This is a genomic window from Streptomyces sp. NPDC050211 (assembly GCF_040656035.1).
In the GTDB taxonomy this organism is placed as follows: Bacteria; Actinomycetota; Actinomycetes; order Streptomycetales; family Streptomycetaceae; genus Streptomyces.
In genome coordinates this window covers 1-45,009 of sequence record NZ_JBFALC010000073.1, presented here as the reverse complement: position 1 = coordinate 45,009, position 45,009 = coordinate 1, and the positions used below count along the sequence as shown (strand labels likewise).

Here is a 45,009-nt window from a genome sequence, read left to right as displayed (position 1 = left end):
GTCCTGTCCCGCGCCCCCGCCTGGGGGCGCTCTCAACTGCGCGACCAGCCCCCACCGGCCCGCGGATTTGTCACCGTTCTTCCAGCGGAGCGCCCAGCAGCGCCGGAAGGTCCGCGAACGAGTCGATCACATGGTCCGGCTCGCCACTCGCCGCCCGGTGCGTCTGAGGCAGATACTTGCCGGTCTTCACCAGCACCCCCGTGAGCCCGGCCCGCTGCGCCGCCAGTACGTCGGACTCGATGTCGTCGCCGATCATCAGCGCCTCGTCCACACCCGCCCCCAGCCCTGCCAGCGCCGACGTGAAGAACGCGGCCGACGGCTTCCCGGTCACCTCGGCCTCGACCCGCGCCGCCTTCTCCAGGCCGACCAGAAAGGCCCCCGTGTCCAGCTGCAGCCCGCCCTCGGTGCGCCAGTACAGATTGCGGTGCATGGCGACCAGCCGCGCCCCGCGCTGGACGTACCCGAAGGCCCGGTTCAGCGCCGCATAGCCGAACTCGGGACCGGCGCCGCCGACGATGACGACATCCGGGACGGTGTCCGTGTCCGCCTCGTCCAGCACCTCCACACCGCCGAGGTCCTCCCGGATGTCCCCGCTGTTCAGCAGCGCGCACCGGGCCCCCGGACAGTGCTCGGCGAGATACGCGGCGGTGACCGCGGGCGCGGTCAGGATGTCGTCGGCGGACACCGGAAATCCGGCCTCCGCCAGCGTCCCCGCGATCGACGCCCGGGTCCTGGACGTCGTATTGGTGACCAGCGCGACCGGGAGACCCGCCGCGCGGATCTCCCGCAGCGCCTCGACCGTGCCCGGCAGCGGCTGCCAGGAGACGGTGAGGACTCCGTCGATGTCGATGAGCACGGCGCGTACGGATGCCATGTCCGTGACGATAGCGATCGAGCCACCGGGCGCACCTCAGGGAGCGATCCCGACACCCTCGACCCTGCTCCAGGACTTCTCCCGCGCGGCCGTCATGGCGGGCCAGCGCAGCCCGCCGGGCCGGGGCTCGACCCGTGAGGCGTACGACGAAGGGCGGAAGTCCGGATCGTAGAAACAGCCGGTGCCATACGTCCGGTCGAACGCGGCGCACGCCGCCGACACCGACTCCGGGCTCGGCTTCCGCCCTGTACGCACCCAACTGTCCAGCGCCGCAAGGGAGTTGACGTATTCGGCATCACTCAGCGCGCTGTGCTCCTGCTCCCGTGTGAACGTCTGCACCAGATAGCGGTCCCGGTGGGCGCCCTGAAGCGTCGCCCGGTACGCCGCCTCGTGCTCGACGAACGCCGTCGGGTCGTCGATCGCGTGCAGCGTCAGCACGGGGATCGTGACCTTGCCGGTGAGATCGCTGTCGTACGACAGATCGCGTACGGCGGACGGGTCGGCGCCGAACCGCTCGACTCCGGCGTTCAGCGCCGCGTCGTCGTGCGACCCGGAGTACCGCACCCCCTGGTTGCCGAACGGGTTCCGGCCGCCGAGACGTTCGTGCACGATGTCTCGGAAGGTGAAGGTCGCGAACCGCAGATGCGACTCCAGGGTGCGCTCCGGGATCTTCGTGACGGCCAGGATGTCGTCGAGATTGCGCTGCTGCGCCGGGGTCCGGTCCGGCGGGGCGGAGGCGTAGCCGGTGCACTCCTGCAACCGCGCCCGCAGCCCCGCGGCCGTCATGGTCGAGTCGGCGCGCAGCCCCTGCCACAGCGGATACGGGGGTTCGCTCGGGCGCGGATGGTTGCGGCAGTAGTACTGGTAGACCACGCGCAGGTCGACGCGGTAGTCGTAGCCGCGGGAGCCGCCCGCGAGGACGCCGTTGGTCAGCAGCGCACCGTCGTACGGCCCGCGCCGGGTGCCGTATGTCTCCACCACCTTGGCGGCGACGTTCCCGCCCCACGACTGGCCATGCACATACGTCCGCCGCGGCTCGCCGAACTCCTCGACGAACAGCCGCCGTACGTTCTCGGTGTCGGCGGCGGCCATCCGGGTGCCGTAACCGCCGCGGCGGTACGACGACCCCGCCCACGCGTACCCCTCGTCGACCAGCACCGACCAGCGGCCCAGGTCGTCGAGGCTGCGGGCGGGGTCGGAGCCGGTGTCGAGGTCCGGGCCGCCGTGGGAGTGGACGACGAGCGAGCCGTTCCAGTCGTCGGGGACGGCGATGGCGTAGTAGGCGCCTTGGGCGTCCTGGCCGGTGTAGCAACGCGCCCGGTCGGCGAGGTCGGCCGGGCAGGCGACGGAGGTCGGCCGGGGCGGGCCCGCCTGGGCGGACGGGGCCGCGGTGAGCGTGCCGGCGGCGACCAGCGCCAGACAGGCGGTGAGTCCCGCCCATACACAGGACCAGCGGTTGCACGTTCTCGACCTGTACAAGGCACGGCTCCTTGTCCTAGCCGGCGCATCGTCGCGCCGTGCGCCGAGATGCTAGGAAGGGGAAGGGAGCAGGAGAACGGTCCGGTCGGTTCTGTTCATAGTGTTCGCACAAGCTCGCACAGGAAGGGGAGTTGCGAGGGGAGTTACGGGGAACCGCGGCCTCGGCCGTACGCTCGCCCCGTGTCCCCGCACATCCTCGTCCTCGGTGGTACGACCGAGGCCCGCCGCCTGGCCGCCGACCTGGCGGCACGGCCCGGCGTCCGCGTCACCACGTCGCTCGCGGGGCGGGTGTCGAAGCCGGGGGCGGTCGAAGGGGACGTACGCATCGGGGGTTTCGGCGGCGCGGCCGGCCTTGCCGACTGGCTGCGCGCACACCACGTGGACGCCCTCGTCGACGCCACGCACCCGTTCGCCGAGTCGATCACGGCGAACGCGGCGGAGGCGGCAACGGCGACCGGGCTGCCGCTGCTCGTCCTGCGCCGCCCCGGCTGGCAGCAGGGACCCGAGGACCGCTGGCACCCGGTCACCTCGCTGGACGCGGCGGCCGACCTGCTGCCCCGACTCGGCCACCGCGTCTTCCTCACCACCGGCCGACTCGGCCTGGCCGCCTTCGCCCACCTCACCGACCTGCACTTCGTCGTACGGTCGGTGGACCCGCCCGAGCCGCCCATGCCCCCGGACACCGAAGTCCTGCTGTCCCGCGGCCCGTTCACGGTCCCCGACGAGAAAGCCCTGCTGCACGCCCACCGCATCGACGTCCTCGTCACCAAGGACAGCGGCGGCCAGGCCACCGCGGCGAAACTCACGGCCGCCCGCGAACTCGCCCTGCCGGTCGTGGTCGTACGACGCCCGGCGTTGCCGCGGGGGGTGGCCGCGGTGCCCGATGTGGTGGGGGTTTTGGAGCGGTTGGGTCTCGGCGGGGGGTGACGGAGGTCCGGAGACGGTCGATGGCGTGGGGGGCCACGCCTTCTCAGCGCGCTGTGCTCCAGTTCTGATTCTGCTTCTCGTTCTGGTTCCGCGGGCCGATCGGTCAGGCCGCCGCTCGGCGTTTGCCGATCACCGTTCGCCCTACGACTCGTTCGGCTTCCGGCGCCGCAGCAGATACGTGTCCATGATCCAGCCCTTGCGCTCCCTGGCCTCGGCACGGAGCCGCTCGATGCGGGGGGCAGCCTCGGCGATCGGGCCGGAGGCGAGGATCTCGTCGGGTGTGCCGATGTAGGCGCCCCAGTAGATGTCCATGTCCTGGTCGGCGTACTGCCGGAAGGCCTGGTGGGCGTCGAGCATCACGACCACGTCGTCCACGCCGTCCGGGAAACCCTCGGCGAGCCGCCTCCCGGTGGTGATCTGCACAGGCCGCGCCACCCGGTTCAGCCCCGTCCGGTGCCGCGCGACGAGCGCCGAGACGCTGCTGATGCCCGGCACGACGTCGTACTCGAAGGCCACCGCGCCCCGCTCCAGCACCTCCTCGAGAATCCCGAGCGTGCTGTCGTACAGGGCGGGGTCGCCCCACACCAGGAACGCGCCGCTCTCGTCCTCGCCCAGGTCCTCGACGATCATCCGCTCGTAGATGTCGGCGCGGGCGCTGCGCCAGTCACCGACGGCGGGGGAGTACGCCGACCCGCCCGCCGACCGGTCCCGCTCCGGGTCGCGCGCCGCCACCACGCGATACGTCCCCTCGGGCACATGTGCGTCGAGTATGTCCCGGCGGAGCTGGACCAGATCGGACTTCACCTCGCCCTTGTCCAGGACGAAGAACACGTCCGTGCTCCGCAGGGCTTTGACCGCCTGCAGGGTCAGCTGGTCGGGGTCGCCAGCGCCGATACCGATGACATGAATCTTTCGCACGCCCCTGAGTCTGCCGCACGCCACTGACAACGCATGCGGCACCTCCTACGAGCCCCCGCGCAGCCGAGGCGCCCGCGCCCCCGCGTCGACGGCCACCCCGTCCCGCTCCACGTCGCCCGCCAACCGCCGCGCCCAGGCCGCGACTCCGGTGAGATCCATCCCGTACGGCCGCGGCTCCCCGGAGGCCGACGCCCACTCCTCGACGGCCCCGGCCCCACGCCGCAGCAGCCGGACCCCGCCCGTGAGGTTCCCGCGGGCCGCGTGGGTGAGCCCGACGGCGAGCTGGGCCAGCCCCCGCCACAGCGCGCGCTCCGACGCGGGACCCGATTTCCAGGCGTCCTCGAAGACCTCGTGCGCGTGGAACGGCTTCCCCCCATCCAGCAGCTCCTGCGCCTCGGCCACGGTCTGCTCCGGCCTGCGCACGACCCCCTCCGGCTGCCGCGCCACCCCTTCTGCGCCGTACGGCAACGGCCGCCCGAGCCCGTCCCGCGGCCGGGCATTGCGTGCCCGCCCCTCACGATCCCGATCCCGCGCCCCGACCGGTCCTCCCGAAGATGTAGTGCCCATACCTCGATTCTGCCCCGCCCCATCCCCTTTCGGCGCCGTCCCCGACGTGCGGTAAAGTTCTGTCTCGCGCGCTCACGCGGATCACCGCGAGACAGCGCACCGGGACGTGGCGCAGCTTGGTAGCGCACTTGACTGGGGGTCAAGGGGTCGCAGGTTCAAATCCTGTCGTCCCGACCAGCTTTGATGCAGGTCGGAGGCCGTTCTCTCGTTTACGGGAGGGCGGCCTTTCGCGTTCCCGGTGGGCTGGTGGTCGCAATGTGGTCGCAGGCCGGATCTGGGGAAAGCTCGCGGTGGCGGAGAAGCCCGGTGGGCCAGGGGAGCGGAGCCGGTGGAGGGCCTCGCGCAGCCGTTGGATGTGGTCGCGTGGTGGTCGCGGTCGCCTCAACCGGGCCTGCCGGTCGGCTCTCTGTTCGGCCCGGGCGAGGGTGCGCTCGATGGTGTCGACGGCTTCGCGGGCGGCCTGCCGGGTGAGGTGGCTGTAGATGTTGGCCGTGGTCGACAGGGTGGAGTGGCGCAGGGTCTTGGAGACCACCGTCAGGGGGACGCCGGCGGTGATGGTGAGGGTGGCGGCCAGGTGCCGCAGGTCGTGCACCGTCACCCGGGGAACACCCGCTTCGTCGGACAGTTGCCGGAGCCGGTCCAGAATGACGCTGGGCCGCAGCGGCCGGCCGTCGGGTCGGCAGAAGACGAGTCCGGCGAACGGATCGCCTGGGCAGCTGTGGGTGCGGGAGCTGCTGTGGGCTCGGTGCTGGAGGGCGGCGGCGACGCGGGGTGAGATGGCCACAGTTCTTGCTGGAGCGGGTCTTGGGCGCGGTGATCACAAGATGGTTGTTGTCGATGGCGGAGAGCGTGCACCGCACATACAACACACCTTCGGTGAGGTGGACGTCGTCCCAGTGCAGGCCGAGGGCCTCGCCCTTGCGCAGGCCGGTGCCGATGAGGAACTCGAACAAGTCGGCCATGTCCGGGTCGGTCTTGTGGCAGTACTGGAGGAAGCGGACCGCTTCCTCGTCGGTCCAGATTCGGCGCTCTGGCGAAGGCGGTCGACGCAGGGCCGGTGGGCTGGCGGGGTTGTGGGCGAGGCGCTGCTGGCGGACGGCGTCTCCCAGCGCGCTGGAGAGCGTGGCCAGGCACCGGTAGAGGGTGGTGCGGCCGCGGCCGGCGGTGAGCTGGCTGGTGACGAAGGCGCTGATGTGCCGGTGCCTAAGCTCGTCCAGCTTCAGGCTGCCGAAGGCGGGGACGAGATCGTTGTGCACGTAGTCGCGGTAGCGGGCCATGGTTGTCGGCTTGAGCACCAGCGCCTTGGCCACCAGCCAGGTGTTCAGGTAGTCGGCGACGGTCTGGTTTGGGTCAGCGTTGAACCCGCCGGCCTCGCCCTCCAGGAACTTTGGCAATGCGACCTCCGCAACGTCGTGGCTGGTGAAGCCGCCTCTCCGGACGGTGGCCCGGTGGCGGTCCGGGGCGGGAACGTCGACCGCGAAGGTCCACGTCCCGTGGTGACCGTCGGCGAGCAGGCGGGGGCAGTGTGCTCCGAGCTGGCGGCGGTGGCTGTCGCGGCATCCGCACCGTCGGTAGATGCGGCCGCGGTCGGCGGTGGTGCGCATGAAGATCGCCTCCCGGAGGCGGAGGAAGAGCCGACACCTCCAGTCTCGTGCGACCACATGCGATCACCACGCGCGCCCTGCCTGCCGTGGCCAGCGCGTTTCCCTTGGCCGGGCGCCAAGGGAGACAGCTTGGGACTGTCTGATTCCGCGGCGGAGCTCTCTTCACTCTCTGCCGCTCGGATCGATCGCGAGTGGATGCCTCGCCGCCGTACGTGGTCGGATGACTGCTCAGTTCCTGCGTGCCGCGACGTGGACGAGGCCTTGATCTGTTCCCGATGACTCATCATGTGGAGTGTGTCGCGATCCTTGAACCGGTCGCTAAGGGCTCCTGACCTGCGGTTTTATTCGTGCGCATTATGTGTGCTGTGGGCGTTACGGGCGAAATCGCTGGTCCGTGCTCTGTCGTTCGCCTTCATGATCGTGCTGGGGCTGGCTGTCGCGCTGTCCGTGCAGATCGTCGGCTGCTGGTCCTCACCCTCGTCGTCACCCCGGCGGCCGCCGCGGCCCGGATCGCGGCCTCACCGGTGCTGCTGCCCGTGCTTAGCGTGTTCTTCGCGGTGGCCTCCATCGAGGGCGGGATCCTGCTGGCACTGGGCGGCAGCATTCCCATCAGCCCCTACGTCACCACCACCTCGTTCATGATCTATGTGGCCTGCCGACTGGTGGGCAGCTACCGGACCCGGCAGTGGGGAACCGCACGGACCGCTGCTGAGTCCGGCTGACCATTAGGACGACTGGTCCGCCTGGTGGGCGGCCATCTCGAGGGCTCCGGACTGTCCAGCCTCCCAGCCGAACGCGGACGCCGCCTGCAGGCGGCGGAACTGACAGGGGTGCCCGCCTGGCCTGGGCCGCACGCACACCTGCTGAGGGGGGCTCCGGGCAGGTCGGCCCGATCTGGCAGTGCGGTGACAGGCTGATCTCGTCGCGCTCCGCTGACTCCGAGCCGCCATGCCTGTAGTGTAAAAATGGGAACCATTTTCGATAACTCTCGGGAGGATGCGGACATGAGTGACGTCGGGCGCGGCCGTCGTGAGCGTCCCTTTACCCTCGTGGTCTGCGCTTCCTGTGATACCCCCGTCGATCGGGTGCTGGACGGGTTGCGTCAGGCGGTCCGGGGCTGCCGCCACGGGGTCATGGTCTCCGCCGGGTGTCTGGAGAAGGTCCTGCACTGCCGTCGGCGGCGCGGGCTGTACGCCGTCGTGCAGCCGTGCACGGCAGACCGCAGGCCCAGCGCGGCCGTCGTGCGCCTCGGTCCGCTTGTCACCGAGGCCGATGCCGAGGCGGTCGGGGTGTGGCTGCGGTTGGGCATGCCGGATGACGGCACGCTGCCCGACCGGCTGCGAGCGGACCCCGCGCCGCAGCACGTAGCCCACCTCAACTGACGGCCCTCGACGTCGATACGGCGGCTGGCTCAGGGGCTTGTCAGGGCAGCCGGACCAGGTTGAGCCGATACTCCTCGACTTGTGCGAGCTGCTGTGTGGCGAGGTCCGCGAGCATCTCCTGGTAGTGAGTGGGGAGTTCGGCGTGCGTCTTCGGGGGCAGGCTGGTGAGGGTGTGGGAGGCGAGCAGTTGTGTCCCGGCGTGCCATGAGGTGATCTCGGCCGGGTCGGCGCAGGTCCACCGCATGCGGGCGTCGACCTTGCTGAGCGCGTTGTGCTGGTCCTGGGTGTCGATGATTCCTGGGCCGGCGGTTTCCAGGGCGAGCAGGGAGCCGGGGAAGCGGTCCGCGAGAAGGTCCACGGCGTGCCGTACGTCTGTGTCGCTCCTTCAGGAAGGGCAGAACGGCATCGGCGGCGAAGAAGTACGGGCCCTCGGCCTGCGCGGCCACAGTCTCCGTCCAGGTCCCGTCGGTCACCGATGAGGTGATCATCGTCCGGCGCGTCCGGGTGGTCGAGAACCGCAAGCAGGACGCCGCCCTGCGCGACCCTCGGGTCGAGGAGATCGCGACGTTGATCGCCTACGACTTCACTCGCTTTCACTCGCTTCGACAACCTGCCCAGCCCGGTCGGCACCGTCCGGGCTTCCTCGCCACCCATCCCACCGGCACCGTGGTGGAGCTCGGCACCCGCCTGCGCACGAGCCTGTTCGACCGGTGGGTCGCGTGTCGACAACGGCCGGGCATGTTGGTTCGACTTCGACCTGCCCGACGCGATCGAGCTGCGGGTCGAGGCCGTCTGCTCCGTGCCGGCCGCGAGGTGTGGCGCCCGGCTGTCAACGGCCCACGGGATCGCCTTCGGCGCCGTCGGTCTGGGTGCGCAGCATCGCGTGGCCGCCGTGGTCCAAGGGTGTGTCCAGCATCAATCGGGCTGCTTCGCTGCCTGTTCTGGCGTCGACGACGTGGACTTCGCCGTGGCCGCCGCGGGTGACGGCTATCCAGTCCGCCCCCGGTGAGGCGGCCACCGCACGGCGTTGGACGCCCTCCCAGGGGGTGCCGCCGCGGCGGGGTGCGCCGTCCATGGCGGGCAGGGGGACGTGGCGGGCGGTGTCGTCGGCGTCCAGGAGGATCAGTTCGTCGCCGTCCGGGTGGATGCGGGTGAAGGCGGTGTGGTGTCGGGCGAGGGCCAGCCGGAAGACCAGGCCGGGGCCGAGTTCGGTCAAAGTCGTGCGGTTCGTCTCCAGGTCGTGACGCCATGCCTGGTTGGTCCACTCCGGCCACCGCAGCGGGTCCGCGGGTCCGCCTCGCAGCGTCGACCACAGCGCCCGTCGCCGGGGATCGAGCCGCAGGTACCACCCGCGGGCAGGCGAACCCCAGGGGATCGCTTTCTCCGGCACGAGTGCGTCGCCCTCCCGGCCCGCCCGGTGCACTCCCTCACCCGTGGCTGCGAACACGTGGCCGGAGTACGGGTCTTGGGCGTCGCCATGTCCGTCGTCCGGCAGTGAAAGGTGGGCGTGGGGCCTGACCGGAGGGCAGCCGGGCGGTGCCCCGAGGAGTTCGGCGAACCGGTGGACGGCCAGTGCGCCGGGCTTCCGGTGTCGCAGTACGACCAGCGGATCGCCGTGGCCCAGGACCGTCACACCCGGTTCGCCGACGCGCGTGCGGACCCGGGCCGCGCCGCCCGTGGTGAGGTCGACGACCGTCAGCAGGTCCGACCACGGCTCGGCGTTCTCGCCCAGGCCGGTTGTGACGGTGACCCACCGGCCGGACGGATCGCACGCGAGGTGCTCGGCCGGCGCGGCGACCGGGATCGCGGTTTCCACCAGTTCGTCGCCGAAGGGGTCGAGTACCAGCAGCTCGCCCCTGCGGTCGTCGACGCAGGCCGCTCGCCCGCCCGGCAACGCCAGGAACCCGGCGTGCTCGGAGAGGTGACGGTCGGTGAGGCGGCCCGTCTCGGTGCCGTCCGGCACGGTCAGTGCGTGAACGGATCCGGCGACGTGGTCGGAGACAAGCAGCAGGGCAGGGGCGGCGGTCATCGATGCCTCCAGGCAAAACAGGGTGATATTGAAAACGATTATCATGTATCTTCGGGGCGTTCCGGGGTCCCTGAGAAGAAGCGAGGGCATCGATGCTGCGCTCACCGTCGAGATTCGTCCGAAGCTGGATCACCGCAGCCCTGGTGGGTTCGGTGCTGGTCGGGTGCGGCTCGTCCACCGAACCGGCGAGCGAGAAGGCCGCCGCGGCCGGCACGAAGACGGACGTCACCGTCGAACCCATCAAGGCGACACGGGAGTTGACCGACACGAACGGTGCCAAGGTCTCCCTGGGGAAGGAGCCCGAGCGCATCGTCTGCCTGTTCGCGCTCTGCGACGACATCCTGACCGAGCTGGGCATCGTCCCCACGGCCACCAACAGCGCGCTCCTCGCCCACCCCGACTTCCTGGGGGAGGGGAAGGCGAAGGAGGTCGACGTCATCCCCGGCGGGTTCATCGCGCCCGAGGTGGAGGCGATCCTCTCCCACAAGCCTGACCTCGTGATCGGCCTGGAGGACACCCACGGCAAGCTCGCCCCGGCGCTGAAGGACGCCACCACCTTCTGGCCCATGCAGCCTGAGACGTGGGAGGACAGCGTGGGTTACCTGCGCGATGTCGCCGCGCTCACCGGGCGCACCGGCGAGGGCGAGAAGGCCGAGAAGACCTTCCGCACCAAGCTCGCCGAGGCCGAGAAGGCCAGGAGCGACAAGACCGCGCTCATCATCTACGGCAGTGACGAGAACTTCGGCGTCGCCACCCCGGAGACGGACGTGGGCGCCAGCCTGTTCCCGAAGCTCGCCGACTACCCCTGGAAGTCCCGTGGCGTGCAGGGGAGCTACAGCCTCGAAGAGATCCTCGCGGCGGACGTCGACGTGCTATTCGTCGAGACTTTGAGCTTCGGCGAGGCGGACGGCAAGCTGTCGGAGAAGCTGGCGAAGAACCCCCTGTGGAGCAAGATCCCGGCCGTGAAGAACGGGGACGTCCACGAGGTGAACTCCGAGGTGTGGGCCAAGGGGCGCGGTACCCGTTCGCTGGGCATCATCCTCGATGAGGCCACGGCCGCCCTGCGGTGAGCGCGCCCACCGCGACGCACATCACGCCAGATGACACCGCATCGGGCGAACGGCGGTCGGTGCGCCTCTCAGGAGCGTGGCAACTGCCCGTCGTGGCCGTCTTGTTGGTCGCCGCGTCGGCCTGCGCCCTGAGCCTGGGCACCCCCTACGTCCCGCTGCACCGACTGCCCGGAGCGCTGCTGGACGCGGACAGCACACTCGCCGGGATCGTCGTCACCGAGCTCCGCGTGCCCCGGCTGCTGCTGGCGCTGATCGCCGGGGCCTGTCTGGGTGCGGCGGGGCTCGTGCTCCAGGAGGCGCTGCGCAACCCCCTGGCCGTCCCCGAGATGCTGGGTGTGTCGTCCGGGGCGGCGCTCGGGGTGGCCGCGCCGCTGGTACTGGCGGTGTCTCTGCCCGCCGCTGTCCAGCCCCTGCTGGCCGTCGGCGGGGCCGCGCTCGGCGGGGGACTCACGCTGCTCGCCGCCGGGTTGGGGCGCAGCCCGTCCGCCGTGCTGCTCACCGGGGCCGCGGTCGCTGCTGCCCTGCAGGCCGCGCTGCTCGTGCTGATGGTGATGGCCGACCAGCTCGACCTCCAGCTGATCTACCGGTACCTGCTCGGTTCCCTCTCCGCCCGTACCTGGGACGACGTCACCGGGCTGTGGCCGTGGCTGCTCGTCGCGGTGCCGGCGCTCGTGCTGTGCGCGCCGGTGCTGTCGGTGCTGCGGCTGGGGGACGAGGACGCCGAGGCGCTGGGCGTGCGAGCCCAGCGGGCCCGGCTGGCCGCGCTGGCCATCGCCGTCGTGCTGATCGCGCCCGTGACGGCCGTGTGCGGGCCGGTGGCGTGGGTCGGGTTCCTCGCGCCGCACGTGGCGCGGTGGTTCGACCCCGCGGCGGGTGCGGTGCGTTGGCTGCCCTGGTCGGCGGCCTGGGGGGCCGTCGTCGTGGCCGTCGCCGACGTGCCGGCCCGGCTCGCGCTGGCGCCCGTGGAGACACCGGTCGGTGCCTGGACGGCCCTGCTCGGCGTGCCCGCTGGGGTCGCCCTGCTCCGGTCGGGCGGACGCGGCCCGGAAGCCCGGCGCCGAGCGGCGGGGTCCGTTGTCGCCGGCTCGCCGCAGGCTGCCGAAGCCGTGCCCTCCGGCCCTTCGGAGGAGGAGCCCTCCACAGGGACTCGAGAGCGAGTCAGTCGAGAGGATCCGGGGAGCGACGGTTCTTCCGGAGCTTCCGCCTCACACGGTGAGGCGACAGGAACGGAGGGGGTCCGGTGAGCCGGCGCTTCGCGGTGCTCGCCGCTCTCGTCGCTGTATGTGCCTGCGTGGAGCTGGTGGCCGGGCGGGGCATGTCCCCGTCCGTGGTCTGGGACGTCCTGGGCGGGGGCGGCGATATGACGGAACGGCACATCCTGCTCCAGCTCCGGCTGCCCCGGCTGCTGGTGGCCCTCGGTGCGGGGGCGTGCCTCGGCGTGGCGGGTCTGGTCCTGCAGTCGGCGCTGCGCAACCCGCTGGCCGGGCCCGAGGTGACGGGTGTGACGCCGGGGGCGGTGCTCGGGGCCGTCGTCGCGACCAGCCTTGGACTCGCGGGGTGGGAATCGCCCCTCGCCGTGGTCGTCGCCGCGTGTGTGGGCGGCTGTGCCGGGGCCGCGCTGCTGTGGCTGCTCGCCGGGCGGGGCCGGAGCGACCCTGCGCAGACGGCCGTGCACGGGGTGCTGGTGTCGGCGGTGCTCGGCGGCCTCACGGCCATGGTGCTGCTCGTCGATCCGGGCGAGCTCGGCAGCGTCGTGCAGTGGCTCGTCGGCACGACGGAGGGCCGGGTGTGGCAGCACTGGCACTTGCTGTGGCCGTGGGCGCTGGCCTGGGGAGTGGCAGCGTGGCTGCTGACCGGGCCGCTGACCCTGCTGCGCTGCGGGGACGAACTCGCCCTCGCCGCAGGGCTCTCCGTACGGCGGGCCCGGACCCTCGCCCTGCTGTGCGCGGTGGCGCTGACGGCGGGCGCGGTGGCCGCCGTAGGGGCGCTGGGGTTCGTCGGGCTGCTCGTACCGCACCTCGCCGTGGCCGTCTTCGGCGCCGACCTGCGGGTGACCCTGCCCGGCGCCGCCCTGGTGGGCGCGGCCGTGGTGTGCGGGGCGGACGCGGCGGCACAGCTGTCCTCGCGGCTGCTGGCGGACGTGCTGGACTCCGGTCGGCTCACGCTGCCGGTCGGGGCGCTCACCGCCTGCCTTGGGGCCGCGCTGCTGCTGGTCGTCGTGCGCCGCGCGCCGAGCCGTACGTTCTGATGTCGACTTAAGGACAGAGCATGACCGAGTCCGTGGGGATCCGCGTCGAGGGGATCCACTTCGGCTACCCCGGACAACCCGTGTTGCGGGGCGTCGACATGACCGTCGAGCCGGGTGAGCTGACCGCCCTCATCGGCCTCAACGGCTGTGGGAAGTCGACCCTGTTGCGGCTGGCAGCCGGGCTGCTACGGCCGGACGAGGGGCGCGTGCTGCTCGGCGGGGACGACCTCGCCCGGCTGTCCCGGCGCGCCACCGCACGACGGGTCGCACTGCTGCACCAGGCGGCCCCGGCCGTGCCCGGTATGACGGTGCGTCACCTCGTCCGCCAGGGACGATACGCGGCGCGCGGCCCGCTCGGCATGCTGCGCGAGGGCGACGACCCCGTCGTACGCCGCGCACTGCGGGACGTCGGCGTGGAGCAGTGGGCCGAGCGTGACGTCGACGCGCTGTCCGGGGGCGAGCGGCAACGGGTACGGCTCGCGATGGCGCTCGCCCAGGACACCCGCGTCCTGCTGCTGGACGAGCCGACCACCTACCTGGACCTGCACCACCAGCTCGACGTGCTGCAGACCGTGGTCCGCCTGCGCGAGGAACGCGGCCTCACCGTCGTGATGGTGCTGCACGACCTGGCCCACGCCGCCCGGTTCGCCGAGCGGATCGTCGCCCTGCGCGACGGCCGCGTGGTGGCCGACGGGACGCCCAAGGAGGTCGTCACACCCGGGCTGCTGGCGGACGTTCTCCGGGTGGCCGGCCGGGTCGGCCAGGACCCCGAAGGAGGCTGGCCCGTGTGTTACCCAGATCACCCTCTCCCAGCCCTGGAATATGAAAATCATATTCATTAGAGTCGGCGACGACGGCGCTCACCCGACCGCCGTGTCTCCCCTGACGAACAAGGAGAGTTCATGGACAACGAGCAGATCTTCACCCCGATCGCCGACCAGGGCCAGCTGGCCCACGCCTCGGCCTCCCACTCCAACGCGCTCGTCGAGAACCCCTTCGAGGACACCGAGGAGTAAGCGAGGGTCCAGCTCCCTCCACCGTGGGCCCGCCCGTCACCTTGCGGGCGGGCCCACGCCGTTCCAGGCCCTTCCCCCAGGAGGATCGACGTGTCCCGCAGCCAGCTTGCCCCCGGTGTCGAGGTCGTCGCCGTACCCGGCCGGGGTCTCGCCGTCCGTACGGCCGAAGGGGAGTTCCTCAGCGTCAGGACAGGGGACGCGGAGGAGGACGCCCTGCTCTCCCGCCTCTCCGGTACGGCCGCAGGCGAGCCGGACGACGAACTCGACCGCATCGTCCGGGCCTTCGAGAGCGCCGGGTACCTGGCGGACGGACCGCGGCGTCCGCGATGGCCCGCCGATCGACGGGACATCCGGCTGCTGGGCGACCCGGTACTGACCGGACCACTGGCCGCGCTCCTGCGCGCGCTGGGCGCCGAGCCCACAACGCCGGCCCCCGACGGCACGGCTGACGATCTGTCCGCCGACGAACCCGCCGCCATCGTGTGGTGCCTCGACGGGCCCGTGCCCGACGGGCTGTGGGACGCCGCCGACCGGCTGCCCGACCGCGGCATCGCCTGGCTGCGCTGCCACCGCGAGGGCTGGCAGGCGTACGTCGAGCCCCTCGCCGCCACTCCCGGCGACGTCACCTCGGCACACGTCCGGGCCCGCCGGCTCGCCGCCACCCCCGCACATCGGGAGCTGGCCGCCTACTGGAGCGGGCCCCGTACGTCCGGCGCGCCCGTTCACCTCACCGCCCCCGCTGCGGGGCTGCTGGCCGCCCTGCTCGCCGACGACCTGAGTCGGTGGGCCACCGGTGAGCCCGACACCGGCGACCTGCCCGCGCGACGCCGGCTCCGGTGCGTCGACCTGCGCACGCTGACCGTCACCGAGCACCCCGTGCTGCCCGTGCCCGACGTCGCCCAGATACCGAAGAAGGCCGGATGACGCCGTTCACCGTGGCTGTCGAGGGACTCGCCACCGACGTCCATCTCCCGGACGGCGACGGCCCCGTCCCGGCCGTCCTCATCCGCACGCCCTACGACCGCAGACGGCACCGCGCCGAGCTGCGCGGCTGGGCCCACCGCGGGTTCGCCGCGCTGGTCCAGGACGTACGGGGCCGGCACGCGTCGCCGGGGGAGTGGCACCCGTACGAGAACGAGGCCGCCGACGGAGCGGCGACTGCCCGCTGGATCCGCCGACAGCCCTGGAGTAACGGGCAATTGGTCGCCGTCGGCGCCTCCTACGCCGCCCACTGCGCCCTCGCCCTCGCGCTCGACGCACCCACGGACGCCCGGCCCGACGCCGTCATCGCCGCCGTGCCCGCCCTGGGCCCCGCCGAGACGGCCCGCGAACCCTCCGGCGTGGAACGGCTGCTGGCCCGCGCCGGATGGTGGGCCGCCCACGGCGACCGGCCGGACTCCGACGAGAGCGCCCTGGGCAAGGCCCTCGCCGCGGACCCCGGTCTGCTCACCCATCTGCCGCTGACCGGCCTCCCCGAGCGGCTCGGCCGGAGCCTGCCCTCCTGGCCAGGCCTGTGGCGGCACCGCGAAAGCGGCCGGCTCCTCTCGGCGGCGGAGCACGCCGGGATGCCCCTGCTTGCGGTGGGCGGCCACCACGACCACTTCACCGAGGACACCGTCGCGCTGTGGCGTCGCTGGGGCGGTCCGTCGGCGCGGCTGCTGCTGGGCCCCTGGGGGCACGGCCTCGTCGCCGAACCCGGCCCCGATGCGGAGCCCGCGCATCGGGTGAGCCTCGGCGAGCTCTACGTGCGCTGGGCCCGCCGCGCCCTCGCCGGGGACCTCGGCCCCGGGCACCGTGGAGCGGTGGGCCTGGGCGGCAGCCTCCTGTGGATACCCGCCGACACCGAAGGAGAGCCGCGCACGCAGAACGTACGGCTGCTGCACGGCTCCTCCTTCACGGCCGATCCCGAACGCCCTGTGTCCTCCGAGGACTTGGCCGTCCCCACGGACGGTCATCCCGACCGCTGTCTGCTGGTCACCCCGCCACTGCCGCGTCCGCTGGACGTGGTCGGCCCCGTCGAGGTGCGGCTGCGGGCCACCGCCGACTCTCCGTCCGCCGACTGGGCCGTCCGGCTCGTCGCCATCACGACGGCAGGGGTGGCCCAGCGGCTCTGTGTTGGCGTCGTCCGACGCGAGGAACCACCAGGAAGGGAAGCCGAGTTCACCGTAGGACTTGGCCGGCTCGCGCGGCGACTGCCCGCGGGCACCCGGTTCCGCCTGGAGATCGCCGGGCACCACTTCCCGGCCCACGCCCGCAACCCTCACACAGGCGACGACCCGGTCACCGCCAGCCGGCTGCTCCGCTCCCGGCGCGAGGTCGACGCCGGGAGCGTGGCTCTCCGGCTGCCCGTGCTCCTGTCCCGTCCCACCCCCACCGACCCCGCAGAGGAGATCCTGCGATGACGGCGCTGCCACTGGAAACTCTCGTCGACCCCGTCTGCGGTATCGTCCGCGCGGTCAAGCCCGTCGAACATCCTGCGGGCGCACCGCCCCGCTACACCGCGCTCACCGCGGAGATCGCCGACGCCCGCCGGCTCGGTCTGTGGCCCGCCGACCGGGTGTCGCTCGGCACCACCTTCGGTGACCTCGAGGGTGCCCGAACAGCCGCCATAGCGGAGGGGATCGAGCGGTATTGTGGCAACCGCGTGCCGCCGCCCGGCCACCCCGACGCCCCCCTGCGCGCCACGGCCACCGACCTGGCCGAGAAGGGCCTGCGGCTGTACGGCCCGGACGAACTGCCGGCCTACGCCGACTGGCAGTACGCCCGGGAGAAGTTCCCCTACCGCCCCCTCACCGCCGACACGCCGTCACTGTGGACGCGCGGCACGGAACGGCTGCACGGCGGCGGCACCGCCGAGGTCTGGGCGCCCGTCGCGCTCACCCACCTCAACTGGCGCCAGGGCGAGCTGCGTTCGCTGCCGCGCACCCACCACCTCAACTACGCCGGGATCGCCACCGGGCAGGGCCTCGACGACGCCGTCGAGCGCGGCCTGCTGGAGATCGTCGAACGCGACGCGCTCGAACTGTGGTGGCACCTCGACGGCCCGACCCGCGGCATCGACCCGGCCGGCGTGCCCGGCCTCGCCGACGACCTCGCCGGATCCGCGCTCGACGTCCATCTCGTCGAGATGCCCTCGGAGTTCGCCCCCTGCATGGCCGCGCTCGTCCACGACCCCCGGCTCGGCCTGTACGCCGCCGGGTTCGCCTGCAAGTACGACCCGGCCGAGGCCGCCCGCAAGGCCGTCCTCGAAGCCGTCCACACCTGGGTCTTCACCCAAGGTCTCACCGACCCCGACGGCTGGGTGTTCCAGGCCGTCGAGGCCGGGCTGCTCGCCCGCGGACTGTACCTGGACCACCGCGCCGACGGCCGCTATCTCGACGTGTGCGGCGAACAGTTCGAGCACGTACGGGACCTGGGCGCGCACGTCCAGGTGTGGCTGGACGAGCGGATGGCGCCCGAAGCCCGGCGGTTCACCGACCCCGCGCACGGGACCGTCTCCATCGACGCGGTCGAGCCCGGCAGCCGGGACCGGCTGGAACGGGCCCTCCACAAGGGCGGCCACCGCATCATGACGTTCGACCTCACCACCGAGGACGTGGCCGAGACGTCCCTGCGCGTCGCCCGGGTCCTCGTCTCCGGGCTCCTCCCCAACGCCCCCGCCGCCTTCGGCTACTTCGGCTGCCCCCGACTCGCCGACGCCGCCGTCGCCCGCGGCTGGCGCACGACCGCACCGAGCGGACCGGAGGACTTCACGCTGGCTCCTCCGCCGCACATGTGAGGGCCGATCCCGTGAAACCCGCCTCGGAGGCCCGCCCCGTGGAACACCTGGATGAAGCACGCGCCGTGGGGCACGCAGATGAGTACTGTCCGGTGGACCTCGTCACCGCGCTCGCCCGCGCCCGCACTCTGGAGGAGCCCGGCCCCGACACACCCGCCGGTCCCGCCGTCCGTGTCTGGCCGGGGTCGCCGTGCCTCATCCCGGATGCCGGTCCCGGTGAGCTGGACCTGCGGACCCTGCTCGGTCCCTCCCTTGCGGCCTCTGACGGCTCCGGGCGGTTGCGGCCCGCCCCTTCCGCGGGCGCGCTGCACCCGGTGGACGCCGAACTCGTCGTGGGCACCGGCTGCCCGCTGCCGCCCGGACGCTACGGCTACGACCCGCTGCGCCACCGCGTGCACCGCCTGGGCCGGGAACCCGACGGCACGCTGCCCGGGGCAACCGTCGAACTGTCCGTCACCCCGCAGCGCACGGTCTCCCACTACGGCCACCGCGCCTGGCCGCTGATGCTGCTGGACACCGGGCACGTCGCCGCGGCGCTGTGGCTCGCGGCTCGCGCATTGGGCATCGAAGAGCCTGTACTCCGCTTGGACGGGCTGACCGAACACCCTCTGGCCACCCTGCACTTCGCCCTGCCTGAGCAGGGAGGCCGGGTTTCTCAGTCCCAGGGGGCACACCCGCCCATGGACGTGCCCGCTCCCCGCGAGCTGCTGGCCCGCCGCAGCGCCCCGCCACCGCTCACAGGCACCCCGCCCCGGGACGTTCTGCGTGCGGTGTTCGCCACTGTCGTCCAGGCGAGCGCCGGTGAGCTCGCCTGGTGCGCGGCCGTCGGCGAACCGCAGCCCGAACTTGTCGAGTTGGCCCCCGGCGGCACACTGCGGCGGCTCGCAGCGGGGGAGGCCCGGCCGACGCTCGCCGTATGGGCCGCCGGCCAGGCATGGATCGCGGACGCGGGCGCCGTACTGCTCGCGTACGGGTGCCCGGCGGACGCCGACGCCCCGCGGATCCGCCGAGCGCACCTACGGGCCGGCTTCGCCGTCCACCTCGCCCACCTGGCCGCCGTACGACACGGGTTGGCCGCCCGCCCCGTCGGCTCCTGGCAGCAGGCGGACCTGGGTGCCGCGCTCGGCGCCGCACCGGGACGGGACTGGATCGTCCACGGCCTGGCCCTCGGCACCACCCACTCCGACCAGGAGAAGACCTCGTGATCGTCCACCCCGAGCTGCTCCGCGCCGCACGGCACGCACGGCGCCCCCTGCTCGCGGCCACCCTCCTACAGGCGGCCGTCACCCTCACCCACCTCGCGCAGGCCGTACTACTGGCCGTCGCCCTCGCCGACCTGGCCCGCGGGGACACGGACCGGCTCCCGCTGCTCCTCGGCGCGGTGCTCGGCGTCGTCGCCGCCCGCGCCGGACTCGGCAACTGGCAACGGCGCACCGCCACCCGCGCCGGGGCAAGGGTCAGGGTGGCTCTGCGGGACGAACTCCTCGCCCACCTCGGACGATTGGGGCCCGCCCACCTGACCACCGCACGCGCCGGGGCCGTCCGCACCACCCTCGTCGACGGCGTGGAGGGCGTCGACGCCTACGTCTCCCGCTACCTGCCCCAGCTCCTGATCACCCTCACCGTGCCACCCCTGCTGCTCGCAGCCTTGGCAGTCATCGAACCGGCCGCCCTCCTCGCCCTCGTCCCCGCCCTGCTGCTCGCCCTCATCGGGCCGCGCGCCTGGGACCGGCTGCTGGCCCAGCGCGGCAAGGAACACTGGGACACCTACGAGGAACTGGGCGCCGACTACCTCGAAGCCCTGCAGGGCATGCCCGCCCTGCGGGCCGCCGGCGCCGTCGGGCGCACCCGGGAGCGACTGGAGAAGCGGTCGGCGGCGCTGCACCGGGCGACCGTCGCGAAACTGCGCGTGTCCCTCGTCGACACCGGCATCACCGACCTGGCCATCCAGGGCGGCACCGCAGCCGCCGCGCTCCTCGCCTGCTGGTCGGCCGTCACCGGATCAACCACGGCGACCGGCACCTACCTGGTGCTGCTCCTCGCCTCCGAGTGCTTCGGGCCGGTCCGTGACCTGGCCCGCGAATGGCACGCCGGGTACCTGGGCGTGTCGGCCGCCGACGGGCTCGCGGCGCTGCGCACCGCCGAACCCGCCGTCCCCGACACGGAAACGGCACCGGCACACTGGTCAGGCCCGCCCGAACTGCGTTTCATGGACGTCGGGTTCACCTACGACGGCGCCGAGACGCCCGCGCTCCGCGACGTCACCTTCACCGCCGAGGCGGGACGTACGACCGCGATCGTCGGCCCGTCCGGCGCCGGCAAGTCCACGCTCCTCGCCCTGCTCCTGCGCCACCACGACCCGCAAGGCGGCCGGATCACCCTCGACGGGCGCGACGTGACCACGTACGCGCTCGACTCGCTGCGACGGGGCGTCGCCGTCGTCTCCCAGGAGACGTACCTCTTCCACGCCACCATCGCCGACAACCTGCGCCTGGCCCGGCCGGACGCGACGGACGACGACCTGATACGCGCGACGCGGACGGCCGGCATCCACGACGAGATCGCCGCCCTCCCTGACGGCTACGCCACCGTCCTCGGCGAGCGGGGCGCCACCCTGTCCGGTGGTCAGCGGCAGCGGCTCGCCCTTGCCCGAGCCCTGCTGGCCGACGCCCCGGTGCTCGTCCTCGACGAGGCCACCAGCGCGGTCGACGAACGCCGTGAGGCGGACATCGTCCGTGAACTGATGGACGCCGCAGGCGGCCGGACCGTCCTGGTGGTCGCCCACCGGCTCGCCGCCGTCCGGCACGCCGACCGCATCGTCGTCCTCGACGGCGGACGCGTGGACGCCGTCGGCGAGCACACCACCCTCGTCGAAGCCGGGGGCGTCTACGCGGAACTCGTCAAGGCGGGCCACGCTCACCAGGGAGGGCTCGCCGCATGAGCAGCATCACCACGACCGACCGCGGTACCGCCGACGTGCCCGCGCGCGGCTCACTGCGCGCCCTGCTCCCGGCCCTCGCCGGGCACCGGATCATGGTGGCCCGCACCTGTGCCGCCGCACTCGTCGAACAGGGCTCGCTCGTCACGTTGCTGACGCTGGCCGCGCACACCGTCGGAACCGCCGTCATCGAGGACCGCGCTCCCTCGGCGCGTACGGTCGGCGCGCTCCTCGTCCTCGTCCTCGTCCGCGCCCTGATGACCTGGCGCGAGATGGACCTCAGTCACGACCTGGCCTACCGGGTGCTGGCCGAACTGCGCGTGCGCGTCTTCGACGGGCTCGCCCGCAGCGCGCCCGCCCGTGTCGCCGGCCGGCGCAGCGGGGACCTCGCCGCCACCGCCATGGCCGACGTCGAGGCACTGGAGTTCTTCTACGCCCACACCACCGCCCAACTCCTCGCATCAGGGGTGGTATTCACCGGCGGATCCGCTGTTCTGGCCACGGTGGAGCCATGGCTGCTGGCGGCCGTGCTGCCGGTCGCCGCGCTGCTCGCCGTGGCGCCCTTCGCCGACGCGCGCGGACGTGCGGCGCGTGGGGCCCGCACCCGGGCGGCCGCCGCGAAACTGTCGGCCGACACCGTGGAGACCGTCGACGGGCTGCGTGAGCTGCTTGCCTTCGGTCGGCTGGCCGAGCGGCGCCGCCGTCTCGCCGACCAGGGCCGGCAGGTGGGCGAGGCCCAACGCGCCGAGGCCACCTGGGAGGCCATGGCCGCCGCGGTCCGCGACCTCCTCATCGTGCTCGCGGTCCTGGGTGTGGTGGCTGCCGTGGCGCAGTCCGTGACTGCGGGGCGGCTGCACGGCGCGTGGGCCCCGGCGGCGATGGCGCTGGCCCTGTCGGTGCTGGGCCCCGTCGCCGAGTCGGCCAGGGCACTGAGCCAGGCAGTGGGACTGCGCGCCGCAGCCGCCCGGGTCGACGCGGCCCTGAAGGCCCCCGCTCTCGCCCCGCCGCCGTCCTCACCCCGCCCGCTCCCCTCCGGCCCGCTGGGCGTCCGGCTGCACCAGGTGAGCTTCGACTACGGCGGTCAACCCGTACTGGACGGAGTCGAGCTGACGGTCCGCGCAGGGCAGACCCTCGCACTGGTCGGCGCCTCGGGGGCCGGCAAGTCGACCTGCGCCCACCTGCTGGCCCGCTTCTGGGACCCGACAGAGGGCGCGGTCCACCTGGTGACCGGCGACGGCGATCCGGTCGACGTGCGTGACGTGAGCGACGCCGAACTCCGACGAGCCGTCGCCGTGGTGGGCCAGGACACCCCCCTCTTCCACGGCACCCTCGCCGACAACCTGCGCCTCGCCGCACCCGACGCGGACGACGACCTCCTCGCCGAAACGGCCCGGCTGTGCGGCGTCGACCAAATCGCCCTCATGTACGCACGCGTCGGCGAACGCGGCTCCACCCTTTCCGGCGGCCAGCGCGCCCGCATAGCTCTCGCCCGCGCGCTACTGGCCGAGCCGAGAGTCCTCGTGCTCGACGAGACCACCGCCCACCTGGACAACGCCAGCGACGCCCAACTCGGCATCGCTCTCGGCAAGGAAGCCCGCACCACGATCGTCATCGCCCACCGCCCCGCCACCATCCGCCGCGCCGACCGCATCGCCGTCCTCGAAGCCGGCCGCATCACGGAGGAAGGCACGTGGGACGAACTCACCAGCCGCGCCGACAGCGCGCTCAACCGTGTCCTCGCCGTCACCCCATCCTGAACTCCGGACCACCCGACGGCGGAGCTTCCACTGATGTGATGGCGCACGCTGTTGCTCTCCGATGGCGTGCGACGGTGTTGCGGTTCGGGCGGAAGGCACGGCAGGGCGGGGTCGAGCTCCGATTCCGTCCGCTCCGGTGTGCGCTCCGACTCCGGAAAGCGCCGATGTGCTTGGGCTGCTCGCGCGACCGCGAACCGATGCCGGGGACATCGGTTCGGAGTGGTACCTGCTCATCACCCAGAAAGGCCACAGATGACCAAGACCGCCACGAGCGTTCATCCCGGCGCGTGCTGAAGGCGGTGGGATCGATGGCGCTGCCCGTGGTCGTGGGCGTCGACGGTTCGGAGGCCGGCCCTCTGGGCGACCGACTGGGCCACGGACGAGGCGGCCCTGCACGGCTTGCCGCTGCGTATCGTGCACGCCTGCCTGTGGGAACGCTACGAGGGCCCCGTCTTCGCGCAGTCCGCGGAGTTTCCCGTCGAGCACGCCCTCGCGCAGGACATCGTCGACCGCGCCGCCGAACGGGCTCGGCAGCGCAACCCGGACGTGGAGATCACGGTCGACATCGTTCCCGACGACGCCGAGGCGGCGCTGCTGCGCGAGGCGCACCTCGCCGCCGCCGTCGTCACCGGGTGCCGGCGCAGGGGACCGATCAGGGGCGCGCTGCTGGGATCGGTCAGCCGTTCCCTGGCGACGCATGCCTCCAGCCCCGTTGTCATCGTCCGGGGCACCCCGCACAACCGGCATGGAGCCAATGGCCGCATCGTGGTCGGCGTGGGTGACGCCGCGACCAGCACCGCGGCGATAACGTTCGCGTTCCGCGAGGCCGAAGCACGGCACTGCACGCTGGACGCCATACACGCCTGGCGCCGCCCCACCCACAAACCCCTGGCACATCCGCTCCTCGCCGGGGATCCCGCCCACCACTCCGAGGAACAGGCAACAGCCCTGCTCGACGACGCCCTGCGCACCCCGGAGCACGAACACCCTGACGTACCCGTGCACCGCATCCCCGCCGAGGGCCCGGCCCGGCACGTCCTGCTCACGCACTCGGCCACGGCCGACCTGCTCGTCCTCGGCGCCCCTCGACACCACGGGCCCCTCGCATTGCCCCTGGGCCGCGTGGCGCACGCCGCGCTCCATCACGCCGATTGCCCGGTCGCGGTGGTGCCGCAACGTGCAGCCGCATCCGGAGCAGCCCAGGCCACGACGGACAGCGCCCACGCCGTCGACACAGCAGACCGGGGAGGTGGTCGACCTCAAGGTGAGTTCAGGTAGTCGGCGACGGTCTGGTTCGGGTCGACGTTGAACCCGCCGGCCTCACCTTCCAGGAATGTCCGCAGGGCGGCCTCGGCGGTGTCGTGGCTGGTGAAGCCGCCGCGTCGGACGGTGGTGCGGTGGTGTGGGGCGGGGATGTCGACGGTGAAGGTCCACGTCCCGTGGTGACCGTCGGTGAGCAGGCGTGGGCAGTGCGCTCCGAGCTGGCGGCGGTGGGCGTCGCAGCAGCCGCGCCTGCGGTAGACGCGGCCGCGGCCGGCGGTGGTACGCATGGGGATCGCCTCCAAGAGGCGGAGGAAGGCCGACACCTCCATTCTCGTGCGACCACGCGCGACCACCACGCCCGCCATGCCTGCCGCGACCAGCGCGTTTCCCTTGGCCGTGCGCCAAGGGCGGCGGCTCGGGAACGCTGGGCCGCCATCGGGTACCCAGCAGGTTCTTGGTCTGCTTGCAGTACACGATCTCAGCTGCTTCTGACCTGCATAACGGGGGGATTCGCCTGACGCGATGCCGAGTTGGTCCGCTCTTGGTCCAGATCTTGGTATGTGGTGCTTCCCGCGGTACTACATGGCACAGATTTAAGTGCCGTCCATGGGCGTCCGGGCAGTCCAAAACGGGCGCGTAATGCCAGGTCAGAGGCGCCCGGTCCGGGGGAGTCGATGCAGTTGGTGATAGGCTTGTGAGAGCGGCACTCGATGAGAAGCCCCGCGGGGGCGGCCTGGCAGGGCTTCCGAACAGGTGGGTTACAACGCCGGCGCGGGCGCCGTTGCACTCGGTTGTCCTCATGGGAGCCACCCGGAGCAAGGACACAGCGACGGCACGCGTTATACGGCCGATGCGCAACACGCGATCCAGGGACTTGGTGCGATCAACCAGGACACATCCGCTTGCTGGCGCAAAATCCAGCGTCTCCTGATGCGGCTCACGAGGCCAGCCTGAAGTCGTCCTGCACAGGCTGGCCCTCGCTGCGGCAGGCCCAGGGGAAGCAGCGGTTGACCACCCCGTTCTCCGGCTCCTCCGCAGCGGTGTTCGGGCGTCCCAGTTGCTGTCGGCGGGCGGTCGATGCGGCGGAAGTGACTTGGTCGATCGGGGCCTGTGCAGGCGGTTCCCGGGAGCGGTGCAGGAATCCTGCCCGCGCAGCCGACCCGCCGCACGGCGGCACGCCCCGGTGCGAAATACTCTCCCGATGAGTTCACGCACTTCCCCGATCAGCCAGCCGATCATACGGAGGGCCGTTGCGCGGGATGCCAAACGGCTCACGCGGCTCGTGCGTGGCTCAGGCGCCTACGCGGGTAAGTACGCAGCCGCAGTCGCGGGCTACCGGGTCGGGCCTGATTACATCGAGGCCCACCGGGCCTTTGTGGCCGTCGGCGCCGATGAGCATGGAGGCCGGGTCCTCGGGTTCTACTCGCTCGTCCTCGCTCCGCCGGAGCTCGACCTGCTGTTCGTCGCCGACGAAGCGCAAGGACGGGGTATCGGACGGCTGCTCGTCGCGCACATGCGGTCCGAGGCCCGTGCCGCTGGGCTCGACCGTGTCAAGGTCGTGTCGCATCTTCCCGCCGAGGACTTCTACCACCGTGCAGGCGCAGTGCGGATCGGGACCGCGCTCGCGAACCCGCCCGCCGTGCCGTGGGACCGTCCCGAATTCGAGTTTCGCGTGTCTTCGGAATGACTCAGTTTGCCGGTTTGCAGGGCACCCGGCTTCGCATGCAGGTGGTCGGCATGCAGAGCCGCTGGACGCCGGGCGTTCCGTGTGTGCCGTCGCCTCTGCCCTGGCCGGGGGGTGCCCCTATGTCCTTGGTCAAGGGAAACGGGGGTGCGTTGGGTCGGCGACCCGGGCAGCATGGCGGGGTGAGCGACCTGCTGTGGGATGACGTGAAGTGCTTCTTCGACCTGGACTTGATGGGGTCGTTGCCGGACGTGCGTGTCCCGAATGCCTCGGTGGAGGACTGGCAGGCGGTCCTCGACCTTGTCGCGGAGAGGGGCTGGAAGTGCCAGTACTCCGAGGGAGAGACGGTGCTTCCGGTGCCCCGGGCGGAGGCCGTGCTGTCCCGTCCGGCGGATGCCGAGTGCCCGGACCTGCGGGTCTGGCCGACCGCCGATGTGTTGGCGATCTTCCGTTTCCACGCCGACGACGAAGTCGACTTCGACGTCGACCTGCGGGAGTTGCAGGGCCAGGACCGACTTGATGTGCTCTGCGGCTTCCTTCGGGAGATCGGGCGGCGGTTGGGCAAGCCGGTACTCATGGACCCGGAGGGCGAGTACGGCCACGCGGTGCTCGGCTTCGACGTCGAGGCTGATCGAGTCGTTCTCCTTGCAGACCCGCAGGTCAGGTGACTGGCGCTGACGGCCGCAGTTCGTAGAAGGTGCCGTCGCGGAGCATGGCGAAGAGGACGTCGGCTCGGCGTCTGGCGAGGCAGAGCAGGGCCTGGGTGTGGTGCTTGCCCTGGGCGATCTTCTTGTCGTAGTAGGCCCGGGAGGCCGGGTCGCCGAGCGCCGCGAACGCCGAGAGGAAGAAGGCCCGCTTGAGCTGCTTGTTCCCTCTCCGGGAAGGCTGTTCGCCGCGGATCGATGAGCTCGAGCTCCGGGTCGCCGGGGCGAGACCCGCGTGGGCGGCCAGGTGGCCGGCGGTCGGGAAGGTGCTGCCGTCGCCGACCTCGATCAGGACGCGTGCTCCGGTCCTGACGCCGGCTCCCGGCATCGACGTCAGGACCTTGGAAAGAGGGTGTGCCGCCAGCAGTTCCTCGATCCGCCCGGCCAGCAGTATCCGCTGGTCGAGCACCGCCGTCAGCGAAGCGGCGAGGCTCGGGACGATCAGCGAGGCCGCCTCGGTGCCGGGAACGGTCACGGTCTGCTCGTCGAGGGCAGCGAAGATCTCGTCGACCAGTCGCTCGGCCATTCTGGGGGCCTTCGGCCGTAACAGCGTGACCAGCCGGCGCCTGCCCGCCTTGCGGATCTGGGCGGGTGAACCGAAGCGTTCCAGCAGGGCAAGGACAGCCTGATGCTGCAGCCGCGGCCCGAGCACACGTTCCAGCGAGGGGTGGATCTGGGTCAGCAGGCCGTGCAGCCGGTTCGCGACCCTGGTGGCTTCGCCGGCCAGGTCGTCATCGAACCCGACGATCATCTCCAGCTCGGCGATCGTCTCGTCCTCCCCGTCGAGCGCCCGCAGCGTGTGGGGCATCGCGCGGGCCGCATCCGCGATGATGAAAGCGTCCCCCGCGTCCGTCTTCGCCTCACCCGGGTAGAGGTAGGCGACCGCCGCATCGTCAGCCCCGGCAGGTAGGCGACCGGACAGCCCATGTCCCGCGCGACCGCCAGCGGCAAGGCTCCGATCGAAGCTGGCTGATCGACCACGACCAGCACCGTCCCGTGCTTGGCCTGGAGTTTCGCGAACAGTTCGCGGAGCTTGGGTTCGGTGTTGGGCAGGCGCTTGTCGAACGCTTTCTTCCCGGCCGGGGTGACGGCGGTGGCATGGTGTTCGCCCTTGCCGACGTCCAGGCCGAGGAAGATGTCGATGTCGCCGGTGTCGATCACGTGCAGGCCCCTCCATCACGCTTTCGTCCGGCCTTGCCAGGGCATCGAGCTGCCACATCCACGTTACGGAGAGCTCCTCCGGCCCGGGTTGGAGCCGGTGCTCAAGCCCCTTATCACCGGGTCCGTCGATGCCTTCGGACCCGGTGACACCACCCTCCCGGATCATCAACAACAGGAGGGGGAAGTCATGCCGGACCCGAAGGTCGGAGGCCCCATTGCGGAGCCACGAAAAAGGTAACGGGGGGAACGCCTGCGCCAGCGTGCAAGTCGTGACGGCAGCGTGCGAGGGTGAGTACCCGGCGTGCAGACCGACTCCGTCTGTCTCTGCTGTGTGTTCTGACCAGGTCGTCACGGCTTCGGTGAATCTGCACCTCGCATGCGCAACCGCGGCGCAGCACACGATGGATCTGCACAAGCGCCTGCCGCGTGATGCTCTGTTGGTGCGGAGTGTCCCGTTCGAGGACGTGGTGGCAATACCGGGCGGGGTGCCGGTGTCGCGTGCTATGTGGAGAGGCTGCCCCCAAGCCGTGTGCGCGCCTGCACGGATGCGTCACCTGTTCGTTCAACTTCCCGGGTGCGTGTGTCGGTTGGTTGGATGCCCGACGCGCTCCGTGCTTTGATCCATTGCGCTGCGGGGCCTGCACGAAAGTCTCCGGAAACGGGGGCCGCACGCACCTCCGCGGCAGAGGCCCGCGTATCTGTCCCCAGCGGGGCCGCCCCCCTTGTGGATCATCCATACGAAGGGAAGTTTCCTCATGAACTCCGCTCCCCAGGTTGAGACCGTCGAGATCTCCGACGCCGACCTCGACAACGTCTCCGGCGGCCTGAACCCGCACGCCGGCCTCGTCGTCGGCCCCACGGCGGTCAGCGACGCCGATGTCCTGGCCCAGCTCGGCGCCGTCAAGAACGAGGTCCTGGGCTCCGCCGGCCAGTACAACCACGTCAGCTTCCACGCCTCCCTCTGATCCACAGCCGTAACTCCCGCCGGTGAGCCCTCTCCAACCTGATGGTGTGGTTGGTTGTTGGCGGATTCAGGCTGTATGAAAAGGCAAAGCTCCTGGCAGTAACGGGTTCTTGACCAAGGTCGCCTGTCTCTGCCAGGAGCTTCGCGTGCTTGTCGACCCGTGGTCGATCTGTCGAGGCAGCCCGTGCTGCGTGAGGCGTACTCCGCATCGGACTGCACGAGAACGCGACGCGGACGACAGGGGTATCAGCTCAGGTGCTGGCGAGTTCCAGCTGGAGCTGGTCGCTATGGCGGTCGGGATCCTGCCGCTCCTCCTGCTGCTGTTCCACCGCCGCTGGCCGGAGGCCGTCTACGTCGGGATCGGTCTCTGGGCCCTGGGGGCCTCGTACTGGCACCTGTCCATCCCACGCACGAGCTTGCTCTGGTGGCCGCTGTGGACCGGCCTGGAGCCTGCGGCGCGGGTGGGTGAAGGAGGCGTATGTCAGCGCGGCGGCTCCGCTGACGGTGGTGCTCGCGGTGGCGTTCACATCGGGCCATTGGACCGGCTGACCCCCCATCGGGTGGCCGATGGCAGCACATCTGTCCGGTGAACTCACGCACCCATCTGGCTCATTCGTTCGAGTCAAATCCCTCGAACGAGGTGCGAGCAGTCAATTGTCCGATATGTGATCAATAACATCAGGCGAGCCGCGATCGCGGCCGCACTCGTCCTCGCGTCCTTCGCGACACCCACTCCGGCCCAAGCGCAGGATCGTTCCGTCGAGATCTACACGCTCCCTATGGCGACCTCGGTCCACCTCCTCCCGCCCGCCGCGGAGGTGCGGGACGGCTATCAGCGCACGAGCTTCAAGCACTGGAACGCTGGCCAGAACCCCACCGACGGCTGCAACACCCGAGCGGAGGTGCTGCTCGCCGAGGCGGTCGACCGGCCTCAGATCCTCCCCGGCTGCAAACTCTCGGGCGGGCGCTGGTGGTCGTACTACGACTCCAAGTGGCTCACCTCGGCGTCCGCCCTGGACGTCGACCACATGGTGCCGCTCGCCGAGGCCTGGGACTCCGGAGCGTCCCAGTGGACCGCCGAGCGGCGTGAGGCGTACGCCAACGACCTGGCCGTCCACCCCTCCCTGGTCGCCGTCTCGGCGGCCTCGAACCGCAGCAAGTCCGACCAGGACCCGGCCGAGTGGCTGCCGTCGACCGTCGAGGTCACGTGCCGGTACGCCTCGGAGTGGATCGCGACCAAACTCCGCTGGGGCCTGACCGCCGACGCCGCCGAACTCGAAGCACTCACCCAACTCGCTGAAGCGTGCCCCGGCACGACCGTGACCTACGAACCCGCGCCGTAGGGCCGCGGCCCCCGCCCCGCCCTGCCCAGTCAACGTGCAGGGCGGGCGCGCTGCGTTGACGCGGCGGCGTCACCATCGGCCTGACGGGCACTCCTCCTGGTCAGGGGGTTCATTCCGGGTGGGGGCGTGAAGGGGTGCGTCCGGCGGGATCCGGGCCCCACGCGCCGTTCCGTTTCGTCACTGAAAGTAATTGATTGCTGCTAATTGTTTACGGAACGTGACGTCGAGTGTGTGTCGTCACGTCGACCACTCATGCGCACAGGAAAGAGGTACGTGATGCCGCTCGAGACCGCGACAGCGCAGGCGTCAGGGGCCGAGGCGACGCAGCAACAGGAGCAGCAGAGCCTCAGCACCGCGGCAGCGCGCAATCTGGCCACGACCACCAAGTCCGAACCTCAGATGCAGGGGATCAGCTCGCGTTGGCTGACCCGTATGTTGCCGTGGTTGAACGTGCCGGGCGCGACCTACCGGGTCAACCGCCGGCTGTCGTACACCCTGGGCGACGGACGGGTGTCCTTCGTCAAGACCGGCGCGAAGGTCCAGGTCGTACCGGCCGAGCTTGGTGAACTGCCGTCGCTGCGCGGCTTCACCGACGACGACGCGCTCGGCGCGCTGGCCGACAAGTTCGTGCAGAAGGAGTTCGAGCCGGGCCAGGTCGTCGTGCAGGCCGGCCGGAAGGCCGATCACGTGTACCTGGTCGCGCACGGCAAGGTGGAGAAGATCGTCGAGGGCCCCTACGGCGACGAGCAGGTCGTCGGGCTGCTGGCCGACGGGGACACCTTCGGCGGGCAGGTGCTGGCCGAGGCCGGCAGCAAGAAGTGGGAGTTCACGGCGCGTACGGTGACCCCCACGACGGTCCTCGCGCTGCCGCTGACGGCGTATAAGGCGATCGCCGAGCGGCACGACGGGCTGCGCGCGCATGTGCGGATGATCAGCTCCAACGGCCACCAGAAGATGAACAGGTCCGGCGAGGCGGAGATCGCGCTGAGCTCGGGCCACACCGGCGAGGCCGCTCTGACGCAGACGTTTGCCGACTACGAACTCGCCCCGCGCGAGTACGAGTTGAGCGTGGCGCAGACGGTGCTGCGGGTGCACAGCCGGGTCGCCGATCTCTACAACGAGCCGATGAACCAGACGCAGCAGCAGTTGCGGCTGACCATCGAGGCGCTGCGCGAGCGGCAGGAGTACGAGCTGGTCAACAACAAGGAGTTCGGCATGCTGCACAACGCCGACTTCGACCAGCGCATCTCCACCTTCTCCGGCCCGCCGACCCCGGACGACCTGGACGAGCTGCTGAGCATGCGGCGCAAGACCCGCTGTTTCCTCGCCCACCCCAAGGCGATCGCCGCGTTCGGACGCGAGTGCAACAAGCGGGGCATCTACTTCGGCGGCGTGGAGCTGCACGGCAACCATCTGCCCGCCTGGCGCGGGGTGCCGCTGCTGCCGTGCGGCAAGATCCCGATCAGCAAGCAGGGCACGTCGTCGATCATCGCGATGCGCACCGGCGAGGACGACCAGGGTGTGATCGGCCTGTACCAGACGGGAATCCCGGACGAGGTCGAGCCGGGCCTGAACGTGCGTTTCATGGGCATCGACGAGAAGGCGATCATCTCGTACCTGGTCAGCAACTACTACTCGGCGGCGGTGCTGGTGCCGGACGCGCTCGGTGTCCTGGAGAACGTCCAGGTGACCCGCACGAACGGGAACTGACAGCCGTGTCGTTGATCTCCCGGGCCTTCGCGCCCGCGGCGGACCACGACGTGGCGGGGCTGGTACGGGCCCTGCTCTCGGCGCAGCCATCGGCGCCGCCCCGGTTGCCGGCCGCACCGGTGGCGGCGCGCGTCCCCCGGCTGCCGTCCGCTCCCACGGGACTGGGTACGTCAGCGGCCCGGATTCCCCTGCGCCCGCTCCCGCCCGCCGCGCCGGACGTCGTACGGCCGCCCGCTCCCGTACTGCCCACCGGCCCGACCGGCCTCGGCACGGCGGCCGCCCGGCCACAGCCGCCTGCTCCCCGTCAGGAACCGGCGCGGCCCTCGGCATCGTCCGACCTGGACCGCAGGCTGCACTGCCCGCCCGCCGTACGGGACGACCCCGCGCTCGGCGAGACCGTCAACGAGCGGCTGGTCGAGTGGGCCGAGGAGGTCGGGATCTATCCCGGCAAGCTCGACATGGTCCGCAAGGCCGGCTTCGGCCGCCTCATGATGCTCGCCCACCCCGAGACGGACGACCCCGACCGGCTGCTGGCGGCGGCCAAGTGCGGGCTGTCCGAGTGGTCGGTCGACGACCACTACATGGACGGCGAGGTGGAGGAGGCACGCCCCGAGCTGCTCGGGCAGCGTCTCGCGATCGCCCACTCGGTGATCGACCAGGCCCACCTCCCGCGGGCGTACGCGCCCCAGCTGGAGGAGGTCGTAGGCGCCGACCCCGTCATGCGGGCCCTGCGCTCCGGCCTGGACAACCTCGCCCGGTTCGCCACCACCACGCAGGTGCGCCGGCTCCGCCACGAGCTCGGCATCATGTTCGTCGCCTACAACCAGGAAGGCGTCTGGCAGAACACCGGACAGACACCGCCCGTCTGGGAGTTCCTGATGCACCGGCACGAGAACAGCTTCATCCCGTGCATGGTGCTCGTCGACGCGATCGCCGGATACGAGGTGCCGCAGGGCGAGTTCGCCGACCCGCGGGTCCGCCGTGCGTTCACTTTGGCGGGCTCGGCGACGGTGATCGTCAACGACCTGTACTCCATGGGCAAGGAGGACCCGACGGACTTCAGCCTGCCCCGGCTGATCGCCGCCGAGGACGGCTGCTCCTTGGAGGAGGCCGTCGACCGCACCGTCGACATCCACAACGAGCTCATGCAGACCTTCGAGGCTGAGGCCGCCGCCCTCAGTCTGACCGGCTCCCCCGAGCTGCGCCGGTTCTTCGCGAGTACCTGGGCCTGGGTCGGCGGCAGCCGCGAATGGCACGCGACCAGCGGCCGCTACCACGGCGAGGACGCGAACGCCGCCTGAGCCCACGCCCGTTCCCCCACAAGCAAGCAGCACAAGCAAGAAGGTTCCTCACCCATGCCTCGTATCTCGACACAGATGGAGGACATCGCCATGGGCGACGTCCTGCGCACCGACTACCAGAAGTCCGTGGCCGCCTACTGGAACGCAGAGAAGGACCCGGTCAACATCCGGCTGGGCGAGGTCGACGGCCTCTACCACCACCACTACGGCCTCGGCGACTACGACCCGTCCGTGCTGGAGGGAGATCCCGAGACCCGCGAGCAGCGCGTCATCGAGGAGATGCACCGCCTGGAGACCGCCCAGGCCGAGGTGCTCCTCGACCACCTCGGCGACATCGCCCCCGATGACCGCCTGTTGGACGCCGGCTCCGGCCGCGGCGGCACCAGCTTCATGGCGAACGCCCGCTTCGGCTGCCACGTGGACGGCGTGAGCATCTCCGAACAGCAGGTCGCCTTCGCGAGCGAGCAGGCCGCGAAGCGGGGCGTGGCCGACAAGGTCCGCTTCCACTTCCGGAACATGCTCGACACCCGCCTGGAGACAGGCTCGAGGCGCGCGATCTGGACCAACGAGACGACGATGTACGTCGATCTCCTCGAGCTGTTCGCCGAGTTCTCCCGCCTGCTGGAACCCGGCGGCCGCTACGTCTGCATCACCGGCTGCTCCAACGACGTCACCGGCATGCGCTCCAAGGCCGTCAGCAGGATCGACGAGCACTACACCTGCAACATCCACCCCCGCAGCGAGTACTTCAAGGCGCTCGCGGCCAACAACCTCGTCCCCATCCAGGTCGTCGACCTGACCCCCGACACGATCCCGTACTGGGAACTGCGCGCGAAGTCCTCGGTGGCCACCGGCGTCGAGGACCCCTTCCTCACCGCCTACAAGGAGGGCAGCTTCCACTACCTCCTGATCGCCGCCGACCGCATCTGATCCGTCGGCGTTCGGCCCGGGCACGCTGGGCGGAGCCCGGGCCGAAGGCCGTTCAGATGGAGGCCCAGGTGTCCGAGTTCGGAACCGACAGTCGGTGGCCACAGGCACCTCTGCACGTGTGCCACATGGCGGTGAACGGCTCGTCCGCATAGTGCACGCGGCGCCCGCCGTCCTTGGCCCATTGGCGCCTGGAGTGGGGTTGGAGGTTGAGTGGGCCGAACTGCCAGGACACGGGATAAGTACTGGCCCTACTGCTGTCCAGAGGGTGGCAACAGGGCGCTCAGTCCCGGAGGTAGGGCCGGTGCCAGTGGCGTTCACTGAGGACCTTGGTCCACTCGGCGGCGAGCCGCTCCCGCCTGTCGTCAGGAAGCTCGTCCAGGGTGGGGCGGAGTCCCTCGATGATCTCTGCTATCTCCTGCGGGTCGCGCCGGACGGGCAGACCGAGGTGGTGGGCGATCGTGCGAAGGGTCATGGTCAGTCATCTCAATCCAAATATTTCGCGGACTGTGCTCCCCTCCCACCTGCGTTCATGCAGGGCGAGCACAGTGCTCACACATCCATACTGCGCGACTACGCCGACCAGGGGTTGCTCCGCCTCGCCCGCGGCCGCATCACCGTCGTCGAAAGCGCCCGGCTCAAGGACGCCGCGGGCTGACGTCACCGCGCTGTGAGCCCGCCGGCACGCTCCCGCGTGGCCGTCGGCTTTACAGTCACTGCCGATCCCGACGTTCAGGAGTCCGCCTTGCGCGCCGGTAGTCGTCCATATGCGCTGCGGAGAGCATCACCCCGCCAACAGGGCGTCCTTACCGCCCATGGAGCCGAAATGAAGACCGAACTGGTCCCCCCAACCGGCGGCTGACGTGACGTCCGACGTACCGGACGACGTGCATGAGGAGATCATCGCCTCGATCGGCGACCGGGCGGCGGCCTACAGGGCCGCCGTACGGTGAGTGCCCGCAATGTCTATGGTCTGTGGCCTGAGCGGTCCGACGCGTCGGACCACGCCCAGGTCGACCGATAGCGTCCCGCTCACCAGCCCGGAGTATCCGCGGCCATGTCCGACGCGGTCACCGTCCAGGCTGCCGTCCGGACCACACGGCGGCTGCTCATGACGTACCCTCCGGGGCGCCCTCGACCGTCACGCCCTGCCAGAACGCGACGTGGTTCTTGATCCGGCGGGCGAGCGGGCTCGGGTGCGGGTAGTACCAGGCCGCGTTCCGGTTGGTCCGACCGTCGACCGTGACGGTGTAGTAGCGGGCGAGTCCCTTCCAGAAGCACAGTGACCGGCTGCGGGTCTCGGTGAAGTACTCGCGGTGCAGCGCCTCGGGCGGGAAGTAGTGATTGCCCTCGACGATCACGGTGCGCGGGGCTTCCGCGATCACCTTGCCGTTCCATACCGCGCGCAACATGGCTGGGCTCCTCGTCATGCGGGCCGGTTCCTCATCTCTGGCACGTTACGCACGGCTGAGGGCGCTGTTCGGTAGAGCGCTCACTGTTCGTCCCGATCAGGATGCGGCAGATGTCGACGTCCGTGCACTCGGCCGGGTCGGTTGCGGCCGCCCGTTCGGCGAGTGCGCGCAACGCGGTGCGGGTCTTGCGCAGTTCGGCCAGGCGCCGGTCGATGTCGGCGAGGTGCCGGTCGATGAGCGCCGTGACGTGTGCGCAGGGGGAGGATCCGTCGTCGCGCAGCGCCAGGACGGCGCGGATCTCGACGAGGATGAGCCTGGCGCCCTGGGCGTCGCGGATGAACGCCAGCCGCTGTGCGGTCCGCTCTGGGTAGTCGCGGTAGCCGCCCGGGGTACGGGGTGGCTCCGACAGCAGCCCGGCCTGTTCGTAGAAGCGGATGGTCTTCGTGGTCAGCCCGCTGGTGGCGGCGAGGTCGCCGATGCGCATGCCCTCAGGCTGGCCCTTGACCTTCCAGTGCGCTGGAAGGTTTACGGTCGCTTTGAGGAGCCAGGAGGTGTTGCGATGAACGTGAGGGACGACGGAGTACGGCTCACTGTGCTGGCGGTTCCGGACTGCCCGAACGCGCCGGTCGTGCGTGAGCGGATCACGGCCGTTCTCGACGGTCGCGCCGTGGCGGTGGAGTTCGTCGAGGTGTCCGAAGAGGCCACGGCCGCACGGTGGCGCATGGCGGGCTCGCCGACCCTTCTCCTGGACGGCGTCGATCCGATCGCCGTCCCGGACACCGGCCCCAGCCTGTCGTGCCGCCTCCACCGCCACGCCGACGGCACCACGGACGGCGCACCCAGCGTGGAAGACCTGCGCCGGATGCTGGCGGCGTCCGGCCCGGCCGGGACAACCGGAGAGGAGCGTGATGAGCGCTGAGAGGTGGACAGCGGCATACCTTCACTCAGGTGGTTCGTGTTTCAACAGCATCCCCGCTCGGAGGCCGTCATAGACGCCTGGTACTCATCGGCCGCCTCCTCGACGCAGCACCCTTCCTCACCGCGGCGCTCGGCCGCCTGACCCGGACCGAGGTGAGGGGCAGAGTACGCCGCCTGGCGCCCCCCGCACATGGGCGCGAGCGTGTCCCCCAGCGGTGAAAGGCTGAATAGGACGTCTTGGGCGGGACGGGGGGGGGGTGCGTAGCTCTTGCCGAGGTTCCGCCGCGGTCTCCCGGCGAGAGGGTTGGGAGAGCGATCTGGTTGATCCGTCGGTTGAGACGACCGTCGTCGGCCGCTGTCTGGTCGCGAGGGTCAGCGGCGAGATGGATTACGTGACCGCGCCGACGTGGGCTGCCTCCTCTCCGGTGAGCCGGCCGGCTGGGCGGCTCCAGGCATCACGCACCGACATGCCCGGAGTCTGCCCGGATGCCAGTCGGCCGCGGCGCGTTCGGCCTGGGCCCTCGTGTGGGCCAGGCGGTAGGACTCCGTGCAACGGCTCCCACCCTGGGGCGAAATCCGGCACCGGAACCCTCCGGAGTTCTGGAGGACTCACCGGCTGTCGTCGGGTGAGCATTCGGCGCAGCAGGTCCGGGGGCAGCAGGCGTCCTTGCAGCAGGGCCCGGTAGAAGCGGGTGAGCTCGGCCGGGGTCGTGACGAGGGCGCCCGACGCGCCGGACGCGGAGGGCTGAACGCCGTGACGTCGAACCGGGTGGGGTCCAGCACGTTCGGCAGGAGGGACGGGCCGTGTGGCCGTGTGCGTGGGCTCCGTCGATGGTGGTCGACGCCAGCGGGTAGGTGGTATCGCGCAGGCCGAGGGGGGCGAGGATGCGGCGTTCGAGGTTGGTGCGCAGGTCGCGGTCGATGATCCGCTCGACGATCAGGTCGAGCAGCAGGTAGTTGGTGTTGCAGTGGCAGAACCGGGTGCCGAGGGCCGGGGAGTACCGGGCGGCGAGGCCGATGCCCAGCAGCTGGTCGCGGGGCCGGCACTGGTCGATGGCGCGGAAGTGGGGCACCAGCCCGTCGAGGTAGTCGTACAGCCCGCTGGTGTGGTTGAGCAGGTGGCGTACGGTGATCGGCACGCCGGAGAGCGCGTTTCCTGCACGGACCTGCTCGGGCAGCAGGCTCTGCACGGTGTCGTCGAGGCGCAACCGGTGCTCGGCGACGAGTTGAAGGACGACCCTGCGGGCATGCGGGCTGTGGCGAAGAGAGGCAAGGGCAAAGAGTCGGGTATAGCCTGAATTTTGCCGATTGATTGATGTGCGTCACTCATCACGTGGGAGAGGCTCATGACCTTCGTCCAGCTCATCGACTGCAAGACCAGCAATGTCGATCAACTCAACCGGCTGATGGACAACTGGGTCGAGGCGACCCAGGGCAAGCGGACCGCCACGCACTCCATCGTCGGGCGGGACCGCGCGGACTCCGCCCATGTCGTCGAGATCGTGGAGTTCCCGTCGTACGAGGAGGCGATGAGGAACTCCAACCTCCCCGAGACCAACCGCATCTTCGAGGAACTCGTCGCCGCCTGCGAGGAGACGCCCACCTTCACGGACCTCGACGTCGTACGGGACGAGCAGCTCAACAAGCTCGTCGTCCGCCGCTTCTTCGACGAGGTCATCAACGCCAAGAACCTCGACCTCGCCGACGAGCTGTGCACCGGCAACTACCGGGAGCACGACCCCGCCCTCTCCTCCTACGACGTGGACCTCGCCCAGGCCAAGCGGGAGAACGGCGAGATCCTGGACGCCTTCAATCCCCGGCTCACCGTGGAGAGCATGATTGCCGAGGGTGACCTGGTGACGTGCCGGATCACGTTCCAGGGTCGGCACGCCGGTACCTACCAGGGGCTGGAGCCCACGAACCGGGACGTGGCCGGAACCGGGCACGCCACATTCCGCTGCCAGGGCGGAAAGATCGCCGAGAGCTGGTGGAACTGGGACGACCTCGGCCTGCTGCGGCAACTGGGCGCCCTGGAAGCCTGACCCGTCCCAGGCTCTGGTTGCGTGAGGCAGGCACGCCGGTGATCAGGGTCCGCGGCCGCACATCGCGCCAGATGTCCGTCGCCGCCGGCGGCGGCGACGGAAAAGTCGCCGCTGGCGCCTTGGGCTGCTGCAAGGCAGGCCAGCAGCCATGCCTGACCTACCGGCATAACCAGGCCGTAATCGCCCTCGCCCACCGCAGAGTCAACGTCCTCTAGGCCCTGATCCGCGACCGGCGGCGCCTCTACCAACCCAGCCCACCCTCAATTGAGCTGGATAAAGACAGCGTGGTCGCGTTGGAGGGGCCGGGCGGCACCGGTTCGGCGTTCCGCGTCGCCTTGCCCGGCATCCTGGTGACCAGCGCCCAACTGGTCGCGAACGCGCGCGAGGTCACCGTCGTACTGCCGGACGGCAGTCGGCTGACGGCGCGAGTGCTCGGCCGGGAACGCGGTGTCGACATCGCCACGTTGCGCGTCGCGGACGACTCCGGGCTGCCGCCGCTGCACTCCGGTTCCGGGCTGTCCGAGGCGCGCACCGGGGACCGGGCGCTTGCCATCGGCGCTTCCGGCGCGGTGACCGTCGGCTCGATCCGCACGCTGGGTAACCCAGTGGCGGTGGACGGCGGCGGCGAACTGGAGGCGATCCGCATCGACGCGGAAGTGCCCACAGCCAGCGCGGGCGGGCCCTTGGTCAACGAGGACGGCGACGTGCTCGGCGTGCTCACCACGGCGACCGGTGCAAGCGATGGCGTCGGCGTCGCCCGCAACGCCGCACTGGGGATCGTGCGCGGCAACTGACGCGGCAGCTACTCCACAGATGCGCCTGTGCAGGTCTTCTGCTGCAAGGCGCCTTTCGGGAGCCTACGCCCCGTGCACCTCGGTCGGCGCGGCTGAGATCTCCCTGTACTCGAGCCTCTTCGCGGGCAGGACGGGCACGTGTGAGGCTGCGCATCCGTTGCGGGAGTACATAGATCCTTCACTCAACTCTGCGTGGTCCTGCAAGCAGTACTGAGCGAGTCGTGAGAATCGAACTCGGGCTCTCAGCTCGGGAATCGATGCTGCTGATATGCGCTTCGGGATGGGTGCTTCAAGCCTGGCGACGCACGGCCGTTGACCGCAGGTGGCCGCGCTGAGGCGCACGCGGTGGGCACGAGCGGCGGTGAAGCCGGCGTACCGGCACGCCAAGCAGATCGTGCTCACCCCGCAGGGTCACCATCGCCGCGCCGACGCGCTGAAGCGCCTGAATGCCGACTCCTCGCTGGGCACCCTCACCGCCACCCGGCGGGCGTCCTGTGCGGCCTGCTGCACGCCCTCGTCAACGAGACCTGACAGGTGCCGACCTACCCCGAGCGTGCCCCGCCGACCAACCAATGCTTTCTCAGCCCTGTCCCTTGCGTTGAAGCGCGCTTCAACTCCTACGGTCGTGGTGTGGCGACCGAACGGATCGACAAGACTCTGACCATTGCCGAGACGTCCGAGCTGACCGGGTTGAGCCGCTCCACGCTCCGTTACTACGAACGCATCGGGCTGATCGACGGCGTCCGGCGTGGGCCCGACGGGCGACGCCGTTACCGGGCATCGGATCTGGCCTGGATGCAGTTTCTGCTGCGGCTGCGGACAACCGGTATGCCCATCCAGGGGATGGTCGAGTTCGCGGAGTTGCGCCGGGGCGGGGACGCCACCGTGCGGGAGCGGCTGGAACTGTTGCGGCGGCACCAGGCACACGTCAGGAGACAGTACGAGGCCGTCATACGCAGCCTCGATGCCATCGACAACAAGATCGTGCACTACGAGCGACTGGTGGAGGAACGGGATGGGGAAAGCGGACGAGAGGCGTGAGGGCCATGCGGGACAGCGGGACGAAGTGGAAGGCAGTGGCAGGCGCGCCCTGTTGCGGTACGGAGTCTTAGGAGGGGCCGGTGCGGTGGCGACCTCGCTGGCAGGGACGGGCGTAGCGGTGGCCGACAGCGCGGACCGTGGGCAATCCAGGCGGTACGCACGGGGCGTTGCCCGCATGAAGGAGATCGCTGGGAAGGATGCCCTCGCCACGGTCGAGGCGCTGGACGACATTGCCCCGGATCTCGGACGCTTTGTGGTCGAGTTCGGCTACGGGGATGTACACGCACGGCCCGGACTCGACGTGCGCCAGCGGCAGTTGGTCACCATCGGCGCACTGACCGCCGCCGGGGACACCGCCCCGCAGTTGCGGTTCCACATCGGCGCGGCCCTGCATGTCGGACTGGACGCGGCGCAGGTGGTGGAGGCGCTGATCCACCTGGTGCCTTTCGCGGGGCTCCCGCGCGTGCTCAACGCGGTGGCCGTCGCGCGCACCGTGTTCGAGGAGCGTGGGGTGCGGGTCGAGCCGATCCGGGTGGAGCCCGGCGGGGACCGCTATGCGCGGGGCGAGGACAAACTCCGTGAGGTCGACGGCGAGCACGGCATCGAGGTGGTCGAGTCGCTCAACGACGTGGCACCGGATCTCGGCCGGTACATCGTCGAGTTCTCCTTCGGGGACATCTACGCACGACCGGGGCTGGACATGCGGCAGCGGCAACTCGTCACGCTGGGCGGACTGATCGCCTTCGGCGACACCGCACCCCAGCAGAAGGTGCACCTCAACGCCGCGCTCAGGGTGGGACTCTCGCCGAGGCAGGTGATCGAGACGGTCATCCAGGCCGTCCCCTACGCGGGGTTTCCCCGGGTCCTCAATGCCGTCGGCGTCGTGCGCGAGGTCTTCGAGGAGCACGGGATCCGCGCCACCTGACTGCCAGGAGGCGAACTGATTGCCCCGGTCCCTCGTCCATCGTCTTCGCTCGTGGAATCCGGCAGAGACCGTCGCGATACCGCCACCGACGATGGTGCTGGCCAAGGTCATCCATTCCATCGCCACACCGTAGAAGGTTCGCGATCCACGGCTCCTCACGTTCACGGCGCGGGAGCCGGGCCCTGGACCTTCGGGACAACCCTTAGTAACTCCTTAGTAGTCGTTGACCTGCAATTTTAGTGGTGATCTAGGTTTGTGGTAGAGGTGCGCAGGCCATTCAACTGCGCTGCGTGTAAGCGGATTTATGCGTTTCCAAGAAGATGGTTTGGATGGGTATGAATCGTTTCGCTCAATGGAGCTGAAGATGGTCTGTGTTCCGCCCGTGAATGTGCTCAGGCCTGAAGAAGTTGCCAGCGGGTTGTCCAAAACGGCCCCGAACTCCGGCCTCTTGGGTGACAACGAGCCGCATGGAGGAGTGAGGATGACATCACAACACCGTCCGGACTGGGTCTTGGCGCCCGCTGGCGTCGTGTCGGGAGCCGATGTCCTCATCGACTCGTGTCCGTCTGGCCGGTTGCCCAACAAAGCCACCCGGAGGTGCGGATGATCGAGGGCCGGCTGCTGGTCGCCGTCGTCGTGATTGCTGCCACCGACACCCGGGCAGGCCGTCGCGTGTTGTTGTTCGGCCTGCCGTGCCGCATCGGTGAGGCGTCTGCCGTGGGGCCGGCCCCGGCCATGATGCCGTCATCGGAGGGTCTGTTGGCCGGACCGAGCGAAGTGGCGGGGGCGGTATCCCGATTCGATCAAACCGTCGAGGCGCATGCCGCCGAGCCTGGCTTCTGTCGTCATGCGGCTGCGGACAAGACACCTACCGGGCCGGGGTCCGACCACCGACTGATCCCCGTGAGAGTTCGTTGCGGTATCCCTCGACGAGCGGAAGGCGGTGTGTGAGGCGACGAGGCGGTCCGGCGGAGGCGTGAGTTCACAGACCCCTTTACTCGGCCGAGTACGCTGCTGGGGGTCAAGGGGTCGCAGGTTCAAATCCTGTCGTCCCGACCAGCTTTGATGCAGGTCGGAAGCCGTTCTCCCGTTTACGGGAGGGCGGCTTTTCGTGTGTCTGGAGGGCTGGTGGTCGCGGTGTGGTCGCAGGCCGAATCTGGGGACGGCTCGCGGGGGAGCGGAGCCGTTGGATGTGGTCGCGTGGTGATCGCGGCCGATCCGGCCGGGCCTGCCGGTCGGCTCTCTGTTTGGCCTGTATGAGGGTGCGCTCGATGGTGTCGACGGCTTCGCGGGCGGCATGCCGGGTGAGGTGGCTGTAGATGTTGGCCGTGGTCGACAGGGTGGAGGGGCGCAGAGTCTTGGAGACCACGGTGAGGGGGACGCCGGCGGTGATGGTGAGGGTGGCGGCCAGGTGCCGCAGATCGTGAACGGTCACTCGGGGAACACCCGCTTCGTCGGAGAGTTGCCGGAGTCTGTCCAGAACGGCGCTGGGCCGCAGTGGCCGGCCGTCGGGTCGGCAGAAGACCAGTCCTCTGAAGGGGGGTGCCCGGGTTGCTGTGGGCGCGGGCGCGGTGCCGGAGGGCGGCGGCGACTCCGGGGGATATGGCGACCCAGTTCTTGCATTTTCAGGTCCAGGTCGCTGGCCTGCGTGGTCAGCAGCTGGTCCCGGTGTCCATTGCGCTATGTCGTGCGCGTCTTGGAATGCTCGCGTGGAAAGGCGGCTCCACTTGGGACCAGGTCAGATACCCTCTGACCTGGTCTTTTGAGTTGAGCTCCTGATGATTGGTCAGCTTGCGAGGTTGACGGTGGAGGAGGGGAGCGCAAGGGGAGCGCATCGGGTTTTGGCTGTCCACCCCTGTGACCTGGCCTTTTATGGTGGGCAGCGACTCGGAAGGCTGCGGTCTTGTGGCGGTCGGCGTGTCGGTGGCTGGGATTGTGGTCAAGGCGGAGCAAGCCCGTGGCCCATGCACCGGGTCCGGACCCGTGACGAGCGCGTGCGTTCTTGGCGGTGGGGCACCTGCGACGGGTGATCTGTGAAGATCGGGAGCGCACGTGCGGGGGCGAGGCGCAGCCCGAGCCGGGGTGGGCACGGCCGCGGCGAGCCGGCGCCGGCCCCGAGAGGACACACCCGCACCTCAGCGAGCCGACGGCCGAGAATGTTGTTGACCACGCGCGTCGACGTAATGGCCCTTGAAGCGCGCGCCACGGCCGCGGACCCCGCTCGCGCCACCGGCCTGCTCCGCTTCCCCGTCTACCGCGACACCATGGATGAGGTCATCGGCGCGGTCCACATCCGCGGCGTCCTCACCCTGCAGCCGGACACGCGCGCGGGCCCCGTTCATCGAACTGGCCACCGGGCTCCGGCTGGTCCGGGACAGTCTGACCGCCGACCGGCTCCTTGAGGCGGCTGCGGGCCATCAACATCATGGCTGTGGTCATCGAGGAGCGCGGCGGCACGGCGGGCGTGGCGTTAGTGGAGCACATCGTCGAGGAGGTGGTCGACGAAGGGCGTGACGGACACGGAACCCGTCGAGGCGCCTGCCCTGCTGTCCGGGGGCCGGATGGGCCGGCGCTCCGCGATGCCGGCCCACAGCCCGCTCACTCCGGCGACGTGTCTGCACACACTGATCGGCGAGATAGTCCCCCTGGTCGCCCTCAAACCTGTCGTGTGCGGTATCAATGCCTTCGCCAACGCTCCGCTGCGGCCGCTCAGGTGGAACCGAAGGACGAGGTTGAGGCGGTCGTTACCGACGCCCGGCGGAAAGCCTGGTCGGTTCCCTCGCCAGCCGAACTGCAGGACCACATCGACGCGCTGAGAACCGGCAGACTGCTCAGCCTCGATCTCCCACACCCGCCCCGACAGACCCCCGGAAGTGAGCGAATCCTTCACGAGCGCCCCGACCAATGGACGGAATCTACAAGTTGTCCGGCCCTCGCTGGAGCTGAGACGGCATCAGTCGCCACGCTGATCGAGCCAGAACTCTCTGGCTGTCTGCGATCGAACGGGAGTGATTGAGCATGGCCTCCGACATTGCCGCCAACAACGATCTGAGTCTGGATGCTGCGAAGGGACGCATGCTCGAGTTTCAGAATGGCCTGCGGTTGGCGCATCTGTTGTACGCAGTGGCCGAGTTGGGCGTGGCCGATCAACTCGCCGAAGGTCCGCTGCCGGTTGACGAGATCGCCAAGCGCGTTGACGCGCATCCGGGTGCCCTGTACCGCGCGATGCGCGCCATCGCCAGCCGGGGGGTGTTCACCGAGGTCGCTCCGAACACCTTCGCGCTCAACACCATGGCCGAGACGTTGCGCTCGGACATACCGGGTTCGCTGCGGGATCATTTCCGGTACGAGGGACAGTCGGCATTGCAACAGGCGTACGCAGCGCTCGGGCACAGCATCCGGACTGGAGAGTGTGCTTTCGAGCACGTGCACGGTACCGACCTGTTCTCGTATCTGACCGCTCGTCCCGAGCTGGGACAGATCTTCAACAACGCGATGGGGGAGATCGTCAGCCACCTTCAGAGTGCCGCAGTCGAGGCCTACGACCTGTCCGGGGTACGGCGGATCGTGGATATCGGTGGCGGTCATGGGTACTTGGTGGCGCGGATACTTCAGCGCTACCCGGAAATGCGCGGCGTGGTGTTCGACCTGCCCGAGGTTGTGCCAGGAGCCACCGAGGTGCTCACCGAAGCCGGTGTCATCGACCGCAGCGAGACAGCCAGCGGTGACTACCTGACCTCTGTGCCCGCCGGCGCCGACGCCTACGTGATCTCCCATGTGATACACCAGCTGAGCGATGCAGAAGCGATCACGGTTCTGAAGAACATCCGCGCGGTCATGGATCCCGGTGGCCGGGTCGTCATCCTCGATCCGGTGATTCCGGAGGGCGACGTCCCGCATCCCGGGAAGTTCCTGGACATCGTGATGATGGCACTCACTCCGGGACGGGAACGGACGGAGGCCGAGTTCGCCGGTCTGTTTCAGGCGGCTGGGCTGCGCCACGCGGAAACGGTTGCGCTTTCGGCACCCTCAAGCGTCATCGTCGCCATAGCCGATTGAGGCAAGGGGAGTGAGCGAAACTCTCGAGAGGGATTTCCGGGACGGACTCTACGGGGAGTAGCCGGAGGCTGACCACCGGGTAGGCCTGGGATATTGAGGCTTCGGCGGCGCGCCTGGCCAAACCGTTCTGGCGGTGCGGCCCCACCAGCACCGCCGGAGGGGCCGCACCCCCCC

General features: G+C 70.5%; 43 protein-coding genes, 1 tRNA gene and 4 pseudogenes. 32 read left to right on the top strand and 16 right to left on the bottom strand.

Annotation, left to right across the window (positions count from 1 at the left end; all coding sequences use genetic code 11):
- Positions 1 to 70: 70 nt before the first annotated feature.
- Complete coding sequence (locus AB0I98_RS42200; protein WP_362951222.1) at positions 71 to 874, bottom strand: HAD-IIA family hydrolase; 804 nt, start codon at positions 872 to 874, stop codon at positions 71 to 73.
- A gap of 36 nt (positions 875 to 910) precedes the next feature.
- The gene (locus tag AB0I98_RS42195) at positions 911 to 2,353 is read right to left on the bottom strand and encodes a hypothetical protein (RefSeq protein ID WP_362951220.1); all 1,443 of its coding nucleotides are present in this window, start codon (positions 2,351 to 2,353) and stop codon (positions 911 to 913) included.
- Between the two features lie 180 nt (positions 2,354 to 2,533).
- Between AB0I98_RS42195 and AB0I98_RS42190 the strand changes: the two genes are divergently transcribed.
- On the top strand, positions 2,534 to 3,280 hold the full coding sequence (locus AB0I98_RS42190; protein ID WP_362951219.1) for a cobalt-precorrin-6A reductase: 747 nt from the start codon (positions 2,534 to 2,536) through the stop codon (positions 3,278 to 3,280).
- Between the two features lie 141 nt (positions 3,281 to 3,421).
- Here AB0I98_RS42190 and cobF read toward each other — a convergent pair whose 3' ends face one another.
- Positions 3,422 to 4,198: a precorrin-6A synthase (deacetylating) gene (gene cobF / locus AB0I98_RS42185; protein ID WP_362951217.1), complete on the bottom strand. Its 777-nt coding sequence runs from the start codon at positions 4,196 to 4,198 to the stop codon at positions 3,422 to 3,424.
- 45 nt (positions 4,199 to 4,243) lie between these two features.
- On the bottom strand, positions 4,244 to 4,765 hold the full coding sequence (locus tag AB0I98_RS42180) for a DUF309 domain-containing protein (RefSeq protein ID WP_362951215.1): 522 nt from the start codon (positions 4,763 to 4,765) through the stop codon (positions 4,244 to 4,246).
- Positions 4,766 to 4,865: 100 nt separating this feature from the next.
- On the opposite strand from AB0I98_RS42180, the gene AB0I98_RS42175 reads away from it, so the two are divergent.
- Positions 4,866 to 4,942, top strand: a tRNA-Pro gene (locus AB0I98_RS42175).
- Here AB0I98_RS42175 and AB0I98_RS42170 read toward each other — a convergent pair.
- On the bottom strand, positions 4,905 to 5,549 hold the full coding sequence (locus AB0I98_RS42170) for a site-specific integrase (protein ID WP_362951213.1): 645 nt from the start codon (positions 5,547 to 5,549) through the stop codon (positions 4,905 to 4,907). The genes AB0I98_RS42175 and AB0I98_RS42170 overlap by 38 nt on opposite strands.
- Positions 5,550 to 5,679: 130 nt before the next feature.
- Positions 5,680 to 6,369: pseudogene (locus AB0I98_RS42165) on the bottom strand (N-terminal phage integrase SAM-like domain-containing protein); the annotation flags it as partial.
- 378 nt (positions 6,370 to 6,747) lie between these two features.
- On the opposite strand from AB0I98_RS42165, the pseudogene AB0I98_RS42160 reads away from it, so the two are divergent.
- Positions 6,748 to 7,091 (top strand): annotated as a pseudogene (locus tag AB0I98_RS42160) (metal ABC transporter permease); the annotation flags it as partial.
- Between the two features lie 282 nt (positions 7,092 to 7,373).
- Positions 7,374 to 7,751: a hypothetical protein gene (locus AB0I98_RS42155; RefSeq protein ID WP_362951211.1), complete on the top strand. Its 378-nt coding sequence runs from the start codon at positions 7,374 to 7,376 to the stop codon at positions 7,749 to 7,751.
- 40 nt (positions 7,752 to 7,791) lie between these two features.
- Here AB0I98_RS42155 and AB0I98_RS42150 read toward each other — a convergent pair whose 3' ends face one another.
- Entirely contained in the window at positions 7,792 to 8,109 is a 318-nt protein-coding gene (locus AB0I98_RS42150; protein WP_362951209.1) for a hypothetical protein, read from the bottom strand.
- A gap of 471 nt (positions 8,110 to 8,580) precedes the next feature.
- Positions 8,581 to 9,780 (bottom strand): hypothetical protein, encoded by a 1,200-nt coding sequence (locus AB0I98_RS42145; RefSeq protein WP_362951207.1) that lies wholly within the window; start codon positions 9,778 to 9,780, stop codon positions 8,581 to 8,583.
- A 92-nt stretch (positions 9,781 to 9,872) separates the two neighbouring features.
- On the opposite strand from AB0I98_RS42145, the gene AB0I98_RS42140 reads away from it, so the two are divergent.
- The 12 genes from AB0I98_RS42140 to AB0I98_RS42085 all read left to right on the top strand — a co-directional run bounded on the left by AB0I98_RS42140 (position 9,873) and on the right by AB0I98_RS42085 (position 23,865).
- The gene (locus AB0I98_RS42140) at positions 9,873 to 10,850 is read left to right on the top strand and encodes an ABC transporter substrate-binding protein (RefSeq protein ID WP_362951205.1); all 978 of its coding nucleotides are present in this window, start codon (positions 9,873 to 9,875) and stop codon (positions 10,848 to 10,850) included.
- A 92-nt stretch (positions 10,851 to 10,942) separates the two neighbouring features.
- Positions 10,943 to 12,094, top strand: a complete 1,152-nt coding sequence (locus AB0I98_RS42135; RefSeq protein ID WP_362951203.1) for an iron ABC transporter permease — start codon at positions 10,943 to 10,945, stop codon at positions 12,092 to 12,094.
- Positions 12,091 to 13,098, top strand: coding sequence for an iron ABC transporter permease (locus tag AB0I98_RS42130; RefSeq protein WP_362951201.1), 1,008 nt, complete (start codon positions 12,091 to 12,093; stop codon positions 13,096 to 13,098). Before AB0I98_RS42135 ends, AB0I98_RS42130 begins: the two co-directional genes overlap by 4 nt.
- Positions 13,099 to 13,118: 20 nt before the next feature.
- On the top strand, positions 13,119 to 13,940 hold the full coding sequence (locus tag AB0I98_RS42125; RefSeq protein WP_362951199.1) for an ABC transporter ATP-binding protein: 822 nt from the start codon (positions 13,119 to 13,121) through the stop codon (positions 13,938 to 13,940).
- A gap of 60 nt (positions 13,941 to 14,000) precedes the next feature.
- Positions 14,001 to 14,114: a streptamidine family RiPP gene (amiA, locus tag AB0I98_RS42120; RefSeq protein WP_246884701.1), complete on the top strand. Its 114-nt coding sequence runs from the start codon at positions 14,001 to 14,003 to the stop codon at positions 14,112 to 14,114.
- Between the two features lie 90 nt (positions 14,115 to 14,204).
- Positions 14,205 to 15,038, top strand: coding sequence for a hypothetical protein (locus tag AB0I98_RS42115; protein ID WP_362951197.1), 834 nt, complete (start codon positions 14,205 to 14,207; stop codon positions 15,036 to 15,038).
- The gene (locus tag AB0I98_RS42110; RefSeq protein WP_362951194.1) at positions 15,035 to 16,516 is read left to right on the top strand and encodes a CocE/NonD family hydrolase; all 1,482 of its coding nucleotides are present in this window, start codon (positions 15,035 to 15,037) and stop codon (positions 16,514 to 16,516) included. Before AB0I98_RS42115 ends, AB0I98_RS42110 begins: the two co-directional genes overlap by 4 nt.
- Positions 16,513 to 17,892 carry a YcaO-like family protein gene (locus tag AB0I98_RS42105; protein WP_362951192.1) on the top strand — a complete coding sequence of 460 codons (1,380 nt, stop codon included), beginning with the start codon at positions 16,513 to 16,515 and terminating at the stop codon, positions 17,890 to 17,892. The genes AB0I98_RS42110 and AB0I98_RS42105 overlap by 4 nt, the downstream gene beginning before the upstream one ends.
- A gap of 65 nt (positions 17,893 to 17,957) precedes the next feature.
- Positions 17,958 to 19,097: a SagB/ThcOx family dehydrogenase gene (locus AB0I98_RS42100; protein ID WP_362951191.1), complete on the top strand. Its 1,140-nt coding sequence runs from the start codon at positions 17,958 to 17,960 to the stop codon at positions 19,095 to 19,097.
- Positions 19,094 to 20,833: an ATP-binding cassette domain-containing protein gene (locus AB0I98_RS42095; protein ID WP_362951188.1), complete on the top strand. Its 1,740-nt coding sequence runs from the start codon at positions 19,094 to 19,096 to the stop codon at positions 20,831 to 20,833. Before AB0I98_RS42100 ends, AB0I98_RS42095 begins: the two co-directional genes overlap by 4 nt.
- On the top strand, positions 20,830 to 22,587 hold the full coding sequence (locus AB0I98_RS42090) for an ABC transporter ATP-binding protein (RefSeq protein WP_362951187.1): 1,758 nt from the start codon (positions 20,830 to 20,832) through the stop codon (positions 22,585 to 22,587). The genes AB0I98_RS42095 and AB0I98_RS42090 overlap by 4 nt, the downstream gene beginning before the upstream one ends.
- 399 nt (positions 22,588 to 22,986) lie before the next feature.
- Positions 22,987 to 23,865, top strand: coding sequence for a universal stress protein (locus tag AB0I98_RS42085; RefSeq protein ID WP_362951184.1), 879 nt, complete (start codon positions 22,987 to 22,989; stop codon positions 23,863 to 23,865).
- On the opposite strand, the gene AB0I98_RS42080 is transcribed toward AB0I98_RS42085, so the two are convergent.
- A complete protein-coding gene (locus AB0I98_RS42080) occupies positions 23,847 to 24,137 on the bottom strand; it encodes a hypothetical protein (RefSeq protein WP_362951183.1) in 291 nt (96 codons plus the stop codon). The two genes, AB0I98_RS42085 and AB0I98_RS42080, sit on opposite strands and share 19 nt — an antisense overlap.
- Positions 24,138 to 25,051: 914 nt before the next feature.
- Between AB0I98_RS42080 and AB0I98_RS42075 the strand changes: the two genes are divergently transcribed.
- Both AB0I98_RS42075 and AB0I98_RS42070 read left to right on the top strand, forming a co-directional pair.
- Positions 25,052 to 25,537 carry a GNAT family N-acetyltransferase gene (locus AB0I98_RS42075; RefSeq protein ID WP_362951182.1) on the top strand — a complete coding sequence of 162 codons (486 nt, stop codon included), beginning with the start codon at positions 25,052 to 25,054 and terminating at the stop codon, positions 25,535 to 25,537.
- Between the two features lie 179 nt (positions 25,538 to 25,716).
- Positions 25,717 to 26,202 (top strand): hypothetical protein, encoded by a 486-nt coding sequence (locus AB0I98_RS42070; protein WP_362951181.1) that lies wholly within the window; start codon positions 25,717 to 25,719, stop codon positions 26,200 to 26,202.
- Here AB0I98_RS42070 and AB0I98_RS42065 read toward each other — a convergent pair.
- Positions 26,195 to 27,396: pseudogene (locus AB0I98_RS42065) on the bottom strand (IS110 family transposase). The gene AB0I98_RS42070 and the pseudogene AB0I98_RS42065 sit on opposite strands and share 8 nt — an antisense overlap.
- A 758-nt stretch (positions 27,397 to 28,154) precedes the next feature.
- On the opposite strand from AB0I98_RS42065, the gene AB0I98_RS42060 reads away from it, so the two are divergent.
- From AB0I98_RS42060 to AB0I98_RS42040, 5 genes are all read left to right on the top strand, one after another.
- Positions 28,155 to 28,364 (top strand): hypothetical protein, encoded by a 210-nt coding sequence (locus AB0I98_RS42060; RefSeq protein WP_362951179.1) that lies wholly within the window; start codon positions 28,155 to 28,157, stop codon positions 28,362 to 28,364.
- Positions 28,365 to 29,028: 664 nt separating this feature from the next.
- Complete coding sequence (locus AB0I98_RS42055; protein WP_362951178.1) at positions 29,029 to 29,706, top strand: HNH endonuclease family protein; 678 nt, start codon at positions 29,029 to 29,031, stop codon at positions 29,704 to 29,706.
- Positions 29,707 to 29,982: 276 nt separating this feature from the next.
- Positions 29,983 to 31,416 (top strand): family 2B encapsulin nanocompartment shell protein, encoded by a 1,434-nt coding sequence (locus AB0I98_RS42050; protein ID WP_362951176.1) that lies wholly within the window; start codon positions 29,983 to 29,985, stop codon positions 31,414 to 31,416.
- A gap of 5 nt (positions 31,417 to 31,421) precedes the next feature.
- Positions 31,422 to 32,717, top strand: a complete 1,296-nt coding sequence (locus AB0I98_RS42045; RefSeq protein WP_362951175.1) for a family 2 encapsulin nanocompartment cargo protein terpene cyclase — start codon at positions 31,422 to 31,424, stop codon at positions 32,715 to 32,717.
- Between the two features lie 54 nt (positions 32,718 to 32,771).
- Positions 32,772 to 33,647: a geranyl diphosphate 2-C-methyltransferase gene (locus AB0I98_RS42040; RefSeq protein WP_362951173.1), complete on the top strand. Its 876-nt coding sequence runs from the start codon at positions 32,772 to 32,774 to the stop codon at positions 33,645 to 33,647.
- 280 nt (positions 33,648 to 33,927) lie between these two features.
- Here AB0I98_RS42040 and AB0I98_RS42035 read toward each other — a convergent pair whose 3' ends face one another.
- On the bottom strand, positions 33,928 to 34,119 hold the full coding sequence (locus AB0I98_RS42035) for a hypothetical protein (protein ID WP_362951171.1): 192 nt from the start codon (positions 34,117 to 34,119) through the stop codon (positions 33,928 to 33,930).
- A gap of 57 nt (positions 34,120 to 34,176) precedes the next feature.
- Between AB0I98_RS42035 and AB0I98_RS42030 the strand changes: the two genes are divergently transcribed.
- Positions 34,177 to 34,302 carry a hypothetical protein gene (locus tag AB0I98_RS42030; protein WP_362951169.1) on the top strand — a complete coding sequence of 42 codons (126 nt, stop codon included), beginning with the start codon at positions 34,177 to 34,179 and terminating at the stop codon, positions 34,300 to 34,302.
- Between the two features lie 451 nt (positions 34,303 to 34,753).
- On the opposite strand, the gene AB0I98_RS42025 is transcribed toward AB0I98_RS42030, so the two are convergent.
- Together AB0I98_RS42025 and AB0I98_RS42020 are read right to left on the bottom strand one after the other, a co-directional pair.
- On the bottom strand, positions 34,754 to 35,056 hold the full coding sequence (locus AB0I98_RS42025) for a DUF427 domain-containing protein (RefSeq protein WP_362951167.1): 303 nt from the start codon (positions 35,054 to 35,056) through the stop codon (positions 34,754 to 34,756).
- 31 nt (positions 35,057 to 35,087) lie between these two features.
- A complete protein-coding gene (locus AB0I98_RS42020) occupies positions 35,088 to 35,540 on the bottom strand; it encodes a heavy metal-responsive transcriptional regulator (RefSeq protein ID WP_362951165.1) in 453 nt (150 codons plus the stop codon).
- Between the two features lie 75 nt (positions 35,541 to 35,615).
- Here AB0I98_RS42020 and AB0I98_RS42015 point away from each other — a divergent pair, with 75 nt between their 5' ends.
- Entirely contained in the window at positions 35,616 to 35,975 is a 360-nt protein-coding gene (locus AB0I98_RS42015) for a thioredoxin family protein (protein ID WP_362951163.1), read from the top strand.
- Positions 35,976 to 36,429: 454 nt separating this feature from the next.
- On the opposite strand, the gene AB0I98_RS42010 is transcribed toward AB0I98_RS42015, so the two are convergent.
- Positions 36,430 to 37,164, bottom strand: a complete 735-nt coding sequence (locus AB0I98_RS42010; RefSeq protein ID WP_362951226.1) for a serine hydrolase domain-containing protein — start codon at positions 37,162 to 37,164, stop codon at positions 36,430 to 36,432.
- A 156-nt stretch (positions 37,165 to 37,320) separates the two neighbouring features.
- Here AB0I98_RS42010 and AB0I98_RS42005 point away from each other — a divergent pair, with 156 nt between their 5' ends.
- The 5 genes from AB0I98_RS42005 to AB0I98_RS41985 all read left to right on the top strand — a co-directional run bounded on the left by AB0I98_RS42005 (position 37,321) and on the right by AB0I98_RS41985 (position 41,727).
- A complete protein-coding gene (locus AB0I98_RS42005) occupies positions 37,321 to 38,016 on the top strand; it encodes an ester cyclase (RefSeq protein ID WP_362951161.1) in 696 nt (231 codons plus the stop codon).
- 284 nt (positions 38,017 to 38,300) lie between these two features.
- A complete protein-coding gene (locus AB0I98_RS42000; protein ID WP_362951159.1) occupies positions 38,301 to 38,810 on the top strand; it encodes a S1C family serine protease in 510 nt (169 codons plus the stop codon).
- A gap of 630 nt (positions 38,811 to 39,440) precedes the next feature.
- Complete coding sequence (locus tag AB0I98_RS41995) at positions 39,441 to 39,851, top strand: MerR family transcriptional regulator (RefSeq protein WP_362951157.1); 411 nt, start codon at positions 39,441 to 39,443, stop codon at positions 39,849 to 39,851.
- Between the two features lie 175 nt (positions 39,852 to 40,026).
- Complete coding sequence (locus AB0I98_RS41990; protein ID WP_362951155.1) at positions 40,027 to 40,776, top strand: carboxymuconolactone decarboxylase family protein; 750 nt, start codon at positions 40,027 to 40,029, stop codon at positions 40,774 to 40,776.
- A 558-nt stretch (positions 40,777 to 41,334) separates the two neighbouring features.
- Positions 41,335 to 41,727 (top strand): hypothetical protein, encoded by a 393-nt coding sequence (locus AB0I98_RS41985; RefSeq protein ID WP_362951153.1) that lies wholly within the window; start codon positions 41,335 to 41,337, stop codon positions 41,725 to 41,727.
- Between the two features lie 70 nt (positions 41,728 to 41,797).
- Here the strand turns inward: AB0I98_RS41985 and AB0I98_RS41980 are convergent, their stop codons facing one another.
- Positions 41,798 to 42,256, bottom strand: a complete 459-nt coding sequence (locus AB0I98_RS41980; protein WP_362951224.1) for a tyrosine-type recombinase/integrase — start codon at positions 42,254 to 42,256, stop codon at positions 41,798 to 41,800.
- A 651-nt stretch (positions 42,257 to 42,907) separates the two neighbouring features.
- On the opposite strand from AB0I98_RS41980, the pseudogene AB0I98_RS41975 reads away from it, so the two are divergent.
- Positions 42,908 to 43,297, top strand: a pseudogene (locus tag AB0I98_RS41975) (hypothetical protein); the annotation flags it as partial.
- On the opposite strand, the gene AB0I98_RS41970 reads toward AB0I98_RS41975, so the two are convergent.
- Entirely contained in the window at positions 43,247 to 43,378 is a 132-nt protein-coding gene (locus tag AB0I98_RS41970; RefSeq protein WP_362951227.1) for a hypothetical protein, read from the bottom strand. The pseudogene AB0I98_RS41975 and the gene AB0I98_RS41970 overlap by 51 nt on opposite strands.
- Positions 43,379 to 43,794: 416 nt before the next feature.
- Here AB0I98_RS41970 and AB0I98_RS41965 point away from each other — a divergent pair, with 416 nt between their 5' ends.
- Entirely contained in the window at positions 43,795 to 44,835 is a 1,041-nt protein-coding gene (locus AB0I98_RS41965; RefSeq protein WP_362951151.1) for a methyltransferase, read from the top strand.
- Positions 44,836 to 45,009 lie beyond the last annotated feature (174 nt).

What these genes read in the sequence shown, in the direction of transcription:
- AB0I98_RS42060 (WP_362951179.1), top strand. Translation starts at nt 28,155, where the DNA reads ATGAACTCCGCTCCCCAGGTTGAGACCGTCGAGATCTCCGACGCCGAC.
- AB0I98_RS42155 (WP_362951211.1), top strand. Translation starts at nt 7,374, where the DNA reads ATGAGTGACGTCGGGCGCGGCCGTCGTGAGCGTCCCTTTACCCTCGTG.
- AB0I98_RS42080 (WP_362951183.1), bottom strand. Translation starts at nt 24,137, where the DNA reads ATGCGTACCACCGCCGGCCGCGGCCGCGTCTACCGCAGGCGCGGCTGC.
- AB0I98_RS42050 (WP_362951176.1), top strand. Translation starts at nt 29,983, where the DNA reads ATGCCGCTCGAGACCGCGACAGCGCAGGCGTCAGGGGCCGAGGCGACG.
- AB0I98_RS42075 (WP_362951182.1), top strand. Translation starts at nt 25,052, where the DNA reads ATGAGTTCACGCACTTCCCCGATCAGCCAGCCGATCATACGGAGGGCC.
- AB0I98_RS42040 (WP_362951173.1), top strand. Translation starts at nt 32,772, where the DNA reads ATGCCTCGTATCTCGACACAGATGGAGGACATCGCCATGGGCGACGTC.
- AB0I98_RS41990 (WP_362951155.1), top strand. Translation starts at nt 40,027, where the DNA reads ATGAAGGAGATCGCTGGGAAGGATGCCCTCGCCACGGTCGAGGCGCTG.
- AB0I98_RS42035 (WP_362951171.1), bottom strand. Translation starts at nt 34,119, where the DNA reads ATGACCCTTCGCACGATCGCCCACCACCTCGGTCTGCCCGTCCGGCGC.
- AB0I98_RS42105 (WP_362951192.1), top strand. Translation starts at nt 16,513, where the DNA reads ATGACGGCGCTGCCACTGGAAACTCTCGTCGACCCCGTCTGCGGTATC.
- AB0I98_RS42200 (WP_362951222.1), bottom strand. Translation starts at nt 874, where the DNA reads ATGGCATCCGTACGCGCCGTGCTCATCGACATCGACGGAGTCCTCACC.
- amiA (WP_246884701.1), top strand. Translation starts at nt 14,001, where the DNA reads ATGGACAACGAGCAGATCTTCACCCCGATCGCCGACCAGGGCCAGCTG.
- AB0I98_RS42140 (WP_362951205.1), top strand. Translation starts at nt 9,873, where the DNA reads ATGCTGCGCTCACCGTCGAGATTCGTCCGAAGCTGGATCACCGCAGCC.
- AB0I98_RS42110 (WP_362951194.1), top strand. Translation starts at nt 15,035, where the DNA reads ATGACGCCGTTCACCGTGGCTGTCGAGGGACTCGCCACCGACGTCCAT.
- AB0I98_RS42020 (WP_362951165.1), bottom strand. Translation starts at nt 35,540, where the DNA reads ATGCGCATCGGCGACCTCGCCGCCACCAGCGGGCTGACCACGAAGACC.
- AB0I98_RS42025 (WP_362951167.1), bottom strand. Translation starts at nt 35,056, where the DNA reads ATGTTGCGCGCGGTATGGAACGGCAAGGTGATCGCGGAAGCCCCGCGC.
- AB0I98_RS42030 (WP_362951169.1), top strand. Translation starts at nt 34,177, where the DNA reads ATGCAGGGCGAGCACAGTGCTCACACATCCATACTGCGCGACTACGCC.
- AB0I98_RS42090 (WP_362951187.1), top strand. Translation starts at nt 20,830, where the DNA reads ATGAGCAGCATCACCACGACCGACCGCGGTACCGCCGACGTGCCCGCG.
- AB0I98_RS42015 (WP_362951163.1), top strand. Translation starts at nt 35,616, where the DNA reads ATGAACGTGAGGGACGACGGAGTACGGCTCACTGTGCTGGCGGTTCCG.
- AB0I98_RS42125 (WP_362951199.1), top strand. Translation starts at nt 13,119, where the DNA reads ATGACCGAGTCCGTGGGGATCCGCGTCGAGGGGATCCACTTCGGCTAC.
- AB0I98_RS42180 (WP_362951215.1), bottom strand. Translation starts at nt 4,765, where the DNA reads ATGGGCACTACATCTTCGGGAGGACCGGTCGGGGCGCGGGATCGGGAT.
- AB0I98_RS41965 (WP_362951151.1), top strand. Translation starts at nt 43,795, where the DNA reads ATGGCCTCCGACATTGCCGCCAACAACGATCTGAGTCTGGATGCTGCG.
- AB0I98_RS42145 (WP_362951207.1), bottom strand. Translation starts at nt 9,780, where the DNA reads ATGACCGCCGCCCCTGCCCTGCTGCTTGTCTCCGACCACGTCGCCGGA.
- AB0I98_RS42005 (WP_362951161.1), top strand. Translation starts at nt 37,321, where the DNA reads ATGACCTTCGTCCAGCTCATCGACTGCAAGACCAGCAATGTCGATCAA.